We start from the raw sequence: 57,671 nt of genomic DNA on the forward strand, positions 1-57,671 counted from the left end.
CGGAGTCCCAGGTCTCGGGGGCCCTGGTGGGGCCGGTCTCGCGCGGGCGGGGTTCGGTGGCGGCGGTGAGCTCCAGCTCCCAGTCGTCCGGCGGGGAGTCCTGGGGCCGGGTCCGCTCGACGCCGACGTAGTAGGTGCCGGGCTCCTGGCACCGGTGGGCGCCGGGGTCGATCTCGCGCATGCCCCAGGCGGTGACCGGGCGGGGGCTGCGGGCGGCGCCGAAGGTCGCGCTCTGCACGGAGCAGGAGCCGCCGTCGGCGTCCTGCACAAAGACCCGGATGCCGTCGACGGCGGTGACCTCGCCGTCGGCGCCGGGTACGGCGGTGACGGAGACGTAGGCGTCGGAGGCGTCGTCGAGTTCGAGGCGGTAATAGAGGACACCGTTCCTCGGCAGGGAGCTGCGGTACGTGGAGCCGGCCTCCAGCGGTTCGGCGCCCTCGGTGGCCCGCGCGCCCGCGATCCGCAGGGCGTCGCCGGCGAAGCCGTACCCGGCGCTCGCACCGGCCGCACGGGCGGTGGCTCCGGGCAGGGCCGCGGTCGTGGCCAGTACGAGGGCGGCGGCCGGCACCGCCACCCGGCCGGACACCCTCGGGCGCGCGGTCACCGACGGCCGCGCGCGCCCCGCTCCGGCGTGCCGCCGAGCCCTACACCACCGTGCCATGACCCGCCACCCCTCGCCCTCACCGGCGCCGTCGCCGCCCGCCCCCAGCGGACCGTGCCCCGTCGGAACAACACAAAACCCCGACCGTATGACGGCCGGGGTCTGCTCAGGACCGGATGTCGGTCGTTCTCACGAACCCGTGGGCACGGAGTCAGTCGCCTCCGTCCACAGATCCTGCTCGGCGCGATCCGCCTGGATCTGGCGGTACACGAGGAGCCCGCCGATGGCGGCCAGTGCGACCAGGAGAAGCTTCTTCACCGCGCGACCTCGTCTTTCCTTGACGTAGGGGACCTCTGGCGCCCGACTATACACACCGGCCGATACCGATCGGTGACCTGCGTCGGCGGTCAACTGCCGGTCGCCGGAACCCTCTAGAAGCGGACGAACCCATTCTGATCGGAGGGTGATCACACCCTCACGGGCGGTGACTTTTGCCCGCCTCTCTCCCTTCTTGGCACCTTTTCCAACCTCTTGCGGCTATTCGGGTGGTGTTCATCTGAACATCGACGCGCCACGGGCGCAGGTCCACCACTTCGCGACGCACATACACATCATGAGGAAAGTACGCAAATCGCCCAACCCGAAAGTGAGGGGTCATGGCCCGGAACAAGGTCCTGACGCTCTGGACCACCATCGTCACCGCCTTCCTCGCGCTGTGCACGGCGCTCGGACTCATCACGACGACGGCCGCCGCGGCCGTACCGCAGACCGGAACGCACAGCAACACCGAGAGCACCTCCCCGGAGGCGGCACCCGCGGCCGCGGCCCCCCGGCCCTGGTCCCGAACCGGTTCCCTGCCCCCCACGATGAAGCAGCGCATCCGCGCCGAGGCCCACGGCGCGGCGCCCAGTTGCCGCCACCGCCCGCTCGCCGACGCCACAGCCACCAGCACGACCGCCACGACCGCCGCCCCGGCCGCCGCCACCGCCACGACCACCGGCGTCCACTGCGGCGACACCGCCGTCGAGCCCCGGGCCCGGCACTCCATCCCGCTCCAGCGCTGAGCGGCCCGCACCACCCCGACCCCGGCACCACGGCGATCTGCGTACGCACCACACGCGAGAAACGGCCCGGCGGCTCGACAGAGCAGCCGGGCCGCCGTCGTGTGTGCGCGGGACCGTGCGATACCCCGTCAATCCCGGCCATCTCACCCCCAACTCTTCAAGACCTCTTGAGGAGTTGTAGCCTGCGGCCATGCCCAAGGCCTACGAAGTGATCGCGGACGATCTGCGGCGCTCCATCCGCGCGGGTGAGCGGCGCCCGGGCGACCGACTGCCCTCGGAGGCCGACCTCGCCCACCACTACCGGCGCAGCGTTCCGACCGTCCAGAACGCGCTCCGGCTGCTGAGCGACGAGGGCCTGATCGACAAGCGGCACGGTCTCGGCACCTTCGTCCGCCGGCCCCGCACCCCGGCGGTGCGGGACAACCGCCGGCACCAGTGGGAGAAGGACCGGGCCCGGCGCCCGCTGGCCACGCGGGCCGAGACGGGCGCCACGGAGCGCGACACCGGCCTGCGGCCCCACGACCTCGTCTTCCACGCCGAGTACCGCGAGCGGGAGGCGTCCGCGGAACTGGCCGAGGCCTTCGGCGTCCCGGAGGGCACCGTGCTCCTCCGGCGCGTCTACCGGACGCGGTACTCGGCCGAGCCCGCCCCGTTCAACCTCGTGACCTCCTACCTCGTCCGCGACCTGATCGCGGCCAACCCCGACCTCCTGGACGAGGCCAACGAGCCCTGGCCGGGCGGCACCCAGCACCAGCTCAGCACCGTGGGCATAGAACTGGACCGCGTGGAGGAGCGTCTGACCGCCCGCCCGCCGACACCGGAGGAGGCCGCGGCCCTGGACCTGCCGCCGGGCACGTCGGTGATCCTGCTCCGCAAGACCTCGTACGACACGGACGGCCGGGTGGTCGACGTCTCCGACGTCACGCTGCCCGGCGACCGCACCGAACTGCTCTTCACGACCCGTCTGGAAAGGTGGTGAGTGCCGTCGTGAACCGGCGCGTCATCGTCGTCACGGCCGTCCACGGCCCCTCCGCCCCCTTCCTCCCCGAGGCCCACGCCTCGCTGTGCGCACAGGAACTGCCCGCCGGCTGGGAGTGGCGCTGGGTGATCCAGGAGGACGGCCGCACCGAGGACGTCCGGCCCTACGTGCCCGACGACCCGCGGGTCGTGTTCCGCCAGGGGCGCCACGGCCGGCAGGGCGGGCCCGGGGTGGCGCGCACCATGGCCCTGGCCCACGCGGACGGCGCCTACGTGAAGGTCCTGGACGCCGACGACCGGCTCACGCCGGGCGCTCTGGCCCGCGACCTGGCCGTCCTGGAGGCCGACCCGTCGATCGGGTGGGCGACCTCGCGGGTCCTGGACCTCCTGCCCGACGGTTCGACGGCCGGCTTCCCCGGCGACCCGGCGCACGGGCCGATCGAGCGCGGGGCGGTGCTCGACTTCTGGAAGGCCAACGGCTTCCGCGCCCAGGTCCACCCGGCGACCCTCCTCGTCCGGCGTGACCTGCTGCTCGCCCTCGGCGGCTGGATGGCCCTGCCCGCGTCCGAGGACACCGGCCTGCTGCTGGCGCTGGGCGGCGTGAGCCGGGGCTGGTTCTCGGCGGAGGTCGGCCTTCTCTACCGCAAGTGGGAGGGCCAGGAGACCGGTCAGGCGGCCCATGTGGACCCCGCGGAGCGCGATGCCCGGATGGCGGTGGTGGAGGCCAGGGCCCGTGCGCTGACGGCCTTCGGGTGGAGCCTGCCGGAGGGCTCCGACGGCACCGGCCGCTCGGACGGCCCGCACGAGCGCCCCTGAGGACAGCCGGCGGGGCACAGATGTACAGGAGGAGGGGCGGGGGGCTCAGGAGGAGCGGGGGCTCAGGAGGGGGGCTCAGGAGGGGCGGAGGGGCACAGGAGGTGCGCGGCGGCGCGGCGGTCAGGGCAGCCGTTCCGCGTCGGTCCGCGAGAAGACCAGGTCGCTCTCCTCGGTCACCGGCCCGCGCAGACGGACCGGCGCCCGGGGCGCACCGCTGAGCGCCGCGGGGTAGCTCCCGGGCGCGTAGTCGTTGGCCAGCCGGTAGACGTGGAACCCGGCCTCCCGCATCACCGCCAGCAGGTCGTCGGCCCGGTCACCGAGCCGGGCCATGCGCTCGGGCGACACCTCGACCGTGATCTCCACGTCGGACCGCAGGGCGCCCAGCACCGGCGCGAGGCCGCGCACGACGCTCCCCTCCGCGCCCTCGACGTCGATCTTGATCACCCGGGCGGTCGCGATCTCCGCCGCGTCGAGGAGTTCCGGCAGCGGCCGGGCCTCCGTGCGGAAACTGGACTCCACCGGGCCGTCGTAGGGGACGATGCTGTTCGCCCCCGTGTTCCGTGCGCTGGCGAGCGCGAAGGTCAGCGTCCTGGGGCGGTCGGAGACGGCGGCGTTGAGCGCCCGGACGTTGCCGAGGGCGTTGAGCCGGGTGTTCCGCACCAGGCGCTGGTGGAGGTCGGGCGACGCCTCGATCGCGACGACCCGGCCCCCGTCACCGACGAGCCGGGCCGCCAGGACGCTGAAGACGCCGATGTTGGCCCCCACGTCGACGAAGCCGTCCCCCGGCCGCAGCCGGCGCCGCAGCCAGCCCGTCAGGTGCGGCTCCCAGACGCCGAACAGGTACAGGTAGCGCTGGATGAGGTCCTGCGTGTCCACGGCGAACAGATCGCCGCTCCGCGCCTCGACGACGGCCCGGCGCGGGTGCTCGCGCAGCCACGGGTTCAGCCAGCGCGTGGCGAGGGCCGCCTTCCCGAGGGTGCCGGGGCCGTTTCGCACGTACCGGGCGGCGAGGCCGGCCAGGGCCTCGGCGACGGCGGTGCTCGGCCCGCCCCGGGTACTCAGCCCCGGCCCCCTTCCGTCTCCGCGGCCGTGAGGGTGATCGCGGCGGACGGACACCCCTCGGCCGCCTCCCTCACCCGGGGGGCGTCGACGTCGTGTTCCCGGCCGGGTATGACGGCGCCGAGGCCGTCCACCTGCGTGAAGACGGCGGGGGCCCGGTGGACGCAGTCTCCGGATCCGTAACACTGCTCGGGGTCGACGGAGATCCTCATGCGCACTCCAGGGGCGGTCGGTTCGGAGCCTTCACGACCTGCCTGCCCACGGACCGGCACGCTGAATCCGCCCTGCCCGCCCGCCTGTTGGCCGACCCGCCCCGGTCCTCATAAGATCATCCGACACTCGTACGCAGTGCGGAGTTGTGACTGGGGGACGGTTTGGGGACCGGCGAGCAACTCGTGACGATCGCCGCCGTGCTGCTCGGCGCGCTGACCACACACGTCACGAACCACCTGATGGAGCGGAGCAGGAACCGCCACCGCCTGCTCACGCGCTGGGACGACAAGAAGGTCGACGCCTACGGGGAGTACGTGGACGCCGCCAAGATGAGGATCGCCGCGTCCGTGCCGCTGTACGAGGCGCGGGAGGGGCTGCGCGAGAGCCACCGCAGCGAGGAGGAGCTGCGGGAGGACCTGGCGGCGGCGAGCCTGCGCTGGGGCGCGGCCTTCGAGCGGGTCATGCTGCTCGGCGGGGACGAGGCCATCGAGTCAGGGCACGAGCTGAACGTGGTGCTCGCCGAGATCGACTGGCAGGCGACCGGCCGTGTCGAGGGCAGCCTGGAGGAGTGGCGGGAGCGGCACCGGGCGGCCTTCCGCGCCATCAACGCCTTCCACGAGGACGCCAGGGCCGATCTCGGCATCCGGGGCGGCGTCACCGGCGAGAAGCACCCGGAGCGCGATCTGCTGGTCCCGCCCGCACGCCGTTCGGCCGCCGGGGACTGACGGCGGGGCCGCGTCGTCCAGGCGGGGCCGCGTCGTCCACACGTGCGCGTCGGCATGGTTTGGCTCCGGTCCCTCCCCTCGTGGGGACCGGTGCCAAACCATGCCGGCGCCGTTCTCGCGTGCGGTACCGGACCGGGTCGGAAGGGGCGGGCCGCCGAAGCTGACCGAGAACATGCGGCGTCATGGGGTAGCTCTCCGAGTGCTGAGCCGCTGACCTGTCCGGGTGCCGCGGGGCCGCCTCGCCACTGCGACGGGATCCTGCCACCCGCGGTCGCCGCAGAGGAGGTTCCGGAACCTGGGGCCCGCCGTAGCCGCAGGTCAGCCGTATAGAGTGAGTTTTCCGGTCCGGACGTCCAGGTGCGGGGGAAGTAAGGAGTGGAGACCTTGAGTTCCGACTCAGGGGCACGCACGGCCTTCGCAGAACGCCTCGCACTGCTGTACAGGGAGGCCGGCAACCCTCCCCTCAAGCGTGTGTCCGAGGCCGTCGTCCGGCTCCAGCGGGTCGACGAACGGGGCCGGCCCGTGCGGGTCTCCGCCCAGCGGATCAGTGACTGGCGGCGCGCCAAGAACGTGCCCGCCCAGTTCCCCGCCCTCGCGGCCGTCCTGCACGTCCTCATCCCCCAGGCGCGGCGCGCCCGGCCGGTACCGGTCTCGGCCGGCCTGTACGACCTGGCCCAGTGGCAGCGCCTGTGGGAGCGGGCGGTGGCCGACCCGACCGGTGAACGCCCGGCGCCGGCCGCGGCGGCCGAGCAGTCCCCCGCCGAGGCTCCGGCGGCCCCCGGCGGGGTCTGCCCCTACCGGGGACTGGCCGCCTACCGCCGGCAGGACGCCGACTGGTTCTTCGGGCGGGAGCGGAGCACGCGGGCCCTCGTCGCCCAGCTCCACGCGACGCAGGACACCGGCGGCCTGGTCATGCTCGTGGGCGCCTCCGGAGCGGGGAAGTCCTCGCTGCTCAACGCCGGCCTGGTGCCCGCCCTGCGCACGGGCGCGCCGGACTCCTGTGACGGTCCGCCCAGGCGGGTGCTCCAGTTCGTGCCGGGGGCCGATCCGCTGGGCGAGCTGACCCGCCACGTACCGCAGCTCGCGTCCGTCGTCGGTGCCATAAGGGAAGCGGCGACCGAGGAGGCGGCGACCTCCGAGTCCGGCTCCGCCCAGACCCTCCCCGCGGGCGACCCGTTGACGGAGGACACCGCGAGGGCGGCCTTCGCGGCATGGGCGGCCACCGCGGAGGACCCGTCGGGACGGGACGGGGTGGGCGGGACGGACACGAGAGACGGACCGGCGGACGGGCAGCCCGGGCGGACAGGGCAGACGAGGCAGACGGCGCAGGCAGGCCGGAACACCCAGGTCGGCCGGACTGGTCGAACTGGCCGAGCCGACGAAGACAGCCGAGGCAACAAAGACCCCGGAGACAACGGCGACGACGAAGACGACAGGGACGACAGGGACGACAGGGACAACGGCGACCGAGACGACGGAGACAACCGGGCAACCCCGGCTGCCCCGACGGCTGCCCGCCCGGTCGTCATCGTGGACCAGTTCGAGGAGCTCTTCACCCTCTGCGCCGAGGAAGCGGACCGGCGCGTGTTCATCCGGCTGCTCCAGGCCGCCTGCGCCCCCGGAGCCGACGGGGAGCCGCCGCCGGTGCTGGTGACCCTGGGCGTACGTGCCGACTTCTACGACCGGTGCCTGCGGTACCCCGAGCTGGCCGACGCGCTGCAGCACCGGCACATGGTGCTCGGGCCGCTGACCACCGCGGAACTGCGCGAGGCGGTGACCGCTCCGGCCAGAGCCGTCGGCATGGAGCTCGAACCGGGACTCGCCGAGCTGATCATCCGCGAGGTGAGCACCGACGGCCCGCGCGGGGCCCACGACGCGGGTGTGCTGCCGCTCCTCTCCCACGCCCTGCTCGCGACCTGGCAGCGGCGCAAGGCGGGCCGGCTGACCCTGGCCGGATACCGCGCGGCCGGCGGCATCCAGGGCGCGGTGGCCGCGACCGCCGAGCGGGCCTGGTCCGGTCTGGACCCGGCGGCCCGCACGGCCGCGCGGCTGCTGCTGCTCAGGCTGGTCCGGCTGAGCGAGGACACCCAGGCCACCCGCAGGCGCAGCACGCGGCGCCGGCTGGCCGAGGAGTCGCGGGACCCGGACAAGACCGAGGAGTCCCTCGAGGCGCTGGTGCGGGCCCGGCTGGTGACGCTCGACTCGGACACCGTGGAGATCACCCACGAGGCCCTGCTCCACGCCTGGCCCCGGCTGCGCGACTGGATCGACGAGGACCGCGCCGGAAACCTGCTGCGCCAGCGGCTGGAGGAGGACGGCCTGGCCTGGGAGGAGTCGGACCGCGACAGCGCACTGCTCTACCGGGGCTCCCGGCTGGCGCAGGCCGGCGGCTGGGCGAAGTCGGCCGGCGACACCTACCTGACCCGCAGCGCGGTGGAGTTCCTGGCCGCCGCGGTCAAGCTGCGCAGGCGCACCGTCATGATCAGTCGGGCCGCGGTGTCGGCGCTGGTCGTGCTGGCCCTCGTGGCCGTCGGCTCGGCGGTGCTCGCCTGGCAGCAGCGCAACGACGCCGTGTTCGAGCAGGTGGTCGCCGAAGCGGACCGGGTCGAGGACACGGACCCCTCTCTGTCAGCCCAGCTCGACCTGGCGGCGCACCGCCTGCGCCCGGACGACGAGGACGTCAGGAACCGACTGATCTCGATCGTGAACGCCCCCCTGGCCACCCCGCTCCTCGGGCACACGGGCGCCGTGTACCTCACCTCCTTCAGTCCCGACGGGCGGACCCTGGCGACGGCCAGCTACGACCGGACCGTCCGGCTCTGGGACGTGTCGGACCCCGGGCGCCCGAAGCAGCTGGGCAAGCCCCTCACAGGCCACACGAGCTGGGTGAGCACCGCGGTCTTCAGTCCGGACGGCCGCACCCTGGCCAGCGCCTCGGACGACGGCACGATCCGCCTGTGGGACGTGCGCGACCCCAGCCGCCCGCGCCCGCTCGGCTCCCCCCTGACCGGCCGCGGCGGCACCGTCTACCTGCTCGCCTTCAGCCCGGACGGCCGCACCCTCGCCTCCGCCCACGACGACCACGCGGTCCGCCTGTGGAACGTGGCCGACCCGCGCCGCCCCGAGGCCCTCGACACCCTGACCGGCTCCACCGCGGCGGTGCGCTCGGTGGCCTTCAGTCCCGACGGACACACCCTCGCGGCCGGCGGCGACGACGAGAAGGTCCGGCTCTGGGACGTGGCCGACCCGCGCCGCCCCGAGCCGGTCGGCACACCGCTGGCCGGCCACAGCGGCCTGGTGCACTCCGTGGCCTTCAGCCCCGACGGCCGCACCCTCGCCAGCGGCAGCGCGGACGACACCGTGCAGCTCTGGGACGTCACCGATCCCGCCGCGGCCCAGCCCGTCGGCGCACCGCTCACCGGTCACAGCGGGCCCGTCTGGGCGGTGGCGTTCAGCCCCGACGGCGCCATGCTCGCCGCGAGCAGCGCGGACAGTACGGCCAGCCTGTGGAACGTCAGCGACCCGGCCTACCCCTCGCAGGTCGGCGTGCCCCTCGCCGGAGGCAGCGGTGAGATGTACGCCCTCGGCTTCAGCCCCGACGGCCACACCCTCGCCACCGGCAGCGGTGACAGCAAGGTCCGCCTGTGGTCGCTGCCGACGTCGGACGTGATCGGCCGTATCGGGGACTTCCGCCCGGCGGACGGCAGGGTGCTGGCCACGGCGGCCCGCGACGGCCGGGTCCGGCTGTGGGACGTGACGGACCCCGCCCGGCCCGTGTCGCTGAGCGCCCCCTTCAGGCCGGGGGAGGGAGACATACGGTCTCTGGTGTTCTCCCCGGACGGCGAGACGCTCGCGGTGCTCGTGGGGGGCCGCGCGCTGCAACTGTGGGACGTCACGGACCCGGCCCGGCCCAAGGCCCACGGACCGCCCATGGCGCTGCGCACCCGGTACGCGGGCCCCGACACGCTGGCGTTCAGCCCCGACGGCCACCTCCTGGCCACGGCCGACGACGACCGCACCATCCAGTTGTGGAACGCCGAGGACCCCGCCCGCCTGCGCCGCCTGGGCAAGCCGCTCGCCGGCCACACGGGATACGTCAACACGCTCGCCTTCAGCCCGGACGGCCGCACCCTCGCCAGCGGCGGCGCGGACGACGCCGTACGCCTGTGGGACGTCACCGACCCGGCGCACGCCGCCCGCCTCGGTGCGCCCCGCACCGGGCACCTGGGCCCCGTCAACGTCCTCGCCTACAGTCCCGACGGCCGCACCCTGGCCAGCGGCAGCGACGACGGCACGGTCCGGCTCTGGGACGTCACCGGGCCGGGCGGAACCTCCGGGGCCCGGACCACGCTCGCCGGACACACCGACTCGGTGATGTCCCTGACGTTCAGCCGCGACGGCTCCACCCTGGCCAGCGGCGCCAACGACAACGCGGTCCGGCTCTGGAGCGTCACCGACCCCGCCGAGGCCGCCCCGAACGGGCAGGCGATGAGCCTCAACGCCAAGACGGGCACCTTCCTGTCCTTCAGCCCCGTGCGCCGCATGCTCGGGGTCTCCAGCGGCACGGACACCGTCCGGCTGTGGAGCCTGGGCGTGGACGACGCCATCGACCGCATCTGCTCGGCCACCCGGGGTGTGCTGACCGAGGAGAAGTGGCACGAGTACCTGCCGCGCCTGGATTACGAACCGCCGTGCGAGCAATGAGAACACCGACAAAAACGTGATCCCCGTCACATCACCGGCACCCGACCGACCAGTCGGCACCCACCGGACACCCGGCCTTGTTAGCCTTGGCCATGGCCCGGCCGCTGGCGCATCCCCCGTCGCCAGCGGTCGGGTCTTTTCCTGCCCGCCGCACAGGACCTCGACCGGCCAAACCGGAACGCCAGGACGCCCCCGGGGATTTCGACCGCGAACGCCGAAGACCCCCAACCGGATCCGGCTGGGGGTCTTCGTCTGGTGTGGGGCTAACAGGATTTGAACCTGTGGCCTCATCCTTATCAGGGATGCGCTCTAACCAACTGAGCTATAGCCCCGCCGCGCTCTGCGGTGTGTGTCCCGCGCGCTGACCCCTGAAGATTAGCGCACGAGGCGGGCAGTCCCAAAATCGGTTGTCGCGCGGCTGACGAGCGCGGTCGGGCTCGCCGATCACTCGTCCTCGGCGAGCGTCAGCTCCACGCCGCCGACGAAGCCGGCGGACAGGTTGTAGATGAACGCGCCGAGGGTGGCCAGGGCCGTCGCGAGGACGACGTCGATCACCGCGATGATCGTCGTGAACAGCAGCACGTTGGGCAGCGACAGGAAGGACTGCAGGTCGAAGCCGTTGGACTCGTTGGATCCGGTGGCTTCGGAGATCGTGCCGCCGACCGTCGAGAAGACGCCCATGGCGTCCATGACCATCCACAGCACGGCGGCCGCGACGATGGTGCAGATGCCGAGCGCGATGGACAGCAGGAAGCTGACCTTCATCACCGACCACGGGTCGGCCTTCGACACGCGCAGGCGCGCCTTGCGCACGCGGGGCGTGGTGCGCGCGCCGGTGCGCGGGCGGCGCACGGCCGCCGTGTTGCCGCCGTGGGTCTGGTAGGCCTGCGGCGGGTGGTAGGGCCCGCCGGGCTGCTGGGGCTGCCGTTCTCCCGGCAGCGGCGAGGCCGCCTGCTGAGTCTGCTGGCCTCGGGTGTCCGTCACAGTTCCCCCCTGGGATCCATGCGTTGAGGACGAGCTCTCCGAGTGCGAGTCGGTCGCTCCGTCGTCGATCTTGCGCAGTTGAGTCGTGTGCGAATCCGTCGCACGCGCGGCGGAGCCACGGCCGCCGCCGCCCGTTTCCGTACCCGTGGGGGTACCGGTCGATCCGGCGCCCGTGGCTCCGCTCACGATGACTCTCTCCTCGTGCTACTCGGCCGAGGGCGCCTCACCCTCGTCCGTGCCGGTGGTCGCGGCACCCTCGGCGGTCTCGTCGACGGCCACATCGCCGTCGACCTCCTCCGCCTCGCGTCCCGCCTCGGCGTTGCGTGCGATGCCGACGACGGCATCGCGCTTGCCCAGATTGATCAGTTGAACGCCCATGGTGTCACGGCCGGTCTCCCTGACCCCGTTGACTCGCGTACGAATCACACCGCCCGAGAGTGTGATGGCGAGGATCTCGTCGTGCTCCTCGACCACCAGCGCGCCCACGAGCGACCCGCGGTCCTCGACGATCTTGGCGGCCTTGATGCCGAGGCCACCGCGACCCTGGACGCGGTACTCGTCGACGGAGGTCCGCTTCGCGTACCCGCCGTCGGTGGCAGTGAACACGAACGTACCGGCTCGAACAACATTCATCGAGAGCAGCTCGTCCCCTTCGCGGAAACTCATGCCCTTGACGCCCGAGGTGGCACGGCCCATCGGACGCAGCGTGTCGTCCGACGCGGTGAACCTGATCGACTGTGCCTTCTTACTGATCAGCAGCAAATCGTCCTCGGCCGAGACGAGTTCGGCTCCGATCAGTTCGTCGTCGCTTCCGTCCGCCTGCTCCCGCAGGTTGATGGCGATGACACCGCCCGAGCGCGGCGAGTCGTAGTCCTTCAGCGGCGTCTTCTTCACCAGGCCGGCCTTGGTGGCCAGGACCAGGTACGGAACCGCCTCGTAGTCGCGGATCGCGCGGATCTGGGCGATCGTCTCGTCCGGCTGGAAGGCCAGCAGGTTCGCCACGTGCTGGCCGCGCGCGTCCCGGCCGGCGTCCGGCAGCTCGTAGGCCTTGGCGCGGTAGACGCGGCCCTTGTTGGTGAAGAACAGCAGCCAGTGGTGCGTGGTGGACACGAAGAAGTGGTTGACGATGTCGTCTTCCTTGAGCTTCGCGCCGCGCACCCCCTTGCCGCCCCGCTTCTGCGCCCGGTAGTCGTCGGTCTTGGTGCGCTTGATGTAACCGCCACGCGTGACCGTGACGACGATGTCCTCCTCGGCGATCAGGTCCTCGATGGACATGTCGCCCTCGTAAGGGATCAGCTTCGTCTTGCGGTCGTCGCCGTACTTCTCGACGAGCGCGGCCAGCTCCTCGCTGACGATCCCGCGCTGGCGCACGGGGGAGGCGAGGATCTCGTTGTACTCGTTGATCTTCGCCTGGAGCTCGTCGTGCTCACGGACGATCTTCTGCCGCTCCAGGGCCGCCAGGCGGCGCAGCTGCATCTCCAGGATGGCGTTGGCCTGGATCTCGTCGATCTCCAGGAGGTCCATCAGGCCCCCGCGCGCGACCTCGACGGTCTCGCTGCGCCGGATCAGCGCGATGACCTCGTCGATGGCGTCCAGCGCCTTGAGCAGACCGCGCAGGATGTGCGCGCGCTCCTCCGCCTTGCGCAGCCTGAAGCGCGTACGGCGGACGATGACCTCGATCTGGTGGTTCACCCAGTGGCGGATGAACGCGTCCAGCGACAGGGTGCGCGGCACGCCGTCGACCAGGGCCAGCATGTTGGCGCCGAAGTTCGACTGGAGGTCGGTGTGCTTGTACAGGTTGTTCAGGACGACCTTGGCGACCGCGTCCCGCTTGAGCACGATCACCAGGCGCTGGCCGGTGCGCGAGGACGTCTCGTCGCGGACGTCCGCGATGCCGCCGATCTTGCCGTCCTTCACCAGGTCGGCGATCTTCTGCGCGAGATTGTCGGGGTTGGTCTGGTACGGCAGCTCCGTGACCACCAGGCACTGGCGGTTCTGGATCTCCTCGACCTCGACGACCGCGCGCATGGTGATCGAGCCGCGGCCCGTGCGGTAGGCCTCCTCGATGCCCTTGCGGCCCACCACCAGCGCGCCGGTGGGGAAGTCGGGGCCCTTGATGCGCTCGATGAGCGCGTCCAGCAGCTCCTCGTGCGAGGCCTCGTAGTTGTCCAGGTACCACTGGGCGCCGGCCGCGACCTCGCGCAGGTTGTGCGGCGGGATGTTGGTCGCCATGCCGACCGCGATGCCCGCCGAGCCGTTGATCAGCAGGTTCGGGAAGCGGGCCGGCAGGACGGTCGGCTCCTGGGACCGGCCGTCGTAGTTGTCCGTGAAGTCGACGGTCTCCTCGTCGATGTCGCGGACCATCTCCATCGACAGCGGTGCCATCTTGCACTCGGTGTAGCGCATGGCCGCCGCCGGGTCGTTGCCCGGCGAGCCGAAGTTGCCGTTGGAGTCGACCAGCGGCATCCGCATCGACCAGGGCTGGGCGAGGCGGACCAGCGCGTCGTAGATGGAGCTGTCGCCGTGCGGGTGGTAGTTGCCCATGACGTCGCCGACGACGCGGGCGCACTTGTAGAAGCCGCGCTCGGGGCGGTAGCCGCCGTCGTACATCGCGTACAGCACGCGCCGGTGCACGGGCTTGAGGCCGTCGCGGACGTCGGGCAGCGCACGCGAGACGATGACGGACATCGCGTAGTCGAGGTACGAGCGCTGCATCTCCGTCTCGAGCCCGACGGGCTCGACACGCATCGCCAGGGCGTCACCCTCGGGCGTGGTCACAGGAGTGTTCTCGTCGGTCATTGCTGGTGAAGGTCCTTCCTGGTGCGGTCAGCTGAGACCGACTCAGATGTCGAGGAAGCGGACGTCCTTGGCGTTGCGCTGGATGAACGCGCGCCGGGCCTCGACGTCCTCGCCCATCAGCACCGAGAACAGGTCGTCGGCCTGCGCGGCGTCGTCGAGCGTGACCTGGCCGAGGACGCGGTGCTCCTGGTCCATGGTCGTGATGCGCAGCTCCTCGGCGTTCATCTCGCCGAGGCCCTTGAAGCGCTGCACGGAGTCCTCGCGGATGCGCTTGCCGGCCTGGCGGCCCATCTCGATCAGCGCGTCGCGCTCCCGGTCGGAGTACGCGTACTCGAAGTCGTCCCGGCCCCACTTGATCTTGTACAGCGGCGGGCGGGACAGGTACACGTGCCCGGACTCGACCAGCGGCCGCATGAAGCGGAACAGGAAGGTCAGCAGCAGGGTGTTGATGTGCTGGCCGTCGACGTCGGCGTCCGCCATCAGGATGATCTTGTGATAGCGGAGCTTCTCGATGTCGAAGTCCTCGTGCACACCGGTGCCGAACGCGGAGATCATCGCCTGGATCTCCTGGTTCTGCAGGATCCGGTCGATGCGCGCCTTCTCGACGTTGAGGATCTTGCCTCGGATCGGGAGGATCGCCTGGTACTGCGGGTTGCGGCCGGACTTGGCCGAGCCGCCGGCGGAGTCTCCCTCGACGATGAAGATCTCGCACTTGGTCGGGTCGTTGGACTGGCAGTCGGACAGCTTGCCCGGCAGCGAGGCCGACTCCAGCAGGCCCTTGCGACGCGTCAGGTCGCGGGCCTTGCGGGCCGCCACGCGCGCGTGGGCCGCCTGGATGCCCTTGCGGATGATGTCCGCGGCCTCGTTGGGGTTGCGGTCGAGCCAGTCCGTCAGGTGCTCGTAGACGACCTTCTGGACGAAGGTCTTCACCTCGGTGTTGCCCAGCTTCGTCTTGGTCTGGCCCTCGAACTGGGGCTCGCTCAGCTTCACCGAGATGATCGCGGTCAGACCCTCGCGGATGTCGTCACCCGTGAGGTTGTCGTCCTTCTCGCGCAGCAGCTTCTTGTCCCGCGCGTACTTGTTGATCAGCGAGGTGAGCGCCGCGCGGAAGCCCTCCTCGTGCGTGCCGCCCTCGTGCGTGTGGATGATGTTGGCGAAGGAGTACACACCCTCCGTGTAGCCGCCGTTCCACTGCATCGCGACCTCGAGGGAGAGGCTCTTCTCCTTGTCCTCGGCCTCCAGGTCGATCACCGTGGGGTGGACCAGCTCTCCCTTGCGGGAGTTGAGGTACGTCACGAAGTCGACGATGCCGCCCTCGTAGTGGTACGAGACGCTCTTGTCCTCGTGCTTCTCGTCCTCGCCCGCCTCGTCCGCACCGGCGGTGGCCTTCGCCGACTCGCGCTCGTCGGTGAGGTTGATCCTCAGGCCCTTGTTGAGGAAGGCCATCTCCTGGAAGCGCCGCGACAGCGTCTCGAAGGAGTAGTCGGTGGTCTCGAAGATGTCGCCGTCGGCCCAGAAGGTGACCGACGTGCCGGTCTCCTCGGTGGCCTCGTGCCGGGCGAGCGCCGCCGTGGGGACGCCGAGCTTGTACTCCTGCGTCCAGCGGTAGCCGTCGGTCCTGACCTCCACCGCGACCCTCGTGGAAAGGGCGTTGACGACGGAGACGCCCACGCCGTGCAGACCGCCGGAGACCGCGTAGCCGCCGCCGCCGAACTTGCCGCCCGCGTGCAGCACGGTCAGCACGACCTCGACGGCGGGCTTCCCCTCGGAGGGGACGATGCCCACCGGGATGCCACGGCCGTTGTCGACGACCCGGACCCCGCCGTCGGCGAGGATCGTCACGTCGATCGTGTCCGCGTGACCGGCCAGCGCCTCGTCGACGGAGTTGTCCACGACCTCCTGCACCAGGTGGTGCAGACCGCGCTCACCGGTCGAGCCGATGTACATACCGGGTCGCTTGCGGACCGCGTCCAGACCCTCGAGGACGGTGATGGCACTGGCGTCGTACGACGCGGAGGCATCGCCGGGCGAGGTGCTCACCGCGTCGTTCACGCCGGTGTCGGTGGACGGGTTGTTCTCGTTGGGGTTGCCGGAATCGGCCACGAAGCGCCCTTTCTGGCACAGCACGAGCCGGGCTCGTCGGCAGGTTGCCGGAGCGGCTGCGGCATGTTGCGTTGGTAAGCCTTGATCAGCGTTGCTCAGCTAGTCCCGGACGGTCCCCGTACTCGGGGCGGGATTCTCTCTCATTCTACCGGTACCACTGACACTGATGGGGGTTTGCCGGTACCTGAGTCCGCATGTGCCGCCCTGAACGAGGCTTGTCCGACTCCCGATATACGGAAGGGGGCCTCAAGAGGCTCACAACGGCACTCAGCGCTTCGAGGCGTCAACCCTTTGCTACTTGGGAGTCAGAACCCGCTCCGACGGCCCGCGCGGGGGTACGACGCGGCGCGCGCGGACGGTTCACTCCGACCCTCGGCGCGCTTTTTTGTGAGGTACGTCACGTATGCCTGACGGGGTGCCAGACCACCCGTACGTCACCCGTAGGTGTCGCCCGGCCCCTGGCTGCCGGGCGCCCGCAACGGCCCGTAACGCCGGCCGGGACCACCCGCGCCACCCGGTCCGAGGACCTTGATCATCCGCACCGATCCGTGCCCCAGGTCCTCGTTGAGACGGGCCACCAGCGTCGGCGCGAGCAGCCGCAGGTTCGTCGCCCACGCCGTCGAGTCGCAGCGCACCACCAGCACCCGCTCGTCCTCGTCGTACCGCTCCGGCACACAGTGCTTCGCCACGTCCTCACCGACGATCTGCGGCCAGCGGCCCATCACCCCGCCCACCGCCGCCGGAGTCTCCCAGCCGCGCTCGGTGATCAGCCGGTTGATCGCGGAACCCAGCGCCATGGGGTCACGGCCGTCGGCCCGCGCCCCGGAGCGCAGGCCCCCGCGCCGCGCCTGCTTCTTCTGCTGGGCCGCGTCCCCGCGCGCGCGTGCCGCCTCCCGCGCCGCCCTGAGCGCCACACGCGCGAGGTCGACGCCGGACGGCTCCGGGCCGCTCCCGCGCTCGCGGGGGGACGGTGCGGGGCCCGGCTCCGGTGCGCCCCCGCTCATACGCGCTCCACCGTCCCCTCCGCCACCGTGAACCGCGCCCCCGCCAGCACATGCGGTACGTCGTCGTCGACCGCGGCCGTCACCAGCACCTGCTCCCCGGGCGCCACCAGCTCGGCCAGCCGCTCCCGGCGCCGCGCGTCCAGCTCGGCGAAGACGTCGTCCAGCACCAGCACCGGCTCGTTGCCCTCCGCCCGCAACAGATCGAACGAGGCCAGCCTGAGCGCCAGCGCGTACGACCACGACTCGCCGTGGGAGGCGTAGCCCTTGGCGGGCAGGGAGCCGAGCTTCAGCAGCAGGTCGTCCCGGTGCGGACCGACCAGCGTGACGCCCCGCTCGATCTCCTGCTTGCGCGCCTCGGCGAGCGCCGCCATCAGCTGCTCGTAGAGGTCCTCGCGCGTGTGCGCCTCACCGGGCGCCGAGGGCTTGTAATCCAGGGCGACGGGGCCGCCGCCGGGGGCCAGCTGCTCGTACGCCTTGTCGGCCAGCGGCTGCACGGCCGCGATCAGGTCGAGGCGCTGGGCGAGCAGCTCGGCGCCCGCGCGCGCGAGGTGCTGGTCCCAGACCTCGAGCGTGGACAGGTCCAGCGTGCGGCCGCCGTGCCGGCGGGCGAGCGCGGCCGACTTCAGCAGGGTGTTGCGCTGCTTGAGGACCCGGTCGTAGTCGGAGCGCACCCCGGCCATCCGCGGCGAACGGGCGGTGATCAGCTCGTCCAGGAAACGGCGTCGCTCACCGGGATCGCCCTTCACCAGCGCGAGGTCCTCCGGCGCGAAGAGCACGGTGCGCACGATGCCGAGCACGTCACGCGGCTTGACCTGCGCGGACCTGTTGACGCGGGCGCGGTTGGCCCGGCCCGGGTTCAGCTCCAGCTCGATCAGCTGCTGCCGCTCGCCCTGCCGGACCTGGGCCCGGATCACGGCACGCTCGGCGCCCATGCGCACCAGCGGGGCGTCGAAGGAGACCCGGTGGCTGCCGAGGGTGGCGAGGTAGCCGACCGCCTCGACCAGGTTCGTCTTGCCCTGCCCATTCGGGCCGACGAAGGCGGTGACGCCCGGGTCCAGGGGCACCTCGACCCGGGCGTACGAACGGAAGTCGGCCAGCGACAGATGCGTGACGTGCATGGTCGTGCGCCGACCTCCCCAGCCTTCCGGTTACTTCTTCTCGACCGCGTGGCCGCCGAACTGGTTCCGCAGCGCGGCGATCATCTTCATCTGCGGCGAGTCGTCCTGCCGGGACGCGAACCGCGCGAAGAGGGAGGCCGTGATCGCGGGCAGCGGCACCGCGTTGTCGATCGCCGCCTCCACAGTCCAGCGTCCCTCACCGGAGTCCTGTGCATAACCCCGGAGCCCGTCCAGGTGCTCGTCGTCGTCGAGCGCGTTGACCGCCAGGTCGAGCAGCCAGGAACGGATCACCGTGCCCTCCTGCCAGGAGCGGAAGACCTCGCGGACGTTCTCCACGGAGTCGACCTTCTCCAGCAGCTCCCAGCCCTCGGCGTAGGCCTGCATCATGGCGTACTCGATGCCGTTGTGGACCATCTTCGCGAAGTGGCCCGCGCCCACCTTGCCGGCGTGCACGGCACCGAAGTCGCCCTCCGGCTTGAGGGCGTCGAAGACCGGCTGCACCTTGGCGACGTTCTCGGCGTCGCCGCCGTACATCAGCGCGTAACCGTTCTCCAGGCCCCACACGCCGCCGGAGACGCCGCAGTCGACGAAGCCTATGCCCTTGGCCGCCAGCTCCTCGGCGTGCTTCTCGTCGTCCGTCCAGCGGGAGTTGCCGCCGTCCACGACGACGTCGCCGGGCTCCAGCAGCTCGCCGAGCCGGTCGACGGTGGCCTGGGTGGCCTCGCCGGCCGGGACCATCACCCACACCACGCGCGGTGCGCTGAGCTTGCCCACAAGCTCTTCCAGGCTGTGGACGTCGGCGAGGTCCGGATTGCGGTCGAATCCGACGACGGTGTGGCCCGCGCGGCGGATCCGCTCGCGCATGTTGCCGCCCATCTTGCCGAGGCCGACGAGACCGAGCTCCATCAGTTGTGTTCCTTAGGTGTGCGAGGTGGCAAGGCGGCACCTCCGAACCCGCCGGATGCGTGCCGCGGCACTTTCGTACCCGCGTCGAGCCTAAACCCGGACGCCCGTGCACAGCTGTGGGCATACGCGCTCAGACGTATGCCCCCACCTGCGGGTTCGTCCCCACCCTGTGGACGGCCACCGACGGTGCCACCGGCCGCGAGCGAAGCTCAGCCGCTCAGCCGCACCGGCATGATCAGGTACTTGTAGGCCTCGTCCGCCTCGGCGTCCACCGCGGGCTTGCCGCTGAGCAGGGCCGGCTTCGTGGACGTCGTGAAGGACAGCTGCGCGACCGGGGAGTCGATCGCGCTCAGGCCGTCCAGCAGGAAGGTCGGGTTGAAGGCGATCGAGATGTCGTCGCCCTCCAGCTGGGCGTCGACCCTTTCCACAGCCTGTGCGTCGTCACTGGAGCCGGCCTCCAGGATGAGCACGCCCTGCTCGAAGCTGAGCCGCACCGGGGTGTTGCGCTCGGCGACCAGCGCCACGCGCTTGACGGCCTCCACGAAGGGGGCGGTCTCGATCACCGCGACGCTGTTGAACTCCGTCGGGAAGAGCGTCTTGTACTTCGGGAGGTCGCCCTCCAGCAGACGCGTCGTCGTGCGGCGGCCCGCGCCCTCGAAACCGATCAGGCCCTCGCCCGCGCCCGAGCCGGACAGCGCCAGGATCACCTGGTCACCGCTGGTCAGCGCCTTGGCGGTGTCCTGGAGCGTCTTGGCGGGCACCAGGGCGACCGCGGAGATGTCCGGGTTCTCCGGCTTCCACAGGAACTCGCGGACCGCGAAGCGGTAGCGGTCGGTGGAGGCCAGCGTCACCGAGTCGCCCTCGATCTCGATGCGCACACCGGTCAGGACGGGCAGCGTGTCGTCGCGGCCGGCGGCGATGGCCACCTGCTGCACGGCCGAGGCGAAGACCTCGCCGGGGACCGTGCCCGTCGCCTCCGGCATCTGCGGCAGCGCCGGGTACTCCTCCACCGGCAGGGTGTGGAGGGTGAACCGCGAGGAGCCGCAGACCACCGTCGCCCGTACACCGTCTGTGGAAATCTCCACCGGCCGGTTGGGGAGGGCGCGGGAGATGTCCGCGAGCAGCCGGCCCGAGACGAGGACCGTGCCCTCCTCCTCGACCTCCGCCTCCACCGACACCCGCGCCGAGACCTCGTAGTCGAAGCTGGACAGGCTCAACTGCCCCTCCTCGGCCTTCAGCAGCAGGCCCGCGAGGACCGGCGCCGGCGGACGGGCCGGGAGGCTGCGAGCCGCCCAGGCCACTGCCTCCGCGAGTACGTCGCGTTCCACCCGGATCTTCACTGTTGCCGCCTCCTGCTGTTGCCGGCGCTGCTCGCCCTGCTTCGCCTTCGTCGTCTGACCGGTGTCGTCCGCCGCTGTGAGGGGCAGAACACCGGGGACCAGTCTGACGCACCCCACTGACAGTAGGTGCCGTTCGGGGTCAAGTCGTGACGAGGGGCGGTCGGGCTCGAGAGAGCGAGTTGTGCACAGGACCCGCTTCGAAACGGATTCCGCTCTCTCTCTAGTCGTCAGTAGTAGTAGGGCCTGTGGATACCGTGGATAACCTCGTTTGCCCAGGTCAGGGCAGGAATTTTGTCCACGGGGCCTGTGGGCGGAGCCGGTGGACAACCGGGCCCTTCTGTGGAGAACAGAAAGTTCTGCACACACCGTGCACAGGGAGAGGCGACTTCTCCCCAGCGCCGTCCCCAGCTTTACCCACGTTTCCCACAGCCCAACCAGGCAGCCTGGTGTGACGCCTTTCACTCGACGCGGTGACAGGGCGCGTCACGTTGCCGAACAGTGGACAGGCATGTGGAGAAGCCGGGAATCGCTGGGGACAACCCCGCCCATCCTGTGGGTTGCCCGTGGACAACCGCATGCACAGCCTGTGGACCAGTTCTTTGTCCACAGGCTGTGGAGATCCTTCGTCCACGAATCCACAGGGAGCTGACCTGCGCTGATGATCCCTCAACAGCCTGGCCTGTGGACAGGATCGGGACAACTTCCCAGTCCCCAAGGTGTGGACGGAAAAAACCGGCCCAATCTGTGGAGGACGCCCGTAACCCGGCAGGTATTCGAACAGCGGCCAGGACAGCCGTACGAGCCGGTGGGGAGGCGGGGACGTGCGGAGGCGGGCCCGGAGCACGCGAAAGGCGCCCTCGGGAGGTCCCGGGGGCGCCTTTCGAGGCCGGTGCCGGCGGCCGTCAGCCGTTCTTGATGCGGTTGGTCAGCTCGGTCACCTGGTTGTAGATCGAGCGCCGCTCGGCCATCAGATTGCGGATCTTGCGGTCGGCGTGCATCACCGTGGTGTGGTCCCGGCCGCCGAACAGCGCGCCGATCTTCGGCAGCGAGAGGTCCGTCAGCTCGCGGCACAGGTACATGGCGATCTGCCGGGCGGTCACGAGCGCCCGCCCGCGCGAGGTGCCGCACAGGTCCTCGACCGTGAGGCCGAAGTAGTCCGCGGTCGCGCCCATGATGGCCGTGGACGTGATCTCGGGCGCCGAGTCCTCGCCGCCGGGGATCAGGTCCTTGAGGACGATCTCGGTCAGGCCCAGGTCCACCGGCTGCCGGTTGAGCGACGCGAAGGCCGTCACCCGGATCAGCGCGCCCTCCAGCTCGCGGATGTTGCGCGAGATCCGCGAGGCGATGAACTCCAGCACCTCCGGCGGGGCGTTGAGCTGCTCCTGGACCGCCTTCTTGCGCAGGATCGCGATGCGCGTCTCCAGCTCCGGCGGCTGGACGTCGGTGATCAGCCCCCACTCGAAGCGGTTGCGGAGCCGGTCCTCCAGGGTCACCAGCTGCTTGGGCGGCCGGTCGCTGGAGAGCACGATCTGCTTGTTGGCGTTGTGGAGGGTGTTGAAGGTGTGGAAGAACTCCTCCTGCGTCGACTCCTTGTCCGCGAGGAACTGGATGTCGTCCACGAGCAGGATGTCCATCTCGCGGTAGCGCTTGCGGAAGCTGTCGCCCTTGCCGTCGCGGATGGAGTTGATGAACTCGTTGGTGAACTCCTCCGAGCTGACGTAGCGCACCCGCGTGCCCGGGTACAGGCTGCGCGCGTAGTGCCCGATGGCGTGCAGCAGGTGGGTCTTGCCGAGTCCCGACTCCCCGTAGATGAACAGGGGGTTGTACGCCTTGGCGGGTGCTTCGGCGACGGCCACGGCCGCCGCGTGGGCGAAGCGGTTGGAGGCGCCGATGACGAAGGTGTCGAAGAGGTACTTCGGGTTCAGCCGCGCGGTCGGCTCGCCGGGGCCGGTCGCCGGCGCGGGCTGTGCGGCCAGCGGTCCGGGCGCGCCGGTGGCGGGTCCGGGTCCGACGGGGCCGCCGCGATGGACGTGGCCCGACCCCGAGGGGGGCTCGGGCAGATCGCGGCGGGGGCCGCGCTGCTCGTAGTCGCCCCGCTGCTGGTCGTAGTCCGCGCGCGGCTTGTCGTAGTCGCCCCGCTGCTGCTCGTAGTCGCCGCGGGCCTTCTCGTAGTCGCTCCGGGACTGCTCGTACTCGCCGCGCTGGGCCTCGTACGAGGGGCGCTCGGGCGGCTGCGGCCGGTAGTCCTGCGGGTACGAGGAGTGCGGGTCGTGGGAGTACGGCGGCGGCTCCTGGCCGTAGGGCTCCTGGGACGGGGAGGCGTAGGGGTCCCGCTCCGGGAAGCCGAGGCGCTGCTGCTGCCAGCCGTAGTCGTCCTGCTGCGCGGGGCGGGGCCAGGAGCCGGGCTCGGGGCGCTGGTACTCCTGCGGGTAGGCGGGCCGGGCGGTGGGGAGCTGGTCGGCGCGGTGGCGCCCGTACCCCTCGTACTCGTCGCGGTACTCCTCGCGGCCGCCCTGCCCGGGGGCGGGGAGCTCGGGCTCCTCGTAGCGGGACGGAGGGCGGGAGGGCGGTGCCTGGGGCGCCTGGGGAGCGGGGCCTGCCGGTTCGCCCGCGGTGTCGTCGACGGTGATCGCGATGCGGATCGGGCGCCCGCACTCGCGGCTCAGGGTCTCGCTGACGATCGGGGCGAGGCGGCCCTCCAGTACGCCCTTCGCAAATTCGTTCGGTACGGCGAGCAGGGCCGTGTCGGCGACCAGCGCGAGCGGCTGGCAGCGGCGGATCCAGTGCTCGTCCTTCGACTCGACGCCCTGCCCGCGGCCCTCGCCGAGGAGTTGCTCCAATACGCGTGGCCACACTGCGGCAAGATCGGCAGGTACGTCAGCCACAGGGCACGCTCTCTCACGAGTCCCTCGAAGGTGTGATTCGGGGACGGGTCGGGATGAAACTCGGGTGGGGCAGGGATAAGGGAACGAATCGGAGTCCAGTCACGGTAGTCAGCGCGACGGGTAGGGTTCAAGTTGTTGTCCCCAGCCTGTGGACAAGTGTCTCCCGGTCACCGCTGGTTTGACCGAATGGCGCATTCGCACGTACCGTAACCAGGTCGAGTTGTCGATGGCTGCTGCCGCCTGCCTCCGATGGGCACAGGTCACGTCCAAGGTGATCGAAAAGCGGTGCACTCGGGCGTAACGCGAGCTACTCGTGGGCGCACGGTGACAGCCAGGACGGCACCCCGCCAACCCCGATTCTTTCTGGAGCCCCCGAGTGAGCAAGCGCACCTTCCAGCCGAACAACCGTCGCCGCGCGAAGACCCACGGCTTCCGGCTGCGTATGCGTACCCGTGCCGGCCGCGCGATTCTCGCGACCCGCCGCAGCAAGGGTCGCGCCCGTCTGTCCGCCTGATCCCGGTCAGGTCATGACATCGTGCTGCCCACCGAGAACCGGCTGAGGCGGCGCGAGGACTTCGCGACCGCGGTACGACGAGGTCGCCGGGCCGGCCGCCCGGCCCTCGTCGTCCACCTTCGAAGCGGTGCCACGGACCCGCACGCGCCTGGGGAGAGCGCTCCCCGGACACGTGCGGGTTTCGTCGTGAGCAAAGCCGTGGGTGGCGCGGTCGTGCGCAACAAGGTGAAGCGCAGGCTTCGCCACCTGATGCGCGACCGGATCGACCTGTTGCCCCCCGGTAGCCTGGTAGTCGTACGAGCGCTGCCCGGTGCGGGTGACGCCGACCATGCACAGCTGGCCCGAGACCTGGACGCCGCCCTGGCGCGGCTACTGGGAGGGGGCGCGCGATGAAGTACCCACTGCTGGCTCTGATCAAGCTCTACCAGTGGACGATCAGTCCGCTGCTGGGGCCGGTGTGCAAGTACTACCCGTCGTGTTCCCACTACGGCTACACGGCCATCGACCGGCACGGAGCCGTCAAGGGCACGGCACTCACCGCCTGGCGCATCCTGCGGTGCAATCCGTGGTCGCTGGGCGGCGTGGACCATGTTCCGCCGCGCAAGCGCCCGCGGTGGCACGAAATGCTGCGTGCCGCCTGGCGGGCACGCAAGGGCGGGACCTCCGCCGCCGAACCGGCCACCGAAGGACGGCCTGCTCATCCGAGCCCGTCCGATCCTTCGGGCCCGGCCGCAGAGACCTCGCCCCATGCCCAAGGAGCATGATTAGTGGACACGATTGCCAGCCTCTTCAGCTTTATCACCTGGCCCGTCTCCTGGGTCATCGTCCAGTTCCACACGGTGTACGGGGCGATCTTCGGACCTGACACCGGATGGGCCTGGGGCCTGTCCATCGTGTCCCTGGTGATCCTCATCCGCATCTGCCTGATCCCGCTCTTCGTGAAGCAGATCAAGGCGACGCGCGGGATGCAGACGCTCCAGCCGGAGATGAAGAAGATCCAGGAGCGCTACAAGAACGACAAGCAGCGTCAGTCCGAAGAGATGATGAAGCTGTACAAGGAGACGGGTACCAACCCGCTCTCCTCGTGCCTTCCCATCCTGGCGCAGTCCCCGTTCTTCTTCGCCCTGTACCACGTGCTCAACGGCATCGCCTCGGGCGACACCATCGGCGCGGTCAACCAGGACCTGCTCCAGAGCGCGCAGAAGGCACACATCTTCGGGGCTCCGCTGGCCTCCAAGTTCTTCAGCAGCGAGAGCGAGGTCGCCGCCCTCAGCGCCTCCCTGACCGACGTCCGCGTCGTCACCGCGATCATGATCGTGCTGATGTCGGCCTCGCAGTTCTTCACCCAGCGCCAGCTGATGACGAAGAACGTCGACACCACGGTGAAGACGCCGTTCATGCAGCAGCAGAAGATGCTGATGTACGTCTTCCCCGTCATGTTCGCCGTCTTCGGTGTGAACTTCCCCGTCGGTGTCCTCGTCTACTGGCTGACCACCAACGTGTGGACCATGGGCCAGCAGATGTACGTCATCCGCAACAACCCGACGCCGGGTTCCAAGGCGCAGGCCGCCTACCTGGAGCGGCTGCACAAGAGCGTCACCGAGCACGGCGGGACCCGTGGCCGGGGCCAGAAGGCCATCGTGAAGGCGATCGTCGCCAAGGGCCGGGACCGCAACGAGGCCGAGCGGAAGTTCATCAACGGCCTGAACAAGGCGGGCATGGCGGCTCAGGCCGACGGCACCGTGGTGAAGAACGATGCCGCCGTGGCCGCCCAGAGTGCGGACGGCTCGACCGAGACGACCGCGGGCCAGCCCAAGCGCCAGCAGCCGAAGCGGCAGAGCAAGTCGCAGCGCCAGGCCAAGCCCGTCGGCGAGGCCGAGCCGAAGACGTCGCTGACCAAGTCGGACGAGCCGCAGGACGCCAGGCCGGCCGACAAGCAGGAGGCCAAGCCTGCCGCCGGGGCCAAGAAGCCCGCTCAGAAGTCCGGCGGCGGTGGCCGCAGCAAGGCCCAGTCCGGACAGCGCAAGGGCCCGCAGCGGCCCAAGTCCCCGTCGAAGAAGTAAGAAGGAGTCCATCCCGTGACGGAAGGCACCACCTCCGCCGCTGCCGAAGGTGCAGACACCCTCACCCGCCTCGAGCAGGAGGGCGAGATCGCCGCGGACTACCTGGAGGGTCTGCTCGACATCGCCGACCTCGACGGCGACATCGACATGGACGTCGAGGCCGACCGCGCCTCCGTCTCGATCATCAGCGACAGCCAGAGCAGGGACCTGCAGAAGCTGGTCGGCCGGGACGGTGAGGTACTGGAGGCTCTGCAGGAGCTCACGCGCCTCGCCGTGCACCGGGAGACCGGTGACCGCAGCCGACTGATGCTCGACATCGCGGGTTACCGGGCCGAGAAGCGCGCCGAGCTGTCCGAGCTGGGCGCCAAGGCCGCGGCCGAGGTCAGGAGCAGCGGCGAGTCCGTGCGGCTGAAGCCGATGACGCCCTTCGAGCGCAAGGTCGTGCACGACGCGGTCAAGGCCGCCGGACTGCGCAGCGAGTCCGAGGGCGAGGAGCCGGAGCGCTTCGTCGTCGTGCTTCCCGCCTGATCGGTCCTCTCGTTCACCGGCCCCGTCTGTTGCGCAGGCGGGGCCGAATTTTGTCAGCCTGATAGTTCTGGTGGTTCTGGTACCGACGCCCGGTGCGCCGGTGCCGTACGGAAGGACGGTCCCCGTGTCGGAGGCAGCGGAGCTTCCCCCTGTACCCGAGCAGGCACGTGACGTGTTCGGCGATCGCTACGCGGACGCGGTCCGCTACGCGGAACTGCTTGCCGAGGCGGGGGTGAAACGCGGCCTGATCGGTCCGCGTGAAGTGCCCCGACTCTGGGAGCGGCACCTGCTGAACTGCGCGGTGCTCTCCGAGGTCGTGCCCGAAGGAGTGACGGTGTGCGACGTCGGTTCGGGAGCCGGTCTGCCCGGGATCCCGCTGGCGCTGGTACGGGAAGACCTGAAGATCACCCTTCTTGAGCCGCTGCTGCGTCGCACGAACTTCCTGTCCGAGGTCGTGGAGCTGCTGGGCCTGGACCATGTCACCGTCGTACGGGGCCGGGCCGAGGAGGTCATGGGCAAGCTGCCGCCGGTGCATGTGGTGACGGCCCGCGCCGTCGCGCCGCTGGACCGCCTCGCCACCTGGGGCATTCCGCTGTTGCGCCCGTACGGTGAGATGCTCGCCCTCAAGGGTGACGCGGCCGAGGAGGAGCTGAAGGCGGCAACCGCGGCGCTGAGCAAGCTCGGCGCGGAGGAGACGTCCATCCTTCACGTCGGGGAGGGCGTGGTGGACCCCATGTCCACCGTGGTGCGGGTCGAGGTCGGGGAGAGCCCCGGTGGTGTGCGTTTCGCCGCCAAGCGGGCCAAGGCCGCTCGGACCGGGCGCACGCGCCGACGCCGCGGATAGCACTGATGGTCCGCCGTACTCCACACAAGCTGCCCTGCCCCCGTATGCCGGAGTGTCGCGGCAGTTAGGCGTTGGCCGCGCTGCATCGTGTTTCACGTGAAACGTCGCTCACTGCTGCACGGCATCATCAGCCGCGGCCGCGCCGCGGCCGACCCCCGCGACCGAAAGCCTCTCGGGTCGCTCGGCGAGGGCATGGAGTTGTCCACAGAGGTGGATTTCTCCACAGAAGACCAGGCCTCACTGGTTCATGACCCCGAGGGCATGGGAGGCTCTGTTCATTGCGAGCCTGAAGTCGAGGAGAGTGAATCCTTGCGGTCCGACGCCAATATCGCGGGACCGATGACCGATCCGGTCCCCGGTCCCCGTACCGAGTCGATGGGGGCGGATGTTTCACGTGAAACACCGCCTCCGATGGACGACACTCCGATCGGTCGAGCTGCCCAACTCGCGGTGGAGGCTCTGGGCCGCGCCGGCGAGGGGCTGCCGCGGCCCGAGCAGACCCGGGTCATGGTCGTGGCCAACCAGAAGGGCGGTGTGGGCAAGACGACGACGACCGTCAATCTGGCCGCGTCACTCGCCCTGCACGGAGCGAGAGTCCTGGTCGTCGACCTCGACCCGCAGGGCAACGCCTCCACCGCGCTGGGTATCGACCATCACGCCGACGTTCCCTCCATCTATGACGTGCTGGTCGAGAGCCGTCCGCTCTCGGAAGTGGTCCAGCCGGTCCCGGATGTCGAGGGTCTGTTCTGTGCGCCCGCCACGATCGATCTCGCCGGTGCGGAGATCGAGCTGGTCTCTCTGGTCGCACGTGAGAGCCGTCTCCAGCGGGCGATCACTGCATACGAGCAGCCGCTGGACTACATCCTCATCGACTGCCCGCCCTCCCTGGGCCTGCTGACCGTCAACGCGCTCGTCGCGGGCCAGGAGGTGCTGATCCCGATCCAGTGCGAGTACTACGCCCTGGAGGGGCTGGGACAGCTGCTGCGCAACGTCGACCTGGTGCGGGGGCATCTCAACCCCACGCTGCATGTGTCGACCATCCTCCTCACCATGTACGACGGGCGGACGCGGCTCGCGTCGCAGGTCGCGGACGAGGTGCGCAGCCACTTCGGCGAGGAGGTACTGCGGACGAGCATTCCCCGCTCGGTCCGTATTTCCGAGGCCCCGAGCTACGGGCAGACGGTACTGACCTACGATCCAGGATCAAGTGGAGCCCTCTCCTATCTGGAGGCGGCCCGTGAGATCGCGCTGAAGGGTGTGGGCGTCAACTACGACGGGACCCACGCTCACGTCGGCGCCCAGAATGATCCGAGCATGGTGAAGGGGATCCAGTGAGTGAGCGACGGAGGGGGTTGGGCCGTGGTCTGGGCGCACTGATCCCCAACGCCCCGACCGAGAAGTCGGTCGCCTCGGCGGCTCTGGGAACCGCGGCCTCCGCGGGCCCCGGGACGATGCCGTTGCTGCCCAACGAGCGTGGAGTGGCCGCGGCGAAGGTGGCCACGCTGGCGCATGTTTCACGTGAAACGGAAGAGCCGGCCTCACCGCAGGGAGCGGAGGGACTCCGGCCGCCCATGGGGGCGCACTTCGCCGAGGTTCCTCTCGACGCCATCACGCCGAATCCGAAGCAGCCACGCAAGGACTTCGACGACGACGCTCTGGCCGAGCTCGTCACCTCCATCAGGGAGGTGGGCCTTCTCCAGCCGGTTGTCGTACGGCCGACGGAGCCCGGGCGCTATGAACTCATCATGGGTGAGCGCCGTTTCCGAGCCTGCCGAGAGCTGGAGCTGGACGCCATCCCGGCGATCGTGCGGGCGACGGAGGACGAGAAGCTCCTCCTGGACGCACTGCTGGAGAACCTGCACCGCGCTCAGCTGAACCCGCTGGAAGAGGCGTTCGCCTACGACCAGTTGCTGAAGGACTTCAACTGCACGCACGACCAGCTGGCGGACCGCATCGGTCGCTCCCGCCCGCAGGTGTCCAACACCCTGCGTCTGCTGAAACTTTCCCCGAAGGTGCAGAACCGGGTGGCCGCTGGTGTGCTCTCCGCCGGGCACGCGCGAGCCCTGCTGTCCGTGGACGACCCGGAGGAGCAGGACCGGCTGGCGCACCGCATCGTGGCCGAGGGGCTCTCGGTGCGGTCGGTCGAGGAGATCGTGACCCTGATGGGTTCCCGGCCGCAGAAGCCGCAGCGAGCCAAGGGCCCGCGAGCCGGCTCTCTGGTCTCTCCGGCGCTCTCGGAACTGGCGACGCGGCTCTCGGATCGCTTCGAGACGCGCGTGAAGGTCGACCTGGGACAGAAGAAGGGGAAGATCACCGTCGAGTTCGCCTCCATGGACGACCTTGAGCGGATCCTCGGAAGTCTCGCTCCCGGCGAAGGCCCCGTGCTGCAGAAGGGCCTCCTTGAGGACGGAGACGACGGGGACGAGGACGTCCAGTCCTGATGCTCGGGTAGGGGGAGCACCCAAGGGTGCTTCGACTGCCTCAAGGGCGGGCCGTGTCCGGTGCATACCGGAACACGGCCCGCCCTTTGCTTTACGGCGGTGTCGGGGTTACCACATCGTGGATACGATGCGATCGAGATGGCGTTGTCACCTGGCAGTACCTCTGAGAGGAAGGCAGGGGCCATGCGAACGATGAGCCGTACCGAACTGGTGAGCGCGGGCCTGGGGCTGGGCGCGGTCGGTGGGTTCATTGGCAGCCTGCTCAGGGAACGGAGCGTTCTGACAGCCGCCCGCGACGCGGCAGGGGAAGGAAGCGAGGAACAGCCTTCATGGGGCGCCGGCTTGTACCGCTCACGCTGGACAACCTTCAGGACCTTCCCCAGCGCTGTCGCTCGTGCGTCTTCTGGGAACTGGACCCCGTCAGTGGCGAGGCCGCGGTAAAGGCGGGCACGCAGGCTCTGGAGAAGGAGTCCTGGATCTCCGCCGTTCTGCTGGACTGGGGGTCCTGCGGTCGGGTGGTCTACGTCGACGACGTACCGGTGGGCTTCGTTCTCTACGCACCGCCCGCCTATGTACCGCGCTCAGCGGCTTTCCCGACCAGTCCGGTCTCCTCCGACGCGGTCCAGTTGATGACGGCATTCGTGATGCCGGGGTACCAGGGGCAGGGACTCGGCCGGGTGATGGTCCAGACGGTCGCCAAGGATCTTCTGCGACGTGGCTTCAAGGCGATCGAGGCGTTCGGGGATGCCCGCTGGAAGGAGCCTGCCTGTGTCCTGCCGGCGGATCATCTTCTGGCGGTCGGGTTCAAGACGGTCCGGCCGCATGCCCGGCATCCGCGACTGCGGTTGGATCTGCGGTCCACGCTGTCCTGGAAGGAAGACGTGGAGATGGCGCTGGACCGCCTGCTCGGTGCCGTTCAGAAGGAACCGGTGTTGCGTCCGCTGTAGTGACGGCACCGGAGGGAGCGGTAAACCGAATGGGCCGACCCGGTCGGGTCGGCCCATTCGTGTTTCACGTGAAACGTCAGTCGACGCTCATCAGTCGGCGGTCGTCAGTCCGCGATGAAGTCTTCGAGGTCGCGGACGATCGCGGCCTTCGGCTTCGCACCGACGATGGTCTTGGCGACCTCGCCGCCCTGGTAGACGTTCAGGGTCGGGATGGACATGACGCCGTACTTGGCGGCCGTACCCGGGTTCTCGTCGATGTTGAGCTTGACGATCTCGATCTTGTCGCCGTACTCGGCGGCGATCGCTTCGAGGGACGGCGCGATCTGACGGCACGGACCGCACCAGGCGGCCCAGAAGTCCACCAGGACGGGCTTGTCGTTCTTGAGGACGTCCTGCTCGAAGGAGTCGTCGGTCACATGCTTCAGGGTGCCGGCCACGGCGGGCTCCTAACTGGTTGGTGCGGGGGATGGGGTGTTCAGACGGCGGTCTTCTCGGGCTCCGCCTTGTCCTCGTCGCTGAGGGCGGCGAGGTAGCGCTCGGCGTCGAGAGCGGCGGAGCAGCCGGTGCCCGCGGCGGTGATCGCCTGCCGGTAGGTGTGGTCGACCACGTCACCGGCCCCGAAGACACCCGTCAGGTTGGTGCGGGTCGAGGGCGCGTCGACCTTCAGGTAGCCCTCCGGGTCCAGGTCGAGCTGGCCCTTGAAGAGCTCAGTGCGCGGGTCGTGGCCGATCGCGATGAACAGGCCGGTCACCGGAAGATCAGAGAGCTCGCCGGTCTTGATGTTGCGCAGCTTCAGGCCCGCCAGCTTCTGCTCGCCCTGAACCTCGGCGATCTCGCTGTCCCAGACGAACGTGATCTTGGGGTCGGCGAAGGCACGCTCCTGCATCGCCTTGGAGGCACGCAGGGTGTCACGGCGGTGGACGATCGTGACGGACTTCGCGAAGCGGGAGAGGAACGTGGCCTCCTCCATCGCGGTGTCACCGCCGCCGATCACGGCGATGTCCTGGTCCTTGAAGAAGAAGCCGTCACAGGTCGCGCACCAGGAGACACCGCGGCCGGACAGAGCGTCCTCGTTCGGCAGGCCGAGCTTGCGGTGCTGGGAACCGGTGGTGACGATGACGGCCTTGGCCCGGTGGACCGTTCCCGCGGTGTCGGTGACGGTCTTGATCTCACCGCTGAGGTCGACGGCCACGACGTCGTCCGGGATCAGCTCGGCACCGAAGCGCTCCGCCTGGGCCCGCATGTTGTCCATGAGCTCGGGGCCCATGATGCCGTCCTGGAAGCCGGGGAAGTTCTCCACCTCGGTGGTGTTCATCAGCGCACCGCCCGCGGTGACGGCACCTTCGAACACGAGCGGCTTCAGCGACGCGCGCGCGGTGTAGAGCGCCGCCGTGTAGCCGGCGGGCCCGGAGCCGATGATGATCACGTTTCGGACGTCGCTCACGGCTTCATTCCTCGTCTCTGGACTGCGTCTTCAGGGCCGGGTGGAGCTGCACTCGGAACTCTCACCCCACCTAACGGATCCTACGGGGCGCGCATTCCCGCTGTGTCCGGGCACACGGCGGCAGGGCCGGGCCGCACGAGGAGGAGGAAGGCCGGACCGCTACGAACGCGCGTAGGAGTGCTTGAGAAGGATCTTGGCCTTGCCCACTGCGGGCTGATCCACGCACGCCGTCTCGACGATGTAGGCGGTGACCCGGGTGTCATTGGTGGCGTCGGACAGCACCACCAGCAGGGCTTCCTTACCCCGGTAGACGCCCGGCTCCGTGGCGATCACAGCGTCGTCGCGTCCGATGCCCTTGCGGACGCACTCAGGAACGGTCGGCTGCTTGAAGACATGGTTCTCGGCGATGTCGCCGCCGTTCTCGGACTCCATGCCGAAGCTCCGCGGCGTGCGGGACCCGCTCTGGGCGCCGCCGTCCGCGACGAGGTGGGTGACCTTGTCCTTGAGTCGCCCCTCGGAGAAGGTGTCCACGAGCGCGGTCTGCTGCTCGCGGGCGGTGTTGCCGGACGAGCTCTCCTCGGTGAGGGAGGACACGACGACCGAGCCCAGTCCGATGGCGGCAGCGGCGGCCACGGCGCCGAGGACAGCGATCCTTCGCCGCCCGCCTGGACGGCGGTCCTTGCGTCCGGGACCGGTGGAGGAGAGGCGAGCGTGCCCGGAGGGCCGGTCGACCGGTGCCGAGGTTTCACGTGAAACACGTGCGCCGTCGGCGACGCCCGGCGCCGGCTCGGCTGCCAGGGCGGCGTCTATACGGGCGGCCACATCGTCCGGCATGGGCCCCGGGGCAGGCAGGGTGCCGAGCAGTCCTTGGATCTCGGTGAGCGAGGCGTAGACGTCCGCGCAGAGCTCGCAGCCTTCCAGGTGCTGGCGTACTTCGGGGGTCCGTGCGGTCGGGAGGATGCCTTCGGCGAGGTCGGCGATCTCCGCGACGTCCGGGTGCCCGGTCTTGTCCGTCGTCGACGACGTCACGCTCGTCCACCTCCGCCCTTCACTGCGGTTGAATCGCCCGGCGCTGCTTCCGACGGTCCCGCTGCGGGTGGGACGGATGCCCCCTGCGTCCGGTTCCGTTCCGGGCCGGGCTTCCTGTTCTCTCCGCCGCCGTCCGGACGCAGGTGGGTGAGCAGCGGAAGGAGCCTGGCTCTTCCCCGGGCACAACGACTCTTGATCGTTCCGGCCGGTACGTCGAGGATGCGGGCGGCCTCCGTGACGGGGTAGCCCTGCATGTCGACCAGCACGAGGGCGGCCCGCTGTTCGGCGGGCAGGGTGCCCAGGGCCTCCAGCAGCTGACGGTGGAGATCGTTGCGCTCGGCGGGGGCGGAGGCCGACTCGTGCGGCTCCAGCAGCTGCTCCAGGCGCTCGGTGTCGTCGACGGGCGCGGTCTTCCGCGAGGCGGCCTTGCGGGCGCGGTCCAGACAGGCGTTCACCGTGATCCGGTGCAGCCAGGTGGTGACGGCTGCCTGACCGCGGAAAGTGTGGGCGGCCCGGTAGGCGGAGACGAGCGCGTCCTGGACGGCGTCGGCGGCCTCCTCGCGATCCCCCAGCGTCCGCAGGGCCACCGCCCAGAGCCGGTCGCGGTGACGGCGCACAAGCTCACCGAAGGCGTCGGGGTCGCCCTCGACGTGGCGGGCGAGGAGGTCCTGGTCGTCGATGTCGCCGTACCCGGTGTCATCCGCCACAGGCCCCCTCCCCCTTTCCTCGGAGGGCCCTCAGCCCTTGAACGTCACGTCGGTGATCGCCTGCTTGTAGCCGGCGTTGCTGTAGCCGTCGGCCGGGGCATTCGGTACATCGGTCATCCACAGCAGGACGTACCGCGTCTTCACGGGCTTCGAGGCCTTGGCCGTGAGCGAGGTGCCGGTCGTGGTGGCGCTCGCGATCTCCTTCATGCCGTCGACTCCCGTCGAGGGCGTCAGGGAATCGGTGGCGTAGAAGTGCACGGTCGTGTGATCACCCGTGTACCGGAGTCCTATCGACGCCGTCGAGACGTCCTGCGGTGAACCGAGGTCGTAGACGATGCCGACCCCGGGTTTGTACGGCGCGAGCCTCGGCCCTTCGTTGTACTTCTTGGTGCGCCAGAAGGTAGAGGTGTCGGCGTCGTAGGTGTTGGCCACGTCCTGCGGTGCCTGGGCACTGCCGCTGGCGACGTACTCCTGGGCCCTCCGAACGGTGATCGGCTTGACCGGCCTGGTCTGCTCGTCGTTCTTGTCGTTGCCGTCGACCGTCTGGGTCTGGTTCGGGTCGTCGGCCTTGCCGCCCCGTTCCATGAGGGCGTCCGCGAGCTGCCAGCTGCCGAGGCCGAGTGCGGCGATCAACAGGGCCGAGACGCTCCACTTCAAGGCCTTGCCCGTACGGCTCTGCAGCGGGGGCGGCGGCGTCGGTACGGGCGGGGTGACACCGGGATGCGGTGCCGGGCGGCCGTACGCGCCCTGCTGGTAGGCCGTGTGCTGGTACTGGGGCGGTGCGGTGTACGCCGGCTCCGGCGGGCGGATGCGTGGCATCTCGCCGATCGCCTTCACCAGTTCCTCCGGCGTCGTGCACGGGGACTCGTGACGGGAGGCGGTGGCGCCGTCGTTGGCGAGCGCCCGCATCGCCAGTTCGGACAGACCGCGGTGGACGCCGGCCCGCACCTGGTCCGGCGGGATCAGCCCGAGGTCCTTGGGCAGCCCCGCCAGACCGTACGCGTCGCTCTCGTACGGCCAGCGCTGGGTGAGCGTGGCGTAGAGCAGGGCGCCGATGGCCTCGGTGTCGGTGCGCTGCGGAGTGTCGGAACTGATGCCGCGCAGCGCGGCGTTGACGGCGAGTCCGCGGATCCGCCACTGCCCCGTCGACGTACGCAGTACCGCGTTGGGGTTCAGGCGAAGATGGGCCAGGCCCTCACGGTGGGCGGCCGCCATGGCGGACGAGACCTGACTGACCATCTGGTAGGCGTCGTAGACCTCCAGGGGCCCGGAGGCCAGGAGCGCGGTCAGTTCGGTGGCGTCGGGGAGCCACTCGTGCACGACGTAGACGAGGTCGTTGTCCTCGACGGCATCTAGTACCTGGACGAAGCGGGGGTCACCGAGCAGGGCGGAGGAGCGCGCTGCCGCCAGGACGGACCGGGCTCGCGGGTGGTCCGCCGGCAGGAGGTGGACTCCGACGGCGCGGCGCAGCTTCTCGTCGACGGCCCGCCAGCTGCTGAAGCCGTCCAGACGGGTGACGCATTCCTCGAGGCGGTAGCGTCTGGCGAGCTTGTGCCCGCTGTGCAGTTCGGGAGGCGAGGCCTTGCCGGATTCCTCGCTCGTGGGGTTCCCCTGTGCCTCGTCGCTGTCCGTGTTCCGCTCCCGGTTGTTGGCCACCCCGTCGGCCGTGGACTGGTCCGCCTCCGCGGTCAGCGGCTCATCGCCGCTGTTGTCTGCCACGTCGACGGCAGCTGTGCTCCGTTCCGCCACCGTCGTTCCTGCCTCCCCATTCCGTGCGCGTCGGCCGACTTCCGATCCGCGCGTCCGACGCCGAACCCAATTGTGCCCACAGTCCGCCGCTATGCACGACACACAGCGGTGGACGATGGTTGTGCGCCTACCCCGGGTCTCAGCGTCCCAGGCGTCCGCGCACCATGCCGACCAGAGAGTTGACTTCCTCGATGCGCATGCGGCGGGCGGCGACGAAGAAGACACCGAACAGAAGCACTCCGCCGGCCAGCAGCGCGGCGAACGAACCCACGACGCCCTGGCCGAGCGCGCGGCTGATCGCGTAGCAGGCGGCGCCACTGAGCAGGGCGGCCGGTACGGACGCGATGCACAGCCGGGCGTAGGTCCGCAGCACCCGGGCGCCGTCCAGGTCCCCGCCCAACCGCTTGCGCAGCCTGCGCCAGGCGACGCCCACGCCGATCACATAGGCCAGGCCGTAGCTGGCCGCCATGCCGACGACGGCCCAGCGCGAGGGCAGCAGGAGGAAACACAGGCCCGAGGCGGCGGCGTTGACCACGGCCACGATGACGGTGTTGTAGAAGGGCGTCCGGGTGTCCTCGTAGGCGTAGAAGGCGCGCAGGACGACGTACTGCACGGAGTACGGGATGAGACCGAGGCCGAAGGCCATGAGCATGTAGCCCATGTTGGTGGCCGCGCCCGTGCCCGAGGAGCCGAAGATCAGGGTGCACATCGGGATGCCGAGCGCGACGAATCCGAAGGACACCGGCACGATGGCGACGGCCGTGGTGCGCAGGCCCTGGGAGATGTCGTCGCGCACCGCTCCCCCGTCCTCCTCGGACGCCGAGCGGGAGATGCGGGGCAGCAGCGCGGCCATCAGGGAAACGGTGATGATGGCCTGCGGCAGGCCCCAGATGAGCTGGGCGTTGGCGTAGGCGCTGTAACCGGTGCCGGCAAGGTCGGTGTCCGTGACCGACGCCGTGGCGAGCTGGATGACGACGAGGGCGCCCGCCTGGTTGGCGAGGACGAAAAGGATCGTCCACTTGGCGAGCATCGCGGCCTTGCCGAGGCCGTGGCCCCGCCAGTCGAACCGCAGCCGGAGCCTGAACCCGGTCTCGCGCAGGTAGGGGATCATCGCCAGGGCCTGGACGACGAGGCCGAGCAGGATGCCGATACCGAGGAGCTGCTTGCCTTCCGCCGGGATGGTCGCCACCGTCATACCGGAGTCGGCGGCCGTGCCGTAGACCCAGAGGAACATGCCTAGGGTGACGATGATGACGATGTTGTTCAGGACCGGGGTCCACATCATCGCGCCGAACCGCCCACGTGCGTTGAGGATCTGCCCCATCACGACGTGGACGCCCATGAAGAAGATGGACGGCAGGAAGTACCGGGTGAAGGTGACGGCCGTCTCGTTGGCCGCGGGATCCGAGGCCACCGGGTTCGACAGCGCGCGCACCAGCAGCGGGGCCGCGAGCATGCCCAGCGCGGTGAGGATGCCAAGGGCCACCATGACCAGGGTCAGGAGCCGGTTGGCGTAGGCCTCGCCACCGTCGTCGTCGTCCTTCATGGCGCGGACGAGCTGGGGAACGAAGACCGAGTTGAGACCGCCGCCGACGGTGAGGATGTAGATCATCGTCGGCAGCTGGTAGGCGATCTGGAAGGACTCGCCCAGCAACGCGAGGCCCAGGGCCGAAACGATCATCGCGGACCGGATGAACCCGGTCAGCCGCGACACCATCGTGCCCGCCGCCATCACGGCGCTCGACTTCAGCAGGCCCCCCGCGCGCCCGCCCTTCTTGGGCGCGGCCGACGTGCTCGCGGGAGCGGGCTCGGGCTCCTGGAGCGGGGCCTCGGCCGCCTCCGTGGTGGGTGCCACCGCGTACTGGCCGGGTGCGGGCGCCGCGTGCTGCCCGTGCGCCGAAGCGCTGCCGTACTGTCCCTGCGCCGGAGCCGGACCGCCGTACGGGCCGTGTGCCCCGGCGTTCCCGTAGGGGCCGGGCTCCTGGTGCCCGCCGTACGGTCCGGGGGCCGGCGGGGTGCCGTACTGCCCCGGCCCTGCCGCACCGCCGTACGGTTCCGGGGCGGGAGCCGGAGCGGGCACGGCCGCCTGGTCGTCGTACGCGGGGTGGCTGCCGCCCTGCTGCTGGTCGCGGAAGAGGTGCGCGAAGGCGTCCGGCTCATGACGCTGCTCACCGGCCTGGCCGACCAGGTCGTCGACGCCCACGAACTGGGTGGTCCGAGGATCGTCGCCGTACGGCAGGTACTGCGTCGGGCCCTCCGGTTCGGGGGCCGGGGTCGGCGCCCAGACGCGGGGGTCGGGGGCGTAGGGCGACTGGGAGGGCTGGGAGTACAGCGGCTGCTGAGGCGGGTAGGTCCCCGGGGGCGGCGGGGGGTGCGCGGCGCGGTCGTAGAGCGCCTCGGAGACCGGGTCCTGGGCGGAGAGGTCCTGTGCCCGGTAGGGGTCCTGGTCGTAGGCGTCCTGGAGGTACATGTCCGCAGGCTGCTGCGGCGGTGTCTGTCCCGGGTCCGGCGGCGGACCCTGGGGGTGACCCGAGCCGTCCACGGCCTGACCGCGGTCACCGTCGTACGGCGCGTTCATGGTTACCCCACCTCATCGTCCCGGGCCGACCGGCCACGACATCTCAACGGTCCACTCTCTCACCCGTGCCGGACGGGTCGGTGCTTTCCGCTGCGGTGTCCGGTGTCGGGTCACTCGGCTGCTCCGGGTCGTCTGCCCGGGCCGGCGCCGCGGACTCGTCCGTGGGACGCCCTTCGGGCTCCCCCGGGTTCTCCGGGCCGTTCTCGGCGTTGTCCGAGGCCTCCGGCTCCTCGGAGCCGCCCTCCTCGTCCTTCTCGGCGGCACGGGCCGCGGCACGCTTGCGCTGCGTGTACATCCGGAAGCCGGCGAGGACCAGCAGCAGAACGCCGCCTCCGATGACGAGCATCACGGTGGCCGTGATCTCCGTGACCTTCACGTCGAAGGTCACAGGGGCGCCGTACGGCCGTCCGTCCTTCGTGTACAGCTGGGCGATCACCGTCGCCCGGCCATTGGCGTTGGCCGACGTGGTGAACTTCACCGACTGGCTGTGGCCGCCGGATACCGAGATCGGCTGCTCCTCGTAGCGGGCGCCGTCGATCTCGAGGCGGGTCGGGTTCGTCGAGGTGAGCCGCAGGACCAGGGGTCCCACGTCCTGCACGAGGTTGTTCTGCACCGTGACCGGGATCGTGGCGCTGCGGCCGGAGAGCTTCGTCTCCGACTTGTCGATCAGTCTGACCCGGCCGGCCAGCCCGTCGAGGTACGACTTCACGTCGGCGCGGAACGACTTCGCCTCGGTGGCCCGGCCGCGCCACGACACGGACATCTCCCGGTTCAGGGCGCGACCGAAGGGCGTCACCACCCGGGACGGGTCCGAGAGCACGACCTTGAAGCTGTCCAGGGCGTCCTGCGTCTGGGCGCTCTGTACGAAGGCCGACCGGGGCAGCTCCTTCTTGCGCAGCGCCGACGGGTAGGAGGAGGTCCCCGGAACCTTGGTGGTGGCGTCCGGGTCCGGCTTGGCCGCGGAGGCCTCCGTCAGCTTCTGGGACTGGGACCAGGTGCCGCCCTGGAGGGCCCGCAGGCCCTCGGCCATCGCGCGCGCCTGGCTCCCGGTGGGCGTCCGCTGAGGGGCGATGACGACGCTGCGCTGCTTGCCGGTCTGGAGCCCCAGGCCCAGGCTCTGGGCAAGGAAGCGCTGCACGGCGAGCGTGGACGCGGACGCGCTCGTCAGGTCGCCCTCGAAGGCCGTGGACATCCGGGCGTCCGCCACGACGGCCGTCGTCCCGCCGCCGATGGGACGGGCGGCGGACGGTGTGTAGGAGAGGCCGTTGGTCTCCTGGAGGCTGTCGCTGCGCGCGATCACCTTGTCGGCGCCCGCGGAGGTGGCGACCTTGACGATCGACCGGTCGACGGCGCCGTCCACGGGCCAGGCGAAGTCGGTGTTCGGCTTCACATGGAGGATCGGTTCGACCGTGTTGTCGACGACGTCCGTCGCGTCCTTGAGCTGACTCAGCGAGCCGGTGACATCCGTGCCGTTGTGGGCCAGGGACGCCAGGTCGGGGTCGGCGAAGGGGAGCGCGACGACCTCCTCGTCGGCCACCGCGTCCTGCAGGTCGGCCAGCCACTGCTTGGCGACCGCCTGGTGGGTGCCCACGGTGGTCTTGTCCCCGTCCCGGACGCGGTAGCTGCCCGTCATCGCGTCGACGGACGCCAGCAGGTCCGGATCGACCACCCAGGTGACGTCGAGGTCCTTGCCCAGCGCCACCATCTGGTTCAGGCGGCCGCCGGGGGAGATCTCCTTTGCCAGGTCGTTGTTGAGGAAGACCGGGGTCTGCTCCTCGTTCGGCCCCGTTTCGGCGGCCATGTGCGTCGTCGAGACGAGCGGCCACAGCGCCGTGGTCCTGGTCCTGGTGTCGGCCTCGCCGGGCTGCCACGGCAGGAAGGTGCGCTGGATGCCGAGGATCTGCTCCCACGGCTGAGCGGAGGTCTCGCCGGACAGTGAGACGGCGAATTCGTAGACGCCGTCGTTGCCGAGGTTCAGGTCGTCCACCGGCACGGAGATGTTGAAGTGCTCGGCGACACCGGGGGTGAGCTTGGAGAACTCGTCGGTGTACTTGTCGTCGATCTCCGGAGAGATGGAGCCCTGGAGGTCGTCGCTGTTCTTGGCGATCGAGTCGACCGACGAACGGGTGTCGACCGGTGGGCCCACGCGCAGGCCCACATGGGCGTCGGTGACGGCCTGCTTGCCGTGGTTGGTCACGGTGCCCGAGACGGTCACCGTGTCCCCGTCCGTGGGCGCGGAGGGGGTGAGTGAGTCGACGGCCACGGCCACCGAGCCCGAGTCGGAGTCGGTCAGGGCGGCGGCGGCCTCCTCGGCGTGCGCCGAGCCGGCGGCGGGCAGCTGGACGAGACCGGCCAGCAGCGGCGCCCCGGCGAGCAGTGCCGTGGTGCGCCGCAGCCACCGGCGGGCAGGTGAGGCACTGGTCCCCTGGAAGTCTGCCGCCTCGGCCACGCGCTCGCCCGTCCCTCGTCGTGATCAGTGGTCGTCGGAATGTGCGTCCACGCATGGTAACGATGTGCGCCGAGGGGAAGTGCCGCGGAGTACGCCACAAGATCGGCGGGCGGGCCGGGCCCTCCCGCTATGTGCGCCTATAAAGGGAGCGGTACGGAAGCGGGGGATTCGGTGCGCGTTCTACGGGGGCGCCTGTCTCCGCCCGGGCCACGTACCCTGTTCTGTTGTGCCGAACGCCAACGAAGTCAGCCCCAGCGTCCTGAGCCAGGAGCAGCACCGCACGGTGAGTGAGCCGCTGCGGATCGCCCCTGTCGCCGACGATCTCGCCCGCCGCTTTCAGGAGGCCGGGTTCTCGCTCGCCCTGGTCGGCGGCTCGGTCCGGGACGCCTTGCTCGGGCGGCTCGGCAACGACCTGGACTTCACGACCGACGCCCGCCCTCAGGACGTACTGAAGATCATGCGTCCCTGGGCGGACGCGGTCTGGGATGTCGGGATCGCCTTCGGCACGGTCGGAGGGCAGAAGGACGGCTGGCAGATCGAGGTGACCACCTACCGGTCGGAGGCGTACGACCGCACCTCGCGCAAGCCCGAGGTGTCCTACGGTGACTCCATCGAGGAGGACCTCGTCCGGCGTGACTTCACGGTGAACGCGATGGCCGTCGCGCTTCCGGAGAAGGCGTTCATCGACCCGTACGGCGGACTCGACGACCTTGCGGCCCGGGTGCTGCGTACTCCCGGGACTCCCGAGGACTCGTTCTCGGACGACCCGCTCCGGATGATGCGGGCCGCGCGCTTCGCCGCACAGCTCGACTTCGAGGTGGCGCCGGAGGTCGTGAAGGCCATGCACGACATGGCCGGGCGCATCGACATCGTCTCCGCCGAGCGGGTCCGGGACGAGTTGAACAAGCTCATCCTCTCCCCGCACCCGCGCAAGGGGCTGAGCCTGCTGGTGGAGACGGGCCTGGCCGCCCGGGTCCTGCCCGAGCTGCCGGCCCTGCGACTGGAGCGCGACGAGCACCACCGGCACAAGGACGTCTACGACCACACCCTCATCGTCCTGGAGCAGGCGATGGCCCTGGAGAGCGACGGGCCCGACCTCACCCTGCGCCTGGCCGCCCTGCTGCACGACATCGGCAAGCCGCGCACCCGCCGCTTCGAGAAGGACGGCAGGGTCTCGTTCCACCACCACGAGGTGGTGGGCGCCAAGATGACGAAGAAGCGCATGACCGCGCTCAAGTACTCCAACGAGCTGGTGAAGGACGTCTCACGCCTGGTCGAGCTGCATCTGCGCTTCCACGGCTACGGCACGGGTGAGTGGACGGACTCCGCGGTCCGCCGCTATGTCCGGGACGCGGGCCCGCTGCTCGGCCGTCTCCACAAGCTGACGCGATCGGACTGCACGACACGCAACAAGCGCAAGGCGGCGGCCCTCTCCCGTGCCTACGACGGTCTGGAGGAACGGATCGAGCAGCTTCAGCAGCAGGAGGAGCTGGACGCGATCCGCCCGGACCTGGACGGCAACCAGATCATGGAGATCCTCGGCATCCGTCCCGGACCGGCCGTCGGCCAGGCGTACAAGCACCTGATGGAGCTTCGCCTGGAGAACGGGCCGATGGGGCACGACGCGGCGGTGGCGGCGCTGAAGGAGTGGTGGGCCGGCCAGGAGGCGTGACCCGAGGATGACGAACAGACGAAGGGGCGATGTTTCACGTGAAACATCGCCCCTTCGCCGTCTGTGACGGTGCCTTACTTGTCCTTCAGGCAGAGCAGGAAGTCGCTGCCGCTGCCGCTCTCGGTGTACGAGTACTGGAAGTCCTTGGCGGCTTCGGAGCACTTGCTCTCAGCGGTGAGAGCGGAGAAGGACCCCTTGATCTTGGCCAGCACCACGTACTGGGCCTTCGCGTCGCCGCAGTCGACGACCTCGAGGTCCGGGTCGGTGTCGCTGGTGCTGCCGCGGTGCATGCAGTCGCCGACCGCAGCGGTGTCGGCGTCGTCCCGGCTGGCGATGTAACCGCCGACCGCTACACCCACGACGACCACCGCGATGACGATGTTCTTGATCGTCTTGAAGCTCAGCTTGCGGCGGGCCGGCTGCGGCGGCACCGGGGCGTACGGGGCACCCTGCTGCGGGAAGCCGGGCTGACCGGGCTGGCCTGCCTGCTGCGGGAAGCCCGGCTGCCCCTGGGCGTAGGGGTTCTGCCCCTGGGGCTGCTGCGGAGCCTGCGGCGGGTTCTGCGCGAACGGGTTGCCCTGAGGCGGCGGCTGGGTGGTCACTGGGGGTCCCCCTGGAATAGGTGCGTGTCGCGAACATGCCGCGAGATAAGACGCACGTAAGCTACCGGGTCCCACTGACAACTCTGTAGCCCAATGGGCCTCTGTGTCACTGATGTGACACTCGTCGACTCTCAAACCGGGCCATAGCTGCCGCAACCACTCCGTAGAGCACGGAGACCGTCACGACCAGCTGAACCGACCGGCCGTCAGGCGGCAGCATGAGCGCGGCCACCCCGGCCGCGCCGACGAAGGCCACGTTGAACAGCACGTCGTAGACGGAGAAGATCCGGCCCCGGAAGGTGTCGTCGACCAGGGACTGCACGACCGTGTCGGTCGCGATCTTCGCTCCCTGCGTGGTCAGGCCCAGCACGAAGGCGGCGGCGAGCAGGGGCGCCGTGGCGAACGGCAGTCCCAGCGCCGGCACCAGCACGGTGGCGACCGCCGCGCACACGGCCATCCAGCGACCGGGTCCCAGCCTTCCCGCGGCCCAGGGGGTGACCACCGCCGCCGCGAAGAACCCGGCCCCGGAGACCCCCAGCGCCAGCCCCAGCAGGGCGAGCCCCTCCTCCGTGTCCGAGGAGAGGGAGTACCGGCACAGCATCAACAGCATCACCAGCAGGGCGCCGTAGCAGAACCGCATCAGCGTCATGCCCGCGAGTGCCCAGGCCGCTTCCCGGCGGACGGGCGCGGCGAGATGACGCACGCCCGCCACCAGGTCGCGGGCCGTGCCGGTGAGCGCCGAGGCCAGCCTGGGCGGTACGCGTTCCGGGTCGGGGCCGAGCAGGTCCACGGCGATCCGCAGCGACGCCAGCGCCCCGCACAGATAGAGGCCGGCGCCGAGCAGCACCACTGCGGCGTCGGAGTCGGAGACGACGAGGCGTACGACGAAGGCGAGGCCGCCGCCCGCAGTGGCGGCCAGGGTGCCGGCCGTCGGGGAGAGCGAGTTGGCGATCACCAGACGTTCGGCGTCGACCACCCGGGGCAGCGCGGCGGACAGACCCGCGAGGACGAAGCGGTTGACGGCCGTGACACAGAGGGCCGAGACGTAGAAGAGCCAGTCGGGAACGGAGGCGACCATCAGCACCGCCGTCACCGAGGCCAGCGCGGCACGCAGCAGGTTGCCGTACAGGAAGACCTGGCGGCGGCGCCAGCGGTCGAGGAGGACGCCGGCGAAAGGCCCCACCAGGGAGTACGGAAGCAGCAGCACCGCCATCGCGGAGGCGATCGCGGCGGGCGAGGTCTGTTTCTCCGGGGAGAAGACGACGTAGGTGGCGAGCGCGACCTGGTAGATACCGTCGGCGCCCTGGGAGAGCAGGCGAACGGCGAGCAGGCGCCGAAACCCCTTCAGGCGCAGCAGGACGCGCAGGTCACGGACGACGGCCATGGGCACAGCCTCACATACGGGAAGGGTCCCCGGGTCATGCGACCCGGGGACCCTCGGCAGACCGGGGTCAGCGGCTGCTCAGCGCTCGACCTCGCCCGCGATGAACTTCTCGACGTTGGCACGGGCCTCGTCGTCGAAGTACTGGACCGGCGGGGACTTCATGAAGTAGCTCGACGCCGACAGGATCGGGCCGCCGATGCCGCGGTCCTTGGCGATCTTCGCGGCGCGCAGGGCGTCGATGATGACACCGGCCGAGTTCGGGGAGTCCCAGACCTCGAGCTTGTACTCGAGGTTCAGCGGGACGTCACCGAAGGCGCGGCCCTCGAGGCGGACGTAGGCCCACTTGCGGTCGTCGAGCCAGGCGACGTAGTCGGACGGGCCGATGTGGACGTTGTCCGCACCCAGGTCGCGGTCGGGGATCTGGGAGGTGACGGCCTGCGTCTTGGAGATCTTCTTGGACTCCAGGCGCTCGCGCTCGAGCATGTTCTTGAAGTCCATGTTGCCGCCGACGTTCAGCTGCATCGTGCGGTCCAGGACGACGCCCCGGTCCTCGAACAGCTTCGCCATGACGCGGTGCGTGATGGTGGCGCCGACCTGCGACTTGATGTCGTCGCCGACGATCGGGACGCCCGCCTCGGTGAATTTGTCCGCCCACTCCTTGGTGCCGGCGATGAAGACCGGGAGGGCGTTGACGAAGGCGACCTTGGCGTCGATGGCGCACTGGGCGTAGTACTTCGCCGCGACCTCGGAACCGACGGGCAGGTAGCAGACGAGCACGTCGACCTGCTTGTCCTTGAGGACCTGGACGATGTCGACCGGCGCCTCGGCGGACTCCTCGATGGTCTGGCGGTAGTACTTGCCGAGACCGTCGTGCGTGTGGCCGCGCTGGACCTGGACGCCGGTGTTCGGCACGTCGCAGATCTTGATGGTGTTGTTCTCGGAGGCGCCGATGGCGTCCGCGAGGTCCAGGCCGACCTTCTTGGCGTCCACGTCGAAGGCGGCGACGAACTCGATGTCACTGACGTGGTAGTCGCCGAACTGGACGTGCATCAGGCCGGGGACCTTGGCCGCCGGGTCGGCGTCCTTGTAGTACTCGACGCCCTGCACCAGCGATGCGGCGCAGTTGCCCACACCGACGATGGCTACGCGAACCGAACCCATTCCGGTTGCTCCCTGTGTGTACGAGTGAGGCCCTGACTGGGCGCTCACGTGGCGGTGTCGCCGGGCGTATCCGGCCGGGGGTCGTCCCCCGGCCGGGGCAGGCCGCCCGTCGCTCCAGATGTCGTGTCCTGTTGAGCGGTCCCCTCGGCGGCGGAACCCCTCAGGTCCCGCCCCGCCCGCTCGCTCTCGATGAGCTCGTTCAGCCAGCGCACTTCGCGCTCCACGGACTCCATTCCATGGCGCTGCAGCTCAAGCGTGTAGTCGTCGAGTCGCTCCCGGGTGCGGGCCAGCGAGGTCCGCATCTTCTCCAGGCGCTCCTCCAGCCGGCTGCGCCGTCCCTCGAGCACGCGCATGCGTACGTCTCGCGACGTCTGCCCGAAGAACGCGAAGCGAGCGGCGAAGGTCTCGTCCTCGTACGCGTCCGGGCCCGTCTGGGAGAGGAGCTGCTCGAAGTGTTCCTTACCGTCGGCCGTCAACCGGTAGACGATCTTGGCGCGGCGTCCCGTGAGGGAAGCGGCGGCCTCGCCGACGTTCCCCGGTTCCTCGATCAACCAGCCGTTGGCGACCAGCGTCTTGAGGCAGGGGTAGAGCGTCCCGTAGCTGAACGCCCGGAACACACCCAGTGACGTGTTGAGCCGTTTACGCAGCTCGTAGCCGTGCATCGGGGACTCGCGGAGCAGGCCGAGTACGGCGAACTCGAGGATGCCGGATCTCCGGCTCATCGTCGCCTCCTCTCGCCCTTATGCCGTGCTGATGTATCGACTCGATACATCAGCACGATAGAACGAGCTTCTGCGTGCGACAAGAGGTGAACTGGTGAACGGGATCACATCAGGGTTTCATCGCGAGCAAGTTGCCTGATTTGAGGTGAACTTCGGGCCGCGGGGGTTTTGACGGTGCGTAGTGTGTGCGCCATGCAAACCACCGGGAACCGAGTGACGTCTGGGGGCGTCCCTGTCCCCGGTGCAGTACGGGTGAATGCGGAAGGGGCCGCAGCCGTACTTCGGGGGGACCGGAAACCAGCCGCCTTTACCAGGCGCGCAAAGGTGCGCCTGCCCGAGGAGTAGTCGTTCGATGAGCGAGCACCGTCGCAAACCGCCGCCGCCGCAGGGAGGCGGACGTGCCGCGGCCCGACGCGGTCAGTCCGGTTCGTCCTCCGGCCGCCGTGCGGCACCGCGAGGCGCCACAGGGTCTCCGTCCGGCTCGTACGGTCCGGACGAGGAACAGCGGGCGTACGGAAGTCGCGCCGAAGCCCGGCGCGCGGCACAGCGGAACGGGGGCGGCCGTCGCAGGGCGGCCGAGCCGGGCCGCGACCGGAGAGGGGCACCCGGCGGTCCCGCAGGGCCCGGGAGGGGACGCGCCGCGGCGCCCGGCAAGAAGCGGATGATCGACTACCCGCGCCACGACAAGGACGGGTGGCACCGCTGGGTGCCGTCCTGGCGGCTCGTCTCCGGGCTGTGCATCGCCTTCATCGGCTGCCTGGTCGGTGCCGCCGGCCTTGCGTACGCCATGGTGAGCGTCCCGGTCGTCGACGATTCCGCCAAGGCGCAGAACAACGTCTACTACTGGGACGACAACACCCGGATGGTGGCCACCGGCGGTGACCGCAACCGCCAGAACGTCAATCTCTCGCAGATCCCGAAGGCGATGCGCAACGCCGTCATCTCGCAGGAGAACAAGACGTTCTACACCGACAGCGGCATCGACCCCAAGGGCATCGCCCGGGCCGTGTTCAACATGGCCAGGGGCGGTGAGACCCAGGGTGGCTCCACCATCACCCAGCAGTACGTGAAGAACGCGATGCTCAACGACCAGTCGCAGACGATCTCCCGCAAGGTCAAGGAGATCTTCGTCTCGATCAAGGTCGGTGCCGAGGAACCGAAGGACACGATCCTCGAGGGCTACCTGAACTCCGCCTACTACGGCCGCGGCTCCTACGGCGTCCAGGCAGCCGCACGGGCGTACTTCAACGTCGACGCCGTCGACCTCAACCCGGGGCAGTGCGCCTTCCTGTCGGCGGTGCTCAAGGGTGCCACCTACTACGACCCCGCGGGCTCGATCGCGATCGACCCGGCGGCCACGCCCGAGGCGAACAAGAAGCGGGCCTTCTCCCAGATGCAGGACACCCTCGACAAGATGGTGGAGTACAAGCATCTGAGCCAGGCGGAACGGGCCAAGTACACCGAACTCCCCACCACGCAGAATCCGCAGTCGAACGCGAATCTGGGTGGCCAGATCGGCTACCTCGTCAGGCTCGCCAAGGCCTCCGTGGTCCGGAGCGGCGCGGTGACGGAGCAGCAGCTGGAGAAGGGCGGCTACTCGATCTACACGACCTTCGAGAAGAAGAAGGTCGACGAGCTCGAGAAGGCGGTCAAGAAGGTCTACAAGGAGAAGATCGACCCGAAGAAGCGCCCCAAGACGGACACCCACGTCCAGTTCGGCGGTGCTTCCATCGACACCCAGACCGGGGCGATCAAGGCCATCTACGGCGGTGAGGACGCGACCAAGCACTTCACCAACAACGCCGACGTGACCGGTGCCCAGGTCGGTTCGACGTTCAAGCCGTTCGTGCTCGCGGCCGCGATGAAGTGGGGTGTGCGCGACCCGGACCTCGGTCCGGTCCAGGCCCAGGACGAGCGCACCGTCGTCTCCCCGAAGAGCCTCTACAGCGGCAAGAACGACCTCAAGATCAATAACTATGACGGGTCGATCTGGGAGAACGAGAAGGGCGAGCAGTGGCGCCAGGAGAACGACGGTCAGGACAACGTCGGTAACCCGCCGGACTACAAGATCGACCTCCGTGAGGCGATGCGGGAGTCGGTGAACTCCGCCTTCGTGCAGCTCGGCATGGACGTCGGCCTGGACAAGGTGAAGGAGTCCGCCGTGGACGCGGGGCTCCTGGAGGACAGCCTGGCCGGTTCCGGCTACCCGTCCTTCTCCATCGGTGTCTCGGACCCGAGCGCCATCCGCATGGCGGGCGCGTACGCCACCTTCGCGGACAGCGGCAAGCAGCGCGAGCCGTACTCCGTCACGAAGGTGACGAGCAAGGACGGCACGCTCTACACGCACAAGGTCAAGGAGAAGCAGGCGTTCACGGCGAAGGTCGCGGACAACGTGACGGACGTCCTGAAGACCGTCGTCGAGAAGGGAACGGGTTCCAACGCCCAGCTGCCCGGACGTGAGGTGGCCGGTAAGACCGGTACCACCGACGGCAACAAGTCCGCCTGGTTCGTCGGCTACACCCCGCAGCTGTCGACCGCGATCAGCATGTACCGCTACCCGGACGACGAGACCATCAAGGACCGTACGTTCCTGGAGATGTTCGGAACCGGTGGCGAGAAGAAGATCCACGGTGCCTCCTTCCCGTCCACGATCTGGCAGGACTACATGTCCGATGCGGTCAAGGGCATGAAGGCCGAGAAGTTCCCGAAGCCGGAGCCCATCGGCCAGGTCATCAACGACACCCCGTCGCCGACCCCCACGCCCTCCCCCTCTCCCTCTGCTTCCGAGACCGAGGAGACCAGCCCGTCGCCGTCGCCGTCGCCCAGCGACACCGCGCCCAGTCCTTCGCCTTCCGCGAGCGAGACGTGCAGTGTCTGGGACTGGAACTGCGGGAACGGGAGCAATTCCGGTAACGGCAACGGAGGCGGTGGCCCTGGCGGCGCGGAGGGAAGCCAATCGCCTTCACCGTCGGCCAGTGAGACGGTGGGAGAAGGCGACACCAACGGAAACAGCCGTGGCAACACGATCTTGGGTCCGAATGGCTAGCTAGTTCCAGAGTCGCCGAGAACGGGTGTTTCACGTGAAACACCCGCAAGTTTCACGTGAAACACGGGCCGCCGCACCCACGAGGGTGCGGCGGCCCCGGCGTGTTCCCAGGTGCGTACGGCAGGATGTGCCCCATGCCCAGTGCAGAATCGACGCCAGCGAGCGTGCACGAGCCGGACCCGGTGCGGCCGACCAGAGAGGACGCGGTCGCTGCCGCCGGCAGCGAGCTGATCGGCGGCCCGCTGGGCCGACGCGCCCTGCTCGGCTCGTCCTGGTGGACCCCCGTGCGGGTAATCGCGCTCGTGGCGATCGGCATGTTCGCCCTAGGACTCGTCCAGAAGGCACCCTGCTACAACGGTGCGTGGTTCTTCGGAGCCAGTTCCCAGTACACGCACGCGTGCTACTCGGACATCCCGCACCTCTACCAGGGCCGCGGGTTCGTCGACGGGCTCGTCCCGTACTTCGACAAGCTCCCCGGTGACATGGAGTACCTGGAGTACCCCGTCCTGACCGGCCTGTTCATGGAGGTCGCGTCCTGGCTCACGCCGGGCAGCGGGACCATCCAGGACCAGGAGCAGTGGTACTGGATGGTCAACGCCGGGATGCTCATGGTCTGCGCGGCCGTGATCTCCGTCTGCGTGACCCGCACGCACGCCCGGCGCCCCTGGGACGGTCTGCTGGTCGCCCTGGCCCCCGCCTTCGCGCTGACCGCCACGGTCAACTGGGATCTGTTGGCGGTCGCCCTGACGGCCGCCGCCGTGCTCATGTGGTCCCGTGAGCGTCCGCTGGCCTTCGGCGTGCTGCTGGGCCTGGCCACGGCTGCCAAGCTCTATCCCTTCCTGATCCTCGGCCCCCTGCTCGTCCTGTGCTGGCGGGCGGGCAAATGGCGGGCGTTCGGGACAGCGCTGGGAGGCGCGGCCGTCGCCTGGCTCGTGGTGAACCTGCCAGTGATGCTCTTCGCCTTCGACGGCTGGTCGAAGTTCTACACGTTCAGTCAGGAACGCGGCGTGGACTTCGGGTCCTTCTGGCTGATCCTGGGACAGAACTCCGCGAACCCGCTCAGCACCGAGACCGTCAACACCCTCGCCACGCTTCTCATGCTGCTGTGCTGCGGCGCCGTCGCGGCGCTCACACTGACCGCACCTAGGCGCCCGCGGTTCGCCCAGCTCGCTTTCCTGATCGTCGCGGCGTTCATCCTCACCAACAAGGTCTACTCACCGCAGTACGTGCTCTGGCTGGTGCCGCTGGCCGTGCTGGCCCGGCCGAAGTGGCGGGACTTCCTGATCTGGCAGGCGTGCGAGGTGGCCTACTTCCTCGGCATCTGGATGTACCTCGCGTACACGACCAGCGGTGACGCCCACAAGGGCCTGCCGACGGACGGCTACCACTGGGCCATCGGGCTGCACCTGCTGGGCACCCTGTTCCTCTGCGCCATGGTGGTGCGCGACATCCTGATGCCGGACCGGGACCCCGTCCGGCGGACGGGCGCCGACGACCCCTCGGGCGGTGTGCTGGACGGTGCGGAGGACGTCTTCGTCCTGGGCCCCGCGGCTCGGACGGAGCGGACCGCGGCCCACTCCGAAGGGCCACAGGTGCACTGGGGCAAGGGCCGGCAGCCGAACGGTTCGCTCTGAGTGAACGCGTGAAACGGCGCACGTGAAAGGCCGTACACGAAGGTCGGCAAGACGTCGTGTACGGCCTTCTCGCGGGTACGGCCCGTTCGCTAGCGATCGAGGATGCGGTCGAACTGCGTGGTGGTGTGCCGCAGATGGGCCACCAGCTCGTCACCCACCTTGGGCTCCGCCGCGTCCGAGGGAACGAACAGGATCGACACCTGCATGTGCGGCGGCTCCGCGAACCAGCGCTGCTTGCCGCTCCAGACGAACGGCGAGAGGTTCCGGTTGACCGTGGCGAGGCCGGCCCGGGCGACACCCTTGGCCCGCGGCATGACGCCGTGCAGCGCCTTCGGAGCCTCCAGGCCCACCCCGTGCGAGGTACCGCCCGCCACGACCACCAGGAAACCGTCCGAGGCGGCCTTCTGCTGCCGGTAGCCGAAGCGCTCGCCCTTGGCGACACGCGTGACGTCCAGGACCGCGCCGCGGTACTCGGTGGCCTCGTGGTCCCCCAGCCACAGCCGGGTGCCGATCCGGGCGCGGAAGCGGGTCTGCGGGAACTGCTGCTGGAGCCGGGCCAGTTCGTCGGCCTTGAGATGGCTCACGAACATGGTGTGCAGCGGCAGCCGGGCCGCGCGCAGCCGGTCCATCCAGCCGATGACCTCCTCGACGGCGTCCGAGCCGTCGGTACGGTCCAGCGGCAGGTGGATGGCGAAGCCCTCCAGCCGGACGTTCTCTATGGCGGCGTGCAGCTGCGGCAGGTCCTGCTCGCTGATGCCGTGCCGCTTCATCGAGGACATCACCTCGATGACCACGCGCGCGCCCACCAGGCCGTACACCCCGTCGATGGAGGACACCGAGCGCACGACGCGGTCGGGCAGCGGCACGGGTTCCTCACCGCGCCGGTACGGCGTCAGGACCAGCAGGTCACCGCCGAAGAAGTCCTTGATACGGGCGGCCTCGTAGGTGGTGCCGACGGCCAGTACGTCCGAGCCCAGCCGCGTGGCCTCCTCCGCCAGCCGCTCGTGACCGAACCCGTAGCCGTTGCCCTTGCAGACCGGGACCAGCCCGGGGAACTGCTCCTGCACGTGCTTGTGGTGCGCCCGCCAGCGCGCGGTGTCGACGTAGAGCGTGAGCGCCATGGCCGGACCTGGGACCTTTCTCGTCGTTGTCAGAGGTGCGGATCGGGGATGGGCGGTGCGGTCAGCGGCGCGACATGTAGATGTCGAGCGCCTTGTGGAGCAGCTTGTTCAGCGGGAAGTCCCACTCACCGAGGTACTCGGCCGCCTGACCGCCCGTACCCACCTTGAACTGGATCAGGCCGAAGAGGTGGTCGCTCTCGTCCAGGGAGTCGGAGATGCCACGCAGGTCGTAGACGGTGGCGCCCAGCGCGTAGGAGTCGCGGAGCATGGCCCACTGCATGGCGTTCGACGGCCTGACCTCGCGGCCGATGTTGTCGGAGGCGCCGTAGGAGTACCAGACGTGCCCGCCGACGACGAGCATGGTCGCCGCGGACAGGTTCACCCCGTTGTGCCGGGCGAAGTACAGCCGCATGCGGTTGGGGTCCTCGTTGTTGAGGGCCGCCCACATGCGCTGGAAGTACGAGAGCGGACGCGGCCGGAAGTGGTCGCGCACGGCCGTGATCTCGTACAGGCGCTGCCACTCCTCCAGGTCGTGGTAGCCGCCCTGGACGACCTCGACACCGGCCTTCTCGGCCTTCTTGATGTTGCGGCGCCACAACTGGTTGAAGTTCTTGTGGACCTCTTCCAGGGAGCGGTTGGCCAACGGCACCTGGAAGACGTAGCGGGGCTGCACGTCACCGAAGCCGGCGCCGCCGTCCTCGCCCTGCTGCCAGCCCATGCGGCGCAGCTTGTCGGCCACCTCGAAGGCGCGCGGCTCGATGTGGTCCGCCTCTATGTCCCGCAGCCGCTTGACGTCGGGGTCCTGGATGCCCTTCTTGATGGACGTCGCGTCCCAGCGCCGGATGATCACCGGCGGGCCCATCTTCACGGAGAAGGCGCCCTGCTGCTTGAGGTGCGCCAGCATCGGCTCCATCCAGTCCTGGAGGTTCGGTGCGAACCAGTTGATGACCGGGCCCTCGGGCAGGTAGGCGAGGTAACGCTTGATCTTGGGCAGCTGGCGGTAGAGGACGAGACCCACACCGACCAGCTCACCGGTCCGGTCGTCGAACCAGCCGAGGTTCTCCGAGCGCCATTCCGCCTTGACGTCCGCCCATGCCGGGACCTGCATGTGGCTCGCCGCCGGCAGACTCTGGATGTAGGCCAGATGCTGCTCGCGGCTGATGGTCCTCAGGGTCAGGCTCATTCGGGGCGCTCCTCGGGCTGGTGTGTCCCCATGGGTACAGGGGCTCCGGCTCTCGCGCGAAGCCTACTGCGCCCTGTGAGCGCCCCGTCCGGCGTACGGCTGGAAGGGGTTGCCGGCGGGCAGCCGGACGGCGGGGATCAGCCGACGAGCCCGCCGTGGTAGATGCCGAAGAACAGACCGAGTGCGGAGGCGCCGAGTCCCAGTACCAGGCCGAAGCGCTCCCGTGTCGTCACGGACACGTACTGGCCGTAGCCGCCGGTCAGGACACCGAGGAGCCCCGCCCAGGAGGTCAGTACGTGCAGTCCGCGGAAGCTCGCGGTGGCCAGGGCGAGCACGCCCAGCACCACGGTCACGGCCAGGAGGGAGTCCTGGAGGGGGTGTCGTTTGCCGTCGGTGGCCAGCAGGCCGGTCCGGGGCTTGGCGGGTCGCATGATCTGTGCCATGGAGAACCTCCTGCCGAAGGCAGTGTGTTTTAGCCCTCACATCCCTGAGTACCGATTGTGTCCCCCCGGGGCCGGATTTCAACCGCAAGGCGACAGGCGGGTACGCTGTGCCTTCCGCACCGGTGTCTGATGCCGGCCACGACCGGGCCACCTCCTCGGAGGAGGCCCGATTGTCAGTGGGTCCTGGTTTACTCGTTGATGCCGGTGCGAACGCATCGCAACCCTCCTGCCACGGAACGACCGTGGCCGCTGAGTCCAAAGGAGGTGGGTTCCACATGCGTCACTACGAGGTGATGGTCATCCTCGACCCCGATCTCGAGGAGCGCGCTGTCTCCCCGCTGATCGAGAACTTCCTCTCTGTCGTCCGTGACGGCGGCGGAAAGGTCGAGAAGGTCGACACCTGGGGTCGTCGTCGTCTCTCGTACGAGATCAAGAAGAAGCCCGAGGGCGTCTACTCGGTCATCGACCTGCAGGCCGAGCCTGCGGTCGTCAAGGAGCTCGACCGCCAGATGAACCTGAACGAGTCGGTCCTCCGGACCAAGGTCCTCCGTCCCGAGACCCACTGAGCCTCCCGCTCAGCTGATCCCGGGATTCGAGTAGCAGCAACCAAGCAGCCAGAGCAGCAAACCCGCCGAGAGGTTCCCCATGGCAGGCGAGACCGTCATCACGGTCGTCGGCAATCTTGTCGACGACCCCGAGCTGCGCTTCACCCCGTCCGGTGCGGCCGTCGCGAAGTTCCGCGTCGCGTCGACCCCCCGCACCTTCGACCGCCAGACGAACGAGTGGAAGGACGGCGAGAGCCTTTTCCTCACCTGCTCGGTCTGGCGCCAGGCGGCGGAGAACGTCGCCGAGTCGCTCCAGCGAGGCATGCGCGTCATCGTGCAGGGCCGGCTGAAGCAGCGGTCCTACGAGGACCGTGAGGGCGTCAAGCGCACGGTCTACGAGCTGGACGTCGACGAGGTCGGCGCCAGCCTGCGCAGCGCCACGGCCAAGGTCACCAAGACCTCGGGCCAGGGCCGCGGAGGCCAGGGCGGTTACGGCGGCGGTGGCGGCCAGGGTGGCGGCGGCTGGGGCGGCGGCCCCGGTGGCGGCCAGCAGGGCGGCGGCGCTCCGGCCGACGACCCCTGGGCGACCGGCACTCCTGCCGGTGGCCAGCAGGGTGGTGGCGGCCAGGGCGGCAGCGGCTGGGGCGGTGGCTCCGGCGGCGGTGGCGGCTACTCGGACGAGCCCCCCTTCTAAGCGGGCGGGCTCTACCCACACTTCTTGATCACACAGGAGAAACACCATGGCTAAGCCGCCTGTGCGCAAGCCGAAGAAGAAGGTCTGCGCGTTCTGCAAGGACAAGGTCACGTACGTGGACTACAAGGACACGAACATGCTGCGGAAGTTCATTTCCGACCGCGGCAAGATCCGTGCCCGCCGCGTGACCGGCAACTGCACCCAGCACCAGCGTGACGTCGCCACGGCCGTGAAGAACAGCCGTGAGATGGCGCTGCTGCCCTACACCTCCACTGCGCGATAAGGGAAGGGTGACCGAAACATGAAGATCATCCTCACCCACGAGGTCACCGGTCTCGGTGCCGCGGGCGACGTCGTCGACGTCAAGGACGGTTACGCTCGCAACTACCTGATCCCGCGGAAGTTCGCGATCCGCTGGACCAAGGGTGGCGAGAAGGACGTCGAGCAGATCCGTCGTGCTCGCAAGATCCACGAGATCCAGACCATCGAGCAGGCCAACCAGGTGAAGGCCAAGCTCGAGGGTGTGAAGGTCCGTCTGGCCGTCCGCTCCGGCGACGCCGGTCGTCTCTTCGGCTCTGTCACCCCGGCCGACGTCGCTTCGGCGATCAAGGCCGCCGGTGGCCCCGAGGTCGACAAGCGCCGCATCGAGCTGGGCTCGCCGATCAAGACCCTGGGCGCCCACGAGACGTCCGTGCGTCTGCACCCCGAGGTTGACGCCAAGGTCAGCATCGAGGTCGTCGCTGCCTGAGCACTGCTCTCGCTGAAGCGATGAGAGGGGCCGCATCTCCCGTCGGGGATGCGGCCCCTCTTCGTGACCGTGTGCGTAGCCATGTTTCCCGTGGAACGCCGCGTTTCACCGTTTCACGTGAAACGGTCAGCGCGTCGCGCCCGTGACGACCCAGCGACCCGATCGGGTACGCAGCCACAGGGTCACCAGACGCATTGCCATCATCAGTGTCATGGCCCCCCACAGGGCGGTGAGCCCACCGCCGAGCTTGGGGACGAGAAGCGCCGCGGGGATGAAGACCGCCAGGGTCAGCAGCATGGCCCAGGCAAGGTAGGGCCCATCACCCGCACCCATGAGGACACCGTCCAGGACGTAGACCACGCCGCATATCGGCTGTGCGACGGCCACGATCACCAGTGCGGGCAGCGCAGCGTCCTTGACTGTGGAGTCTCCGGTGAACAGGGGCAGGAACGCCGGCCGGGACAGCACCACGAGCAGACCCAGCACGACCCCGACAGCGACCCCCCACTCCACCATCCTGCGACAGGCCTCGCGAGCCCCCTGGGCGTCGTCCGCGCCCAGATAGCGCCCGATGATGGCCTGCCCGGCGATGGCGATGGCGTCGAGAGCGAAGGCGAGCAGGCTCCACAGGGACAGGACGATCTGATGGGCGGCGATGTCGGCGTCTCCGAGTCGGGCCGCCACGGCCGTCGCGATCATGAGAATGGCGCGCAGGGAGAGCGTACGCACCAGCAGCGGCATCCCGGCCTGGGCGGAGGCCCTGATCCCGGCCGGGTCCGGGCGCAGGGAGGCCCCGTGGCGTCGGGCTCCGCGGATGACCACCCACAGATAGACCGCGGCCATTCCGCACTGAGCGATGACGGTGCCCCAGGCGGAGCCGGCGATGCCGAGTCCGGCGCCGTAGACCAGCGCGACATTGAGGACGGCGTTGGCGAGGAAACCGGCCACGGCCACGTAGAGGGGAGTCCGGGTGTTCTGCAGTCCCCTCAGTACACCGGTCGAGGCGAGTACGACGAGCATGGCGGGGATGCCGAGGGCGGAGATCCGCAGATAGGTGGTGGCGTAGGGAGCCGCGGTGTCGGAGGCGCCGAAGAGTTCCACGAGAGGCGGCGCCGTGGGCAGAACGACCGCTATGACGGCGGCGCCGAGCAGCAGTGCGAGCCAGATGCCGTCCATCCCCTGACGGATCGCTGCTTGCAGATCGCCCGCGCCGACGCGACGGGAGACGGCCGCGGTGGTGGCGTAGGCGAGGAAGACGAACACACTGACGGCCGTGGTGAGCAGGGCCGAGGCGATGCCGAGCCCCGCGAGCTGAGCGGTCCCGAGGTGGCCGACGATGGCACTGTCGGCCAGGACAAAGAGAGGCTCGGCGACGAGCGCGCCGAAGGCCGGGACTGCCAGCGCGACGATCTCGCGGTCGTGTCGTCGCCGGACGGTTCGGGTGCGCGCGGGGGCCTGTGTCATGAGCACCAATCTAATCGTCCACAGGTAAGAGATGCAAAGCTTTGCTGACCCTTACGATTGCTCTCGCGCCGTGTACTTCCGGGCACGGGTCGAAGTGATCTTGGTCCGACCGGGAAAGTTTTTCTTCTGCACAGGCGGTGGATGGCAAAGGCGCAGTTCAGAGGGGTCTCGCCAAGAGGGCTAGGGGCTTGTTCACAGGCCTGTCCACCGGGTCGTGCACAGGTTTGGCGGAGTTCTCCACAGCATCTGGCCGGTCGTCCACATGGCCTGTGGATAACCAGATTGGCTGACGGTGCCCGCGGGCCTACGGTTATCCGGCGCCTGCTCCGTCCGTCGGCAGATGAACCGTCACAAAACCGACGCGCCAGAACCGGAGTTGGGCGTCTTATTTGTCAGTGCCGTGCCGTAGAAATGAGGGGCACGGCGAGGTCCGCACAGCGGACGGGAGGAGGTGGCTCGGTGAGCATTTCCGAGCCCTTGGACGACCCGTGGGCCGACAGCGGCCCCAGCGATCGTCTGCCTGCTTCCCGCCGCCGCAGCGAGGGCGGCCGCGGCCGGGACGATCAGCACGAGCGCGGCCCGGACAGCGGGTGGGACGGCGGAGGCGCGGCGTTCGAGCGGGTGCCGCCGCAGGATCTGGACGCCGAGCAGTCCGTCCTC

Annotated in this window: 49 protein-coding genes and 1 tRNA gene (2 of these 50 running past the window's edge); 22 read left to right on the forward strand and 28 right to left on the reverse strand. The window is 69.7% G+C overall.

The features are described from left to right. Positions 1–661: the beginning of a hypothetical protein gene (locus IE94_RS0108950; protein WP_078606434.1), read on the reverse strand. 698 nt of this gene lie to the left of the window's left edge; the window shows 661 of its 1,359 coding nt (coding positions 1–661); the start codon lies at positions 659–661; its stop codon lies beyond the left edge, outside the window. A gap of 129 nt (positions 662–790) precedes the next feature. Next, a complete protein-coding gene (locus IE94_RS40570; RefSeq protein ID WP_003999697.1) occupies positions 791–919 on the reverse strand; it encodes a DLW-39 family protein in 129 nt (42 codons plus the stop codon). A 338-nt stretch (positions 920–1,257) separates the two neighbouring features. Between IE94_RS40570 and IE94_RS0108960 the strand changes: the two genes are divergently transcribed. From IE94_RS0108960 to IE94_RS0108970, 3 genes are all read left to right on the forward strand, one after another. Beyond that, entirely contained in the window at positions 1,258–1,665 is a 408-nt protein-coding gene (locus IE94_RS0108960; RefSeq protein WP_030180748.1) for a DUF6344 domain-containing protein, read from the forward strand. A 190-nt stretch (positions 1,666–1,855) separates the two neighbouring features. Next, positions 1,856–2,644, forward strand: coding sequence for a GntR family transcriptional regulator (locus IE94_RS0108965; RefSeq protein WP_030180750.1), 789 nt, complete (start codon positions 1,856–1,858; stop codon positions 2,642–2,644). Next, positions 2,641–3,459 (forward strand): glycosyltransferase family 2 protein, encoded by an 819-nt coding sequence (locus tag IE94_RS0108970; RefSeq protein ID WP_245235204.1) that lies wholly within the window; start codon positions 2,641–2,643, stop codon positions 3,457–3,459. Before IE94_RS0108965 ends, IE94_RS0108970 begins: the two co-directional genes overlap by 4 nt. Before the next feature lie 120 nt (positions 3,460–3,579). Here IE94_RS0108970 and IE94_RS0108975 read toward each other — a convergent pair whose 3' ends face one another. Both IE94_RS0108975 and IE94_RS0108980 read right to left on the reverse strand, forming a co-directional pair. Further along, positions 3,580–4,455: an FkbM family methyltransferase gene (locus IE94_RS0108975; RefSeq protein WP_037922203.1), complete on the reverse strand. Its 876-nt coding sequence runs from the start codon at positions 4,453–4,455 to the stop codon at positions 3,580–3,582. A 62-nt stretch (positions 4,456–4,517) separates the two neighbouring features. Next, positions 4,518–4,730 (reverse strand): ferredoxin, encoded by a 213-nt coding sequence (locus IE94_RS0108980; protein ID WP_030180756.1) that lies wholly within the window; start codon positions 4,728–4,730, stop codon positions 4,518–4,520. Between the two features lie 183 nt (positions 4,731–4,913). Here IE94_RS0108980 and IE94_RS0108985 point away from each other — a divergent pair, with 183 nt between their 5' ends. After that, on the forward strand, positions 4,914–5,456 hold the full coding sequence (locus IE94_RS0108985; protein ID WP_030180758.1) for a hypothetical protein: 543 nt from the start codon (positions 4,914–4,916) through the stop codon (positions 5,454–5,456). Between the two features lie 375 nt (positions 5,457–5,831). Continuing rightward, positions 5,832–10,160 (forward strand): WD40 repeat domain-containing protein, encoded by a 4,329-nt coding sequence (locus IE94_RS0108990; RefSeq protein ID WP_063829707.1) that lies wholly within the window; start codon positions 5,832–5,834, stop codon positions 10,158–10,160. A 258-nt stretch (positions 10,161–10,418) separates the two neighbouring features. Here the strand turns inward: IE94_RS0108990 and IE94_RS0108995 are convergent. The 9 genes from IE94_RS0108995 to dnaA form a co-directional block, all read right to left on the reverse strand. After that, positions 10,419–10,492 (reverse strand) — tRNA-Ile (locus tag IE94_RS0108995). A 112-nt stretch (positions 10,493–10,604) separates the two neighbouring features. After that, a complete protein-coding gene (locus IE94_RS0109000; RefSeq protein WP_078606435.1) occupies positions 10,605–11,330 on the reverse strand; it encodes a DUF3566 domain-containing protein in 726 nt (241 codons plus the stop codon). Positions 11,331–11,348: 18 nt separating this feature from the next. Continuing rightward, positions 11,349–13,943 (reverse strand): DNA gyrase subunit A, encoded by a 2,595-nt coding sequence (gene gyrA / locus IE94_RS0109005; protein WP_030180766.1) that lies wholly within the window; start codon positions 13,941–13,943, stop codon positions 11,349–11,351. Positions 13,944–13,985: 42 nt separating this feature from the next. Further along, complete coding sequence (gene gyrB, locus IE94_RS0109010) at positions 13,986–16,046, reverse strand: DNA topoisomerase (ATP-hydrolyzing) subunit B (protein WP_209441048.1); 2,061 nt, start codon at positions 16,044–16,046, stop codon at positions 13,986–13,988. Between the two features lie 434 nt (positions 16,047–16,480). Next, on the reverse strand, positions 16,481–17,050 hold the full coding sequence (locus IE94_RS0109015) for a DciA family protein (protein ID WP_030180770.1): 570 nt from the start codon (positions 17,048–17,050) through the stop codon (positions 16,481–16,483). Then, on the reverse strand, positions 17,047–18,168 hold the full coding sequence (gene recF, locus IE94_RS0109020) for a DNA replication/repair protein RecF (protein WP_030180772.1): 1,122 nt from the start codon (positions 18,166–18,168) through the stop codon (positions 17,047–17,049). Before recF ends, IE94_RS0109015 begins: the two co-directional genes overlap by 4 nt. Positions 18,169–18,198: 30 nt before the next feature. Further along, positions 18,199–19,074, reverse strand: coding sequence for a phosphogluconate dehydrogenase (NAD(+)-dependent, decarboxylating) (gene gnd / locus IE94_RS0109025; protein ID WP_030180774.1), 876 nt, complete (start codon positions 19,072–19,074; stop codon positions 18,199–18,201). Positions 19,075–19,283: 209 nt separating this feature from the next. Further along, a complete protein-coding gene (gene dnaN, locus IE94_RS0109030) occupies positions 19,284–20,414 on the reverse strand; it encodes a DNA polymerase III subunit beta (protein WP_030180775.1) in 1,131 nt (376 codons plus the stop codon). Between the two features lie 902 nt (positions 20,415–21,316). Continuing rightward, the gene (gene dnaA, locus IE94_RS40930) at positions 21,317–23,299 is read right to left on the reverse strand and encodes a chromosomal replication initiator protein DnaA (RefSeq protein ID WP_030180778.1); all 1,983 of its coding nucleotides are present in this window, start codon (positions 23,297–23,299) and stop codon (positions 21,317–21,319) included. Positions 23,300–23,675: 376 nt separating this feature from the next. On the opposite strand from dnaA, the gene rpmH reads away from it, so the two are divergent. The 9 genes from rpmH to IE94_RS0109080 all read left to right on the forward strand — a co-directional run bounded on the left by rpmH (position 23,676) and on the right by IE94_RS0109080 (position 30,636). Continuing rightward, positions 23,676–23,813, forward strand: a complete 138-nt coding sequence (gene rpmH, locus IE94_RS0109040) for a 50S ribosomal protein L34 (RefSeq protein WP_003975051.1) — start codon at positions 23,676–23,678, stop codon at positions 23,811–23,813. A 21-nt stretch (positions 23,814–23,834) separates the two neighbouring features. Continuing rightward, positions 23,835–24,206 (forward strand): ribonuclease P protein component, encoded by a 372-nt coding sequence (gene rnpA / locus IE94_RS35325; protein ID WP_037922188.1) that lies wholly within the window; start codon positions 23,835–23,837, stop codon positions 24,204–24,206. Beyond that, positions 24,203–24,577, forward strand: a complete 375-nt coding sequence (gene yidD, locus IE94_RS0109050) for a membrane protein insertion efficiency factor YidD (protein ID WP_030180785.1) — start codon at positions 24,203–24,205, stop codon at positions 24,575–24,577. Before rnpA ends, yidD begins: the two co-directional genes overlap by 4 nt. Positions 24,578–24,580: 3 nt before the next feature. Then, positions 24,581–25,876, forward strand: coding sequence for a membrane protein insertase YidC (gene yidC, locus IE94_RS0109055; protein ID WP_030180787.1), 1,296 nt, complete (start codon positions 24,581–24,583; stop codon positions 25,874–25,876). Between the two features lie 15 nt (positions 25,877–25,891). Further along, complete coding sequence (locus tag IE94_RS0109060) at positions 25,892–26,404, forward strand: Jag family protein (protein WP_030180789.1); 513 nt, start codon at positions 25,892–25,894, stop codon at positions 26,402–26,404. Positions 26,405–26,528: 124 nt separating this feature from the next. Further along, positions 26,529–27,248: a 16S rRNA (guanine(527)-N(7))-methyltransferase RsmG gene (gene rsmG, locus IE94_RS0109065; protein WP_030180791.1), complete on the forward strand. Its 720-nt coding sequence runs from the start codon at positions 26,529–26,531 to the stop codon at positions 27,246–27,248. Between the two features lie 261 nt (positions 27,249–27,509). Then, positions 27,510–28,583, forward strand: coding sequence for a ParA family protein (locus IE94_RS0109070; protein WP_078606440.1), 1,074 nt, complete (start codon positions 27,510–27,512; stop codon positions 28,581–28,583). After that, complete coding sequence (locus tag IE94_RS0109075; protein ID WP_030180802.1) at positions 28,580–29,689, forward strand: ParB/RepB/Spo0J family partition protein; 1,110 nt, start codon at positions 28,580–28,582, stop codon at positions 29,687–29,689. Before IE94_RS0109070 ends, IE94_RS0109075 begins: the two co-directional genes overlap by 4 nt. A gap of 329 nt (positions 29,690–30,018) precedes the next feature. Then, positions 30,019–30,636 (forward strand): GNAT family N-acetyltransferase, encoded by a 618-nt coding sequence (locus tag IE94_RS0109080; RefSeq protein WP_030180805.1) that lies wholly within the window; start codon positions 30,019–30,021, stop codon positions 30,634–30,636. A gap of 104 nt (positions 30,637–30,740) precedes the next feature. Here the strand turns inward: IE94_RS0109080 and trxA are convergent, their stop codons facing one another. From trxA to IE94_RS0109115, 7 genes are all read right to left on the reverse strand, one after another. Then, positions 30,741–31,073: a thioredoxin gene (gene trxA, locus IE94_RS0109085; RefSeq protein WP_003975042.1), complete on the reverse strand. Its 333-nt coding sequence runs from the start codon at positions 31,071–31,073 to the stop codon at positions 30,741–30,743. Between the two features lie 38 nt (positions 31,074–31,111). Next, on the reverse strand, positions 31,112–32,080 hold the full coding sequence (trxB, locus tag IE94_RS0109090; RefSeq protein WP_030180808.1) for a thioredoxin-disulfide reductase: 969 nt from the start codon (positions 32,078–32,080) through the stop codon (positions 31,112–31,114). Positions 32,081–32,239: 159 nt separating this feature from the next. Next, positions 32,240–33,109 (reverse strand): anti-sigma factor, encoded by an 870-nt coding sequence (locus tag IE94_RS0109095; RefSeq protein ID WP_030180809.1) that lies wholly within the window; start codon positions 33,107–33,109, stop codon positions 32,240–32,242. Next, on the reverse strand, positions 33,106–33,816 hold the full coding sequence (sigM, locus tag IE94_RS0109100; RefSeq protein WP_030180812.1) for an RNA polymerase sigma factor SigM: 711 nt from the start codon (positions 33,814–33,816) through the stop codon (positions 33,106–33,108). Before sigM ends, IE94_RS0109095 begins: the two co-directional genes overlap by 4 nt. Positions 33,817–33,846: 30 nt before the next feature. After that, entirely contained in the window at positions 33,847–35,565 is a 1,719-nt protein-coding gene (locus IE94_RS0109105) for a protein kinase family protein (RefSeq protein ID WP_030180815.1), read from the reverse strand. 139 nt (positions 35,566–35,704) lie between these two features. After that, on the reverse strand, positions 35,705–38,143 hold the full coding sequence (gene murJ, locus IE94_RS0109110) for a murein biosynthesis integral membrane protein MurJ (protein ID WP_030180817.1): 2,439 nt from the start codon (positions 38,141–38,143) through the stop codon (positions 35,705–35,707). Between the two features lie 43 nt (positions 38,144–38,186). Beyond that, entirely contained in the window at positions 38,187–40,592 is a 2,406-nt protein-coding gene (locus IE94_RS0109115) for a DUF6049 family protein (RefSeq protein ID WP_030180820.1), read from the reverse strand. Between the two features lie 226 nt (positions 40,593–40,818). On the opposite strand from IE94_RS0109115, the gene IE94_RS0109120 reads away from it, so the two are divergent. Beyond that, the gene (locus IE94_RS0109120; RefSeq protein ID WP_030180822.1) at positions 40,819–42,264 is read left to right on the forward strand and encodes a CCA tRNA nucleotidyltransferase; all 1,446 of its coding nucleotides are present in this window, start codon (positions 40,819–40,821) and stop codon (positions 42,262–42,264) included. A 74-nt stretch (positions 42,265–42,338) separates the two neighbouring features. On the opposite strand, the gene IE94_RS0109125 is transcribed toward IE94_RS0109120, so the two are convergent. The 4 genes from IE94_RS0109125 to IE94_RS0109140 all read right to left on the reverse strand — a co-directional run bounded on the left by IE94_RS0109125 (position 42,339) and on the right by IE94_RS0109140 (position 46,133). Continuing rightward, entirely contained in the window at positions 42,339–42,866 is a 528-nt protein-coding gene (locus tag IE94_RS0109125) for an LppU/SCO3897 family protein (protein ID WP_030180826.1), read from the reverse strand. Positions 42,867–42,972: 106 nt separating this feature from the next. After that, positions 42,973–44,250: an MFS transporter gene (locus IE94_RS0109130; protein WP_030180829.1), complete on the reverse strand. Its 1,278-nt coding sequence runs from the start codon at positions 44,248–44,250 to the stop codon at positions 42,973–42,975. A gap of 78 nt (positions 44,251–44,328) precedes the next feature. Continuing rightward, positions 44,329–45,411, reverse strand: a complete 1,083-nt coding sequence (locus IE94_RS0109135; protein ID WP_030180832.1) for an inositol-3-phosphate synthase — start codon at positions 45,409–45,411, stop codon at positions 44,329–44,331. 44 nt (positions 45,412–45,455) lie between these two features. Further along, on the reverse strand, positions 45,456–46,133 hold the full coding sequence (locus IE94_RS0109140; RefSeq protein WP_030180835.1) for a PadR family transcriptional regulator: 678 nt from the start codon (positions 46,131–46,133) through the stop codon (positions 45,456–45,458). Between the two features lie 661 nt (positions 46,134–46,794). Here IE94_RS0109140 and IE94_RS0109145 point away from each other — a divergent pair. Together IE94_RS0109145 and IE94_RS0109150 are read left to right on the forward strand one after the other, a co-directional pair. Further along, complete coding sequence (locus IE94_RS0109145; RefSeq protein ID WP_030180837.1) at positions 46,795–49,179, forward strand: transglycosylase domain-containing protein; 2,385 nt, start codon at positions 46,795–46,797, stop codon at positions 49,177–49,179. A gap of 125 nt (positions 49,180–49,304) precedes the next feature. Then, a complete protein-coding gene (locus IE94_RS0109150; RefSeq protein WP_030180840.1) occupies positions 49,305–50,813 on the forward strand; it encodes a glycosyltransferase family 87 protein in 1,509 nt (502 codons plus the stop codon). 89 nt (positions 50,814–50,902) lie between these two features. On the opposite strand, the gene IE94_RS0109155 is transcribed toward IE94_RS0109150, so the two are convergent. The 3 genes from IE94_RS0109155 to IE94_RS0109165 all read right to left on the reverse strand — a co-directional run bounded on the left by IE94_RS0109155 (position 50,903) and on the right by IE94_RS0109165 (position 53,560). Then, a complete protein-coding gene (locus IE94_RS0109155) occupies positions 50,903–51,934 on the reverse strand; it encodes an alanine racemase (RefSeq protein WP_030180845.1) in 1,032 nt (343 codons plus the stop codon). Between the two features lie 61 nt (positions 51,935–51,995). Continuing rightward, a complete protein-coding gene (gene femX, locus IE94_RS0109160; RefSeq protein WP_003975027.1) occupies positions 51,996–53,117 on the reverse strand; it encodes a peptidoglycan bridge formation glycyltransferase FemX in 1,122 nt (373 codons plus the stop codon). A 137-nt stretch (positions 53,118–53,254) separates the two neighbouring features. Next, on the reverse strand, positions 53,255–53,560 hold the full coding sequence (locus IE94_RS0109165; RefSeq protein ID WP_030180850.1) for a hypothetical protein: 306 nt from the start codon (positions 53,558–53,560) through the stop codon (positions 53,255–53,257). A gap of 275 nt (positions 53,561–53,835) precedes the next feature. Between IE94_RS0109165 and rpsF the strand changes: the two genes are divergently transcribed. From rpsF to rplI, 4 genes are all read left to right on the forward strand, one after another. Beyond that, a complete protein-coding gene (rpsF, locus tag IE94_RS0109170) occupies positions 53,836–54,126 on the forward strand; it encodes a 30S ribosomal protein S6 (protein WP_030180853.1) in 291 nt (96 codons plus the stop codon). Positions 54,127–54,205: 79 nt separating this feature from the next. Then, complete coding sequence (locus IE94_RS0109175; protein WP_030180856.1) at positions 54,206–54,799, forward strand: single-stranded DNA-binding protein; 594 nt, start codon at positions 54,206–54,208, stop codon at positions 54,797–54,799. A gap of 46 nt (positions 54,800–54,845) precedes the next feature. Further along, positions 54,846–55,082 (forward strand): 30S ribosomal protein S18, encoded by a 237-nt coding sequence (rpsR, locus tag IE94_RS0109180; RefSeq protein WP_003949403.1) that lies wholly within the window; start codon positions 54,846–54,848, stop codon positions 55,080–55,082. Between the two features lie 18 nt (positions 55,083–55,100). Then, complete coding sequence (rplI, locus tag IE94_RS0109185) at positions 55,101–55,547, forward strand: 50S ribosomal protein L9 (RefSeq protein WP_030180859.1); 447 nt, start codon at positions 55,101–55,103, stop codon at positions 55,545–55,547. Between the two features lie 126 nt (positions 55,548–55,673). Here the strand turns inward: rplI and IE94_RS0109190 are convergent, their stop codons facing one another. After that, positions 55,674–57,011: an MATE family efflux transporter gene (locus IE94_RS0109190; protein WP_030180861.1), complete on the reverse strand. Its 1,338-nt coding sequence runs from the start codon at positions 57,009–57,011 to the stop codon at positions 55,674–55,676. Between the two features lie 459 nt (positions 57,012–57,470). Between IE94_RS0109190 and dnaB the strand changes: the two genes are divergently transcribed. Beyond that, positions 57,471–57,671, forward strand: the 5' end (the start) of a protein-coding gene (dnaB, locus tag IE94_RS0109195; protein WP_030180863.1) for a replicative DNA helicase. 1,275 nt of this gene lie beyond the right edge of the window; the window shows 201 of its 1,476 coding nt (coding positions 1–201); its start codon is at positions 57,471–57,473; its stop codon lies beyond the right edge, outside the window.

Origin of the sequence: Streptomyces violaceorubidus (genome assembly GCF_000717995.1) — a bacterium.
Lineage (GTDB): Bacteria > Actinomycetota > Actinomycetes > Streptomycetales > Streptomycetaceae > Streptomyces > Streptomyces violaceorubidus.

What these genes read in the sequence shown, in the direction of transcription:
- IE94_RS0108960 (WP_030180748.1), top strand. Translation starts at nt 1,258, where the DNA reads ATGGCCCGGAACAAGGTCCTGACGCTCTGGACCACCATCGTCACCGCC.
- IE94_RS0108965 (WP_030180750.1), top strand. Translation starts at nt 1,856, where the DNA reads ATGCCCAAGGCCTACGAAGTGATCGCGGACGATCTGCGGCGCTCCATC.
- IE94_RS0108980 (WP_030180756.1), bottom strand. Translation starts at nt 4,730, where the DNA reads ATGAGGATCTCCGTCGACCCCGAGCAGTGTTACGGATCCGGAGACTGC.
- gyrA (WP_030180766.1), bottom strand. Translation starts at nt 13,943, where the DNA reads ATGACCGACGAGAACACTCCTGTGACCACGCCCGAGGGTGACGCCCTG.
- IE94_RS0109015 (WP_030180770.1), bottom strand. Translation starts at nt 17,050, where the DNA reads ATGAGCGGGGGCGCACCGGAGCCGGGCCCCGCACCGTCCCCCCGCGAG.
- recF (WP_030180772.1), bottom strand. Translation starts at nt 18,168, where the DNA reads ATGCACGTCACGCATCTGTCGCTGGCCGACTTCCGTTCGTACGCCCGG.
- gnd (WP_030180774.1), bottom strand. Translation starts at nt 19,074, where the DNA reads ATGGAGCTCGGTCTCGTCGGCCTCGGCAAGATGGGCGGCAACATGCGC.
- yidD (WP_030180785.1), top strand. Translation starts at nt 24,203, where the DNA reads ATGAAGTACCCACTGCTGGCTCTGATCAAGCTCTACCAGTGGACGATC.
- IE94_RS0109070 (WP_078606440.1), top strand. Translation starts at nt 27,510, where the DNA reads ATGGGAGGCTCTGTTCATTGCGAGCCTGAAGTCGAGGAGAGTGAATCC.
- IE94_RS0109080 (WP_030180805.1), top strand. Translation starts at nt 30,019, where the DNA reads ATGGGGCGCCGGCTTGTACCGCTCACGCTGGACAACCTTCAGGACCTT.
- murJ (WP_030180817.1), bottom strand. Translation starts at nt 38,143, where the DNA reads ATGAACGCGCCGTACGACGGTGACCGCGGTCAGGCCGTGGACGGCTCG.
- IE94_RS0109130 (WP_030180829.1), bottom strand. Translation starts at nt 44,250, where the DNA reads ATGGCCGTCGTCCGTGACCTGCGCGTCCTGCTGCGCCTGAAGGGGTTT.
- IE94_RS0109135 (WP_030180832.1), bottom strand. Translation starts at nt 45,411, where the DNA reads ATGGGTTCGGTTCGCGTAGCCATCGTCGGTGTGGGCAACTGCGCCGCA.
- IE94_RS0109140 (WP_030180835.1), bottom strand. Translation starts at nt 46,133, where the DNA reads ATGAGCCGGAGATCCGGCATCCTCGAGTTCGCCGTACTCGGCCTGCTC.
- IE94_RS0109145 (WP_030180837.1), top strand. Translation starts at nt 46,795, where the DNA reads ATGATCGACTACCCGCGCCACGACAAGGACGGGTGGCACCGCTGGGTG.
- IE94_RS0109150 (WP_030180840.1), top strand. Translation starts at nt 49,305, where the DNA reads ATGTGCCCCATGCCCAGTGCAGAATCGACGCCAGCGAGCGTGCACGAG.
- IE94_RS0109155 (WP_030180845.1), bottom strand. Translation starts at nt 51,934, where the DNA reads ATGGCGCTCACGCTCTACGTCGACACCGCGCGCTGGCGGGCGCACCAC.
- femX (WP_003975027.1), bottom strand. Translation starts at nt 53,117, where the DNA reads ATGAGCCTGACCCTGAGGACCATCAGCCGCGAGCAGCATCTGGCCTAC.
- IE94_RS0109165 (WP_030180850.1), bottom strand. Translation starts at nt 53,560, where the DNA reads ATGGCACAGATCATGCGACCCGCCAAGCCCCGGACCGGCCTGCTGGCC.
- rpsF (WP_030180853.1), top strand. Translation starts at nt 53,836, where the DNA reads ATGCGTCACTACGAGGTGATGGTCATCCTCGACCCCGATCTCGAGGAG.
- IE94_RS0109175 (WP_030180856.1), top strand. Translation starts at nt 54,206, where the DNA reads ATGGCAGGCGAGACCGTCATCACGGTCGTCGGCAATCTTGTCGACGAC.
- rpsR (WP_003949403.1), top strand. Translation starts at nt 54,846, where the DNA reads ATGGCTAAGCCGCCTGTGCGCAAGCCGAAGAAGAAGGTCTGCGCGTTC.
- rplI (WP_030180859.1), top strand. Translation starts at nt 55,101, where the DNA reads ATGAAGATCATCCTCACCCACGAGGTCACCGGTCTCGGTGCCGCGGGC.
- IE94_RS0109190 (WP_030180861.1), bottom strand. Translation starts at nt 57,011, where the DNA reads ATGACACAGGCCCCCGCGCGCACCCGAACCGTCCGGCGACGACACGAC.